This is a genomic window from Pedobacter immunditicola (genome assembly GCF_037482985.1).
GTDB lineage: Bacteria > Bacteroidota > Bacteroidia > Sphingobacteriales > Sphingobacteriaceae > Pedobacter > Pedobacter immunditicola.
Map to the genome: position 1 here is coordinate 1 of NZ_JBBHKC010000006.1, position 57,671 is coordinate 57,671.

The window sequence follows — 57,671 nt, forward strand, 5'->3', positions numbered from 1 at the left end:
ACATAGCCTGCCTTCGCAAATTTAATTCTTTAAGCTGTTTGAGGATGGGTGTTAAGAAACACAAATTGGTTGTCGAACATATCTAATTTGATCTTGCTGTCTTTATCAACTTTGCCCGCTAAAATCTCTTTTGACAATTCATTTAAGATACGTTTCTGTATCACTCTTTTTAATGGCCTTGCACCAAACTGTGGATCATATCCCAATTCCGCAAGCCAGTCAAGCGCTTCAATGGAAGCATCAATTTCAATACCCATCTCAGCGAGCGTATGTTGCACCTGTTTGAACTGAAGTTCCACGATATCCCTTACCTCTTTGCGGTTTAAAGGAGTAAACATAATCAGCTCGTCAATACGGTTCAAAAACTCAGGTCTGATAGTTTGCTTTAAAAGTTCAAACAGTTCATTTTTGGTTTTAGCAATTACTTCATCACGGTTTACATCATTCAGGATTTTAAAATTATCCATGATCAGGTGAGAACCGATGTTAGAAGTCATAATGATAATTGTATTCTTAAAGTTAACTACACGGCCTTTGTTATCTGTCAAACGTCCATCATCCAATACCTGTAGTAAAATATTAAATACATCGGGATGTGCTTTTTCGATTTCATCAAGTAAGATGACCGAATAAGGCCTGCGCCGAACTGCTTCGGTCAACTGGCCGCCTTCATCATAGCCAACATATCCCGGAGGCGCTCCAATCAACCGTGAAACCGAATGACGCTCCTGGTACTCACTCATATCTATGCGGGTAAGTGAATTTTCATCATTAAATAAGAACTCCGCTAAAGCTTTCGCTAATTCAGTTTTACCAACACCCGTTGTACCCAGGAAAATGAAGGAGCCAATAGGTTTGCGTTTATCCTGTAAACCGGCACGTGAACGACGTATTGCATCAGAGATGGCTTCAATAGCTTCCTCCTGACCGGCCACACGCTTATGCAATTCATCTTCCAGGTGGAGCAGTTTTTCTCTTTCACTGGAGATCAATTTTGTTACCGGTATACCTGTCCAACGAGCTACCACGCCGGCAATATCTTCTGAAGTAACTTCCTCCTTCAACATACGCCCTTCAGCCTGCTGACCTTCCAACTCCACTTTCAGTTTTTCAACCTTATCCTGTGCTTCTTTGATTTTGCCATAGCGTATTTCGGCCACCTTGCCATAATCGCCGGCACGCTCAGCCTGACCAGCCTCCAATTTATAATTCTCTATCTCCTCCTGGAGATTGTTAATGCCATCGACAACATCCTTCTCACTTTGCCATTTGGCTTTCAACTCATCACGTTCAGCAGAAAGATTGGCGATTTCCTCACCCAGGCTTTTAACTTTTTTCTCGTCATTTTCCCGTTTGATAGCTTCACGTTCAATTTCGAGCTGCATAATTTTTCTGTTCAGTTCATCCACATTTTCAGGGACGCTATCCATTTCCATCCTTAATTTAGATGCCGCCTCGTCCATTAAATCAATTGCTTTATCAGGTAAAAAACGGTCAGAGATATATCGCTGAGACAATTCTACGGCAGCAATGATGGCTTCGTCCTTGATGGTTACCTTATGGTGAGTTTCATAACGTTCTTTTAGTCCGCGGAGAATAGATATAGCATCCTGTGTATCCGGCTCATCGACCAGCACCTTTTGAAAACGGCGTTCCAAAGCTTTGTCCTTTTCCAAATATTTCTGATACTCATCAAGTGTGGTTGCACCAATAGCTCTTAATTCACCTCTTGCCAAGGCTGGCTTAAGGATATTTGCCGCATCCATTGCGCCTTCACCACCGCCTGCACCCACCAGGGTGTGGATCTCATCAATAAATAAAACGATGTCTCCGTCGCTTTGAGTAACTTCTTTAACGACTGCTTTTAAACGTTCCTCAAATTCCCCTTTATATTTCGCTCCAGCAATCAGCGAACCCATGTCAAGAGAATAAACGGTTTTGGTCTTTAAGTTTTCGGGAACATCCCCTTTAATGATACGGAAAGCAATACCTTCAGCAATGGCTGTTTTACCAACGCCAGGTTCTCCGATAAGAATAGGATTGTTTTTTGTCCTTCTGGAAAGAATCTGGATCACCCTTCTGATTTCTTCATCACGGCCAATCACTGGATCCAGTTTCCCAGATTCAGCATATTCATTTAAATTCCTTGCGTATTTATTAAGCGCATTATACGTAGCCTCTGCATTTTGATCAGTAACCCTGTTATCTCCACGCAGCGATGTGATTGCTTTTTTTAAATCTTTTTCAGTAACACCATAATCCTTCAGCGTCTTGGAGGTGTCGTCGTTTACTGCCAGAATTCCCAAAAGGAGGTGTTCCACAGAAACAAATTCATCCTTAAATTCTTTAAGATATGATTGTGCCTTTTGCAACACTGAATTGGTAGTAGATGACAAATAGACATTGCCACCACTTACCTTCGGGAACTTAGCAATCCTTGCATCCAGTTGCTGATTCAGGAGGTTCACATTTACATTCAGTTTCTTAAGTACATAAGAAACCACATTCTCATCAACATTTAAGAGACCTTTGAGCAAGTGCGCTGTCTCGATAGCCTGTTGCTGATTGCCTTGGGCTATTTCGGAAGCCTGTTGAACTGCTTCCTGGGCTTTTATAGTAAAGTTGTTGAAGTTCATACATAGCCAGGCACAAAACAAATGCCATGCAAATTATAACCCGGGTTGCGGTAAATTTGTCTGAAAGTTTTTAACTCGTACGACATATTGGCTGATTAGGATGCATTCTACTGAAAAATTTTCAGGAAATATCTAAAAAATAAAGACTTTTAATACGGGGGGATTGTGCACGATCAATGAGAATCCAGCGAAGTACTTCAAGCGCTTAAAAAAAGACAAAAAAAAATCCCGGAAACGTCCGGGATGAAGCTCAATAAAGAAGCAATATTATTTTAAAATTTCTTTTAGTTTTTCAGTTTGGTGATCCGCCAGTTTTTTTAATGGTCCTGCGGCCATCATTTTCATCATCATATTTAAATCAGCAGAAATGATATGCTTTGCCGTAGTGCCGCCCTGGGCATTAGGTGTAACAGTCCATTTTAATTCAATCTCAAAAGGAGCTTTCTCTGTAGGGATCGCGATCAGTTCCTGATTAGGAATACGGTTTGAGATCTTAATTGCCAATTTAGCCATGTTTTGAATGGTAAAACTCGCTTCATCTTCGGTAGAAGACCAATTGTAAATATTCTCTGGCATCAGTTGCTGGTGATTATTCATATCAGCAAGAAATTTATAGACATCTTCTACAGGCAGGTTTATCTCTGTAGCGCTTTCAATAACAGTCATGTATGTTCTAAGTTAGTTGTTCTTGTTCTTTTCCCCATCCAGAAGGGTCTCTACGCCAGTTGGCCAATAATTCTACATCACTTTGGCCAATAAAACTATGCTCAGCAGCATACTGTATAAGCGTACTGTAATTTGATAAGCTGGAATACCTGCATTTTGCCTGTTTAAAATTCTCTTCTGCCTGGTCAAACCCATAGGTAAAAATGGAAACTAAGCCTGCAACAGAAAGACCTGCTTTTTTTAAAGCATCAACAGCCTGTAAACTGCTCTTTCCAGTGGAAATTAAGTCCTCAACGACTACAACACGTTGACCTTCTACAATCTCACCTTCAATTAAGCTGCCAGTGCCGTGTTCTTTTGCTTTCGCCCGCACATAGGCAAACGGCAAACCCAGCTCTTGCGCTACCAGAACACCCTGAGGTATACCAGCAGTAGCAACACCTGCAATTAAATCCACGGAGCCAAATTCTTCCTGAACCAATTGCGTAAGCTTCTGTCTGATGTATGTTCTAACTGAAGGATGTGACAGTGTAATTCTGTTATCGCAATATATTGGAGATTTCCAACCCGAAGCCCAGGTAAAAGGATTATTAGGTTGTAATTTAATTGCTTTAATTTGTAACAGAAATTCAGCTACCTTTAATTCAATTTCACTTTTATTATACATGATCCAAAAATACAGAATATATATTAACGAGAACACTTTGTTTTTAACAGATATACTGCCCGAGCAAACTACGCAAGTTCAAATGCTTGATTTACAGTCTTTTGATTTCCTAACATTTTATAAAAATTTAGAGAAGGGATCAAAAAATAACTATGTTTTGCTTTCCGAAGACCCCAAAGCCGAACTAAAAAAGATTAAGAAAAAGTGTACAATGATTAAGGCAGCCGGTGGATTGGTTAGGAATGCGAATAATGATTATTTGTTCATTTACAGGAATAAAAAGTGGGATTTACCTAAGGGCAAGGTAGAAAGCGGCGAAAAAATGAAAGAAGCTGCCTTAAGGGAGGTAGAGGAAGAGTGTGGCGTAAAAATATTCAAAAATGGGGAGAAGCTCTGTAAAACCTACCACGTTTATGAGTTAAGCGGCAATATTGTGCTGAAGAAAACAAACTGGTACGATATGAAGGTGAAAGGAAAACCCAAATTGATTCCTCAGAAAGAAGAAGGCATCACCAAAGCAGGCTGGTACAGTAAAAATGACCTCGAGCCGCTGCTTAAAAATACCTATCTCTTGATCTTTGATGTATTGGCCGCAGGGGACCTTATCGAATCGAAACTGCAATAAATTTATAAATTTTAACAAATTATAAACAAGGCCGCGATTAATTGCGGCACCACAAAGAGTTGCCGCTGATCAGAAGCTTTAGCCTACAAAAAGGCTAAAGCTTCCTTAGGTATAAACTTACTGATGTCACCGTTGTTTCGTAAAATATCGCGAACGATCGTAGAACTGATCGCAGAATATTCAGGTTTGCTTAACATAAAGATGGTTTCTACCTCGGGCATCATGGTCTGGTTAATTTGTGATATTGCCCTTTCATATTCAAAGTCACTAACCGACCTGATTCCGCGCACCATATACTGTACGTTAAGCTGTTTGCAAAAATCGATGGTCAATCCTTCATAAAGCTTGACTTCCACATTGTCGTAACCGGCAAAGATGACGCTAACAATTTCCTGCCGTTTTTCTGCCGACAGAAAGCTTTGTTTTGAACTGTTCAATCCAATGCCGATCACAATTTTATCAAACAGGGGCAATGCGCGCTTTAAAATGTCTACATGTGCAATGGTAATAGGATCAAAAGAACCCGGGAATAGCGCAGTTTTCATGTCAGATGTGATTAGGTTTTTCAAAGAAACTAAAAGAAGAATTACCGTATTTCCTGGTTTCTTTATAACCAGGTTGTCCTTCCAATCTTAAATTTGTAGGGTGTTCTACAATTAACACACCGTTATCCGCCAGCAGGTTGTTTTTCATTACCAATTCTGGGATCAATGGAATCGTGGGCATGTCATAAGGCGGATCAGCGAAGATGATCTGGTAAGTTTTCTCATGTTGCTCAAGAAACTTAAATACATCAGCCTTATGCAAATCAATTCCTTGCAAATCGTATTTTTGAATCACCGATTTCACCCAATAAATGCAGCCGGAATGCTTGTCTACCGCCGTAATAGCGGGCAAACCCCTGGAAGCAAATTCGATGCTGATATTGCCCGTGCCGCAGAAAAGATCGAGCACCGCACAATTATCGAAATCATAAGCATTAAACAAAATGTTAAATAGGGCCTCTTTGGCCATGTCTGTAGTCGGTCGTACTGGTAAACTGTCCGGTGCATTTAAACGGATACCCTTAAGCCTTCCTCCAATTATACGCATAGGTCGATGGCTAATAAACTACTGTAATAATAAGCTGGCATATCCTCCAATATCCTGCAATCAATCTCTTTATTTTGAGGTAAGCTGAATTGTATGTTTTTGAAATACTTTTTAAGCGTACGGAAGTTTTGATCATTGTCGTTGATGATCCCGCTGATATAAACAGGTGTCTGTTCGAAATCGATATCAAGTTGTTTAATCAACAGCAGTAGGAAATAATTAAATTCATCACCACTTTCAATTTCAAAAGTATTTTTAAAAATCAGTTTGCTATTTTCTACCTGTATTGCTGTAAAAGAAAGAGCCGTAAAGTCAAACACTAAACCGTTGTCTACATGTGCTGCCAGGTTCAATACTGATTCAGATTGTTCATGTTTACTGGCGGCTTTGAAATGAACATCAAGTTCATCCTCTAAATGTTGCTGCAGGCAGAAGATGGAGGTAAAGTCGAAATCCGGGTTGTTTTTTACGTGTAAAGTCTTGGATGGCGCTTTGGTGAAAAAGTTAATATAGGCGTTCAGGTCTTTGGAATTAAACAATTCGTTGGGAACAGTGACACAATTATCTGTGGAAACCGCTATTTTAACTTCTTTATAGGGATAATTAAGATAGGGATCGTTTTTAATTTTCGTTTTTAAAGTCTGCGTCATATTGCTGCAAGCCTGTTCATCAAAAACGGCTTTAAGGCTTTTACTATCTTGATTTATAATGGCATACGAAAAACTATCGTTTGTAATTTTAAGCAGTAAATTACAATCAGGGGCCATATTAGGATCAAATTCCGGATCAAGGAGCAGAATGCTGTTCTTCATATTCATCTTAGCAAAATTAATTCTTTTTTCTATAACCACACCATCGCATATTTGTAAAATGGATAAAGCAATGATGATCGCTCAATCTTATCCTTTTAACCCTACAGCAGAGCAGTTAGTATTTTGCAGGGAGATGGCCGGATTTTTACAAGGCCCATTGGATGGAAAGTGTTTTATATTAAGGGGCTATGCCGGTACGGGGAAAACAACTTCAGTAGCTGCATTGGTCAAAGCATTACCTGGTTTCAAGCTTAGGACGGTACTATTAGCACCAACGGGACGTGCAGCCAAGGTAATGAGCAGTTATACAGGGAGGATGGCTTTAACCATCCATAAAAAAATCTACCGGAAGCGGGTTGCTGTATCTACAGAATTAACCTTTCAACTGGCACCTAATCTCGCTGAAAACACACTGTTTATCATCGATGAGGCATCTATGATCGCCGATGAGTGGAATCCTCAAACAGGGTCATCCTTTTTAAAGGACCTGATGGAATTTATTTATAACCAAAAAAACTGCGCCGTGCTTTTTGTTGGCGATACGGCACAACTTCCGCCGGTGGGCAGTTTGGATAGTCCTGCTTTAAATAAAAAGTATCTATCGGCAGCATTTCACCTTGATGTTACAGAAGTAGAATTAAAAGAAGTGGTGCGGCAGGAGCAGGAATCGGGGATTTTGGCTAATGCGACCATGTTACGTCAATTAATTAACCATTATGAAGGTAATGATCAGGAAAATAACGAAGGGCCAAAAGTGGAACTGCCACAATTTATCACTGCAGGTTATAAAGATATTTTCCGGATGACGGGCCTGAAGATGGTGGAAGGCCTTGAATATGCTTACCGGAAATTTGATATCGAAAACTGCCTGGTGGTTTGCCGCTCCAATAAATCTGCTAATGTGTATAATCAGCAAATCCGCGCCAGGCTGCTGTATAGGGAAGAAGAATTGACAGGTGGCGATCAGATTATGGTGGTACGCAACAATTATTTCTGGCTGCCCGACAGTGAGGCGACCTCTTTTATTGCCAATGGAGATATGGCTAAAATAACAAGGGTTAGGAATGAGGAGGAGCGCTATGGCTTCAGGTTCAGTGAAGTCCAGATGGAATTTTTAGATTATCCGGAGGCAGGCAGTATTACCTGTAAGGTGATGCTGGATACCCTTCAGTCTGAAACACCAAACCTTTCCTATGAACAAAATAAACAGTTATACGAGGGGTTGAGCCTGGATTACGAGCATATCAAGAACAAAAGAGAGCGATTACTTGCAATTAAGGAAGATCCTTATTATAATGCACTGCAAATAAAGTTTGCCTACGCCGTTACTTGTCACAAAGCACAAGGTGGGCAATGGGATGCCGTTTTTGTGGATCAGGGTTATTTAACTGAAGACATGATAGACCTTGATTTTTTGCGCTGGTTATACACCGCTGTAACAAGGGCAAAAAGAGAATTGTTTCTTGTTAATTTTGCCCAAAATCTATTTACAAGCCCAATGGAGGATATATGAAACTTGGCTTCACCGTTAAAAATAAAATGACAATTGCGATCATGCTGTTCTGCATTATGGCTTGTTCCATCCTCATCCGAGTTTTGGAGGATAAGAATATAAAAGATATGAATATTGCTTTTATATCGATGTATAACGACAGGCTCATACCGGCAACGGACCTGTTTTATTTAGCAGAAAGTGTTTATGCCAAGCGGTATCTATTAGAGGAGGCTTTATACAATACAGATTCAATTACAATCGATCACAGTTACCTGAAAGGCAGATTAGCTTTGGCCAATACAAATATTGATTCCTTGATCAGGAAATACGAACAAACTTTTTTAATTGCACCGGAAAAAAAGCAATTGGATGAATTAAAAATTCAGCTGGCCGATACGCGTAAAATAGAAGATAAAGTGCTTGATTACAGCGACCAGCATCGCATGGAAGCAGCCCGGGGACTGTTCGAAAACCAGGGTAAAACTGCATTTAACGCCGCCAGGCAAAAACTAACTGAACTGACAAAAATCCAGACAGAAGTTGGCCAGGAACTGATCAAAAATTCAGCGTTTGCCGTATCAGGCACCAAAATTTATTCCAGCCTGCAATTAGCCCTGGCAATAGTTATAGGAATTTTAATTGTGGCTATTGTATTTGCCTCCAATGTGGTGAAAATTCCTAACGATAAATTTAATTTGAATTAGTCTTTTGAAGGGGTTCTATTTGATACAAAAGTACGGTAGAGGGCTACAGCAAGGATGATCACACAAACTGGAACTAAGGCCATATAAATTTCACTATCACTCATTACATTTAAGATCGTATTCATAATTTTAATTTTGGATGAAGGTAAATAAAATTGACAAACATTGAAATTATTAGCCTTGAAATTTTCAGTAATCAAGCAAATATGGCGGTTTTTGGGTGTTTTATGACCTTAAATTGAAAGTTTCTTCCGTAACCCACGCCGAGTTCGCAGGGTAGTTCGAAAGGAGGGGGCATGGTGATCAATAAAAAAAGGGGTTGAACTTCCCGGAACACCCCCTTTTTATGATTTATGAGTATCGACATCCGCCGATAGAATATGAAGCAAACTTAAAATATAACCTGACTTAAAAAAATGATACAAATCAGTTCTAATTTTGATTATCATCAATATAAAAATGGTTTATACTTAAAGTAAAACTTATAATGTTTTAGGCTGTTCGTTTCCATTATGGCAAGTACCACAAGAAACAGCTAAAAGTGCTTTGCCATTTTGCAATTCCTGGTCGTGGAAATATTTTTTATTAATCTTTTCTGTCATTCGCATCATTTTCCGTGCAACTTCTTTTTCAGGCTTTGCATCACTTACAAAGTCTAATTTTTTAGGATTATCCGCTTGCGGAGCATGGCAGTGATTGCACTTAACACCCAGGGCGACTTTAAAGCCGTCCATTACCCGGTCAAGTTCCTTCTTACTGGTATGCTTTGGAAGTACTTTGAGGTTTTTGTATATCTTTTCAGGAGGGGGTATGAAAGCGCCTAACAGAAAGACCGTAAACATCAACAATGCAATGGTAATTGTCTTTTTACCAAAAATAAATTTCATAATTATAGTGATTTGTGATCACCAATATAAGAAATAAAATTTCTTTAATTAACAAGTTCTTTTGAGTTCTTAAAAAGATAGCTCTCCATCTTTATCGTTTCATCAATGTTTTCCTGAAGTTTATAAATCAACGTATCTACACCATTATCCATTTCGTTGATCTCTTCAATATAATACTGAACATCATCAGAGAAGATATGAACGTGATAATTTTTAAAATGCCTGTAGGCATTAAAATAAAGCTCACTTACATGTTTGAAAGAATTTAAACATTCTATCATCTCCACGTTCATATGGTAAGCAGTTGAATAAAGTTCTTTTAACTCAGCTATTTTATCGTTATTCCTCATAATGGAAATTTTTAAGTTAATTATTCATACGCTAATATATTAATATTATTGATTAAATGTTAATTGATTTATTTTTTTTTAAATATATTTTTGAACACTATTTTTCCTGATGATTCTACCTTAAATTTTCCAGAAAAGGGCTAAAACAACAAGGAGGTCGCCTTTTATAAAAGACAACCCCCTCAAGGATAATAAGATGATTCTAAAAAAATATTTAAGAAAGTTCTGTCAGCCCGGCGAATTTTCTAAAATCAGCCTCTTCGACATATTGTTTGAAGTTTTGAACGTCCTCACGGATCATCTTTTCAAAAACACCATTGAACAGCGAGGCAAAGCCTCGGCCAACACTTCCTGCAGGTGGGAAGTAGTTAATTTCAATTGTAAGTTCTGTGTCTGTACCATTTAAGGCATCCTTAAATTCTACCTTTCCGGCATTATCTATCATAGAACCTTCAATCGATCGCCAGCCAATGTAATAGCCATCTTCTTCCCGGGTAATTTCTGCATTCCAGCTTAAACCAATGATATTTCCAGGGGTATTGGCCACCCAATGTGATTCAGTTGGGCTAATGGCATCCACCGATTTAAGGTGGGTCATAAACTTAGGCAGGTTAGACAGCTCTCTCCAAAAATTATAGACAGCCGCTCGCGATGCATTGACAGTGATATGCTCAGTAATGTTTATGGCCTGCGGATCGGTGGTATCTTTGCCTAGTTTTTTATAAACCGGACAAACACCTGTTACTCCACGATAGAGGAGAAATCCGGCAGCAGCTGTTCCTATAAGGCCAAGGATAGGGTGTTTAAAGATATTGCCCAGGCCTTTAACAAGCAGATAAGTTCCTGCAACACCAGATAATGCTCTTTCTCCCTGATCAATATTCGGATCTTCATCAATAGTGAAGTCCAGGTTTTGAAGTTTATTTATAATTTCGGTTGATGTTGGTGTGTTCATATTTCGAATAGTTGTTTTTAATTAACAATATTCGAACTATAAAGTTTGCCAGCACTTTGCTGAATTATTATATTTATTTGGCTTCCAGTAATTTATCTATCTTTTTTTCAAACTCCACCTTGTACTTGGTATGGTGTTCTCCTGTGCCCGGTCCAGAAAAATCTGAAGTAATGGAACTCACTTTTCCAGATCTATCTAAAATGATCGTGCTCGGGAACACACTGATTTTAGTTAACTGCGGCAATGTTTTTTCTGTTCTTTGCGGATCGGAAAGTGCTACCGGCGCAATCAATAATGGATATTTGACATTAAATCTTTTTTGAAACTTGCCTAGGCTATTTTTCGATCTTTCCAGGTCTGTAGAATATTCATAGGCAATACCAATAACTTCCACACCGCGATTCTTATTCTTATTGTAATATTCACTTAAAAACTCAGTTTCATCCATGCAGTTGGGGCACCATGAACCCAAAAGCTGTATAATAACAACCTTGTTTTTATATTTCGCATCATTGATGGAAACTTGCTTACCCTTAAGGTCTTTAAAGCTAAAATTCAATGTCCCATCTTCACCATCTTTTAGCCTCAACTCATTATTGTAAGCCAGTTTTGCAGTTTCATCTTTACTGGCTGTCCAATTAGACACCGCAGCATTGCTGCTGTAGATCTGGCCGTTTGATAAGCTGTCGCCGTTAACCCTGGCCGTAAAAACCATGGCATGCACCCCATCAAAAGTAGATAGGAATAACGCATCGCCGGTTACAATACCTGAAAGGTAACGGTAATCACCACTAGGGGTAAGTATAGAGCCGCTCACTTTATTGTCTTGTTGTAAAAACTCACCAATTGCAGCAGTAGCAGGACCTTCTTTTTTTAATAAACTTACAGCCCATTTGCCCTGTACCTGCTGAGTGGCATCACCGTTTACAGCAGCAAAACGGTAAGGGATACGGGCAGATGCTGTAAAAGGCATGACAACATCTTGTTTACTGCCTTTTTTTGTCCAGATGCCAGAAAGGCTGTCCTTGGATACGATCTTTAATTTAAAGGATGATTCAAATAAAGGCATGTTCACAAACAGTGAATCCTTTACCTGGCGTACATCGTCAACAAGCATCCTTTCAGGCTCATTCACCACATACAAAACAGTTTTCCCTTTCAGTTGCTCCACAGCAAGGTTGAATATGATTTTATTCCCGTCTGCACGGTGAAGCGCTGCATTCCAGTTGCCCTTTTGAAGTGATTGCGCAGCTGCACTAAACGTTAGTATCCCAAATATGCCTAGTAATCCTATTTTTTTTAACATGTAAATCCTTTTATTGCTCTTAAAAAGAGTATAGTAAATTGATAGGACAAATATACGTATATTCCTCTACTGTGGTGAATTCATCAAGCGAATCGGCTTCACATCGCCGGCACCTTCCATTTCATAAATTTCAAGACCAAAATAAGGTGCAGCAGCAAGCAGGTGATCAAAGATATCGGCCATGATGTGTTCATAGTCTACCCATTTTGTAGTGCTGGCAAAAACATAAATTTCAAGGGGCAAACCATTTGCAGTAGGGGCAAGGTGCCTGACCATCATGGTCATCTTCTTATTTAGCCCTGAATGATTAGCTACATAATTATCAATATATTTCCTGTATAACCCAGCATTGGTCAAATTCCTTCCGTTAATCAGGAGGCTCTTGTCGGCGCCTATGCGTTCGTTGTTTTTGTCAATGTCTTTTTGTCTGTGGTCTATATAGTTTTTTATCGCTTCAATATGCCTTAGCTTTTCCACCTCCTCGGGCGAAAGAAACTTTATCGTTGATTGTTTAATATAGATAGCCCTTTTAATCCTTCTTCCGCCAAATTCATGCATTCCTCTCCAGTTATGAAATGCTTCTGATATAAGGGAATAAGTGGGGATGGTGGTGATCGTTTTATCAAAATTCTGCACCTTCACTGTCGTCAGGTTAATTTCTATTACGTCGCCATCAGCGCCATATTTATTCATTGTTATCCAATCACCAATGCGCACCATATCATTTGTAGTGACCTGGATACTTGCCACAAAGCCCATGATGGTATCTTTAAACATGAGCAGCAGCACAGCGGAGATGGCACCCATGGCCGTAAAAAAAGCAACCGGCGACTGACCACTCAGAAAAGAGAAGATCATGACGGCACCGATCAGAAATAAAATAATCCTGATGACCTGCAGGTAACTGTCGATCGGTTTCCCCCTAAATGCCACACTGCTGCGCAATGAATTTCCACCTGCTTTTACGACCGACATCACCATCCAGATGATCACAAGAACCATGTAGGCATCAGAAAGTTTATTAAAACCACCGATGAGGTGAGGGAAGCCTTCAAAAACAATTGGAATTGAAGTTTTGATGAGTACGAGAGGAGCGGTTAAAGCAAGGTAATGTGGAAACCGGCTTTCTAAAAGATGCTGAAATATAGGTATTGTGGTCTTACGGCCTACTGTAATCAATATCACCCTGAGGATGCGTCGAACCACATATTGAACAATAAAAATCAAAATGGTTACAATGATCACCAAGGCAAGAAGGTTAACATATTCAGCAACATTTTCTTGTACTCCCCAGCGCATCAATAGTTTATACGTCCATCGGCTAATTGTGTTTACATTTTCTATGCTTTCCATTGAATTCGAAATATTTCAGCTTTAAAGCTATAAGTTTTGAAAAATTAATGCCTGGGGTTTACCGTTGCTGGTTTTGAATTAAATTGGCAACAAGGGCGGTCCAGCCGGTTTGGTGTGATGCACCGAGGCCTTTACCATTATCTCCATTGAAGTATTCGTTAAAAACCAGGTAATCCTTAAAATGCGGATCGTTCTGTAATTTATCATCGTCACCAAAACAGGCGCGTCTGCCATCCTGATCTTGTTTAAATAAGCCGATTAGCCGCTGACTTAATTCCATGGCAATGTCCTTCAGGTGCATGAAATTGCCCGAACCTGTTGGGTGCTCAATGGTGAAGTCTTCACTATAATAATCATGAAAACGCAGTAAACTTTGAATAATCAGGAAATTTACCGGCAGCCAAATCGGTCCGCGCCAGTTACTATTGCCACCAAACATGCCGCTGTCACTTTCTCCAGGCAGGTATTTTACAATCAGCTCTTCTTTGGGTGTAGGATATATAAACGGTTTTTCTTCATATCTTTTGGATAAGCTTCTGATGCCGTACTTGCTTAAAAATTCTGTTTCGTTCAGCATTTTATCGAGGATACGGGTAATGCGGTGCCCCCTCAGGAGACTTAACAGGTGTTTATCGTCGTCACCTTTCTCTGACCAGCGTGAAACAAGGTTGGCCAGGTCAGGTCTGTGTTTTAAAAACCACTGCATCCGGGCAGCAAATTCCGGTAACTTTTTTAAGGTCTCATCCCTGATCACCTCTACAGCAAATAATGGGATTAAACCCACCATGCTCAACAATTTTAATTTAACGGACCGTGTGCTGTCGATCGTCAGCTGATCATAGAAAAATTCATCCTCCTCATCCCAAAGCCCTGTTTTATCATCGCCCATCGTATTTAAAATGGCACCAGCGATATAAAGAAAGTGCTCAAAAAACTTAGTGGCCATCGCTTCATATACCGGGTTGTGCAAGGCAAGTGCCAGGGAAATATGCATCATGTTCAAGGAGTACATGGCCATCCAGCTGGTGGCATCTGCCTGTTCAATGCTCATTCCAGAAGGCAGGGTCATGCTGCGGTCAAAGATCCCGATATTATCCAAACCAAGGAAACCGCCCGTAAAAATATTGTTTTCGTTATGATCTTTTCTGTTTACCCACCAGGTGAAATTGATGAGCAGTTTTTGAAATACAGATTCCAGGAAAACCAAATCGCCCTTGCCGGTATTCCGCTGCTCCATTTTGTAAACTTCCCAGGTTGCCCAGGCGTGAACAGGAGGGTTGGTGTCATCGAAATTAAACTCATAGGCAGGTAACTGGCCATTAGGGTGCATATACCACTCTTTTGTCAATAACGACAACTGCTTTTTTGCAAACTCTGAATCCACCAGGGCCAGACTTACACAATGAAAGGCGAGATCCCAGGCGGCGAACCATGGAAACTCCCATTTGTCGGGCATGGAAATGATATCTCCATTATTAACATGCTTCCAGTTCAGGTTGCGTGATGTGGAATGTCCTTCAGGCGGAGGTGATTCACCGGGATCGCCCTTGAGCCATTCGCTTACATTGTAGCTATAGAACTGTTTATTCCAAAGTAAGCTCGCTAAAGACTGCCTGTGGATCAGCTTTTCATCTTCATCAGGGATCTCCGCTTGTAAAGGCTCATAAAATTCGTCTGTTTCCTTTAAGCGGAGTGCAAAAATCTGGTCAAAATCATCAAAGGGATTACCATGGCAACCTTTACACAACCTGAGTTTAACAACAGCAGCTTGTCCGCCTTCAATAGCAAACTCGCAACGGGCAGCAACTTTTGTACCTGTGTTTGCAGGGTTAACGGTATTGGTTTTATGGTTTACCACATAATTGTTGATGCCATCTTTATAAAAATGACCACCATCATCAAAATTGTGAAGCTTTTTGTCGTTGGTTTCATTTTCTGTAAACAACCATTGCTCAGGATTCTCTGTATATAAAAAGTATTCCCCTAAAGATTTCTGATGAATTTCAAGTTCAGTATCGCTGTTCTTCCTGATCAATGATTCTTTAGTGTGGTTACCAAAAGTCCACTTGTTGCGAAACCAGAGTGTAGGCAAAATTGTGAGGTTTGCCGCTTTATCAGCCCTGTTATGTGCAGTAATCTTGATCAGCAAATCTTCCTGAGATGATTTCGCGTATTCTATAAATATGTCGAAGTATTCATTGTTATCGAAAATCCCCGTATCGAGGAGCTCATATTCCGGCTCCTCCCTGGAACGTTTTTTATTTTCGGAAAGCAATTTTTCGTAAGGAAATGCCTGCTGCGGATATTTGTACAGCATTTTCATATACGAATGGGTAGGGGATGAATCGAGGTAATAAAAAAGTTCTTTTACATCTTCACCGTGGTTTCCTTCCGTATTGGTGAGTCCGAACAAAATTTCTTTAACGATTTTATCCTTACCATTCCAAAACGCAGGTGCAAAACAAAGCAGTTGTTTTTCATCTGAAATACCACCTATACCTTCTTCTCCCCAGCGCCAGGCCTTACTGCGAGCCATTTCATGCGTTGCATAATTCCAGACATCACCGTTTGCACTATAATCTTCACGCACTGTTCCCCATTGCCGGTTAGATACATAAGGACCCCATTTTTTCCAACCTTCAATCTTTAACCGTTTTACTTCTTGATTCATTGATATATTTTATACTATATGATGTTTTTAGGTGAACCACCTGTTTTTCGCTTTACGCGGAACCATGGTTCCAGGTGTCACAATCTTTTAAACATCATTTGTCGAACATCAAACTCATAAATTCATGTCCAAACGCTGAAAGAACCTAGTGATGATTTCATTAATAATTATCTAAATTGTTGCAAAGTTAGCATTACCGAGTCTATATCAACAAATTGATTGAAATGATAAATTAAAATATGGCATTACACACTATTCTAGGTGCAAATGGCACCATCGCAACAGCGCTGCTTCCGGTGCTCAAAGAAAATAATGAAAATATCCGCCTGATTTCCAGAAACCCAAAGCCTGTTCCTGGTACTGAAACCATAGCTGCCGATGTACTCAATTTTAATGAGCTGCTCAATGCGGTGCAAGGGTCTTCTGTGATCTATCTTTTGGTGGGGATTACCTATGACACCAAGCAATGGCGGCGCGAATGGCCTATCATCATGCGCAATGTGATCGCCGCCTGTAAAGAAACCAAGGCCAGGCTTGTCTTTTTTGATAATGTTTATATGTATGGAAAAGTAGATGGGCCGATGACGGAAGAGACGCCTTACAATCCATGTAGTGAAAAAGGAAAGGTTCGCGCTGCAATAGCGGAAATGCTTCAGCAGGAAATGAAGGCAGGCACAATTAAGGCTGTAATTGCCCGTGCTGTTGACTTTTATGGGCCTGGTGTTACGGATAAAAGTGCCGTTAGTGTGATGGTTTTTTCAAGGTTGAAAAAGGGTAAAAGCGCACAGTGGTTTATAAATCCGGATGTACCCCGGGCTTGTAGTTATACGCCTGATGCAGCAAAAGCAGTATACCTGTTGGCTAAAAATGATGCAGCTTTTGGACAGGTGTGGCACTTGCCGACTGCTCAGCCTGCTTTAACCGGCCGACAGTTTATCAGCACGGCCGCGAAGTATATGAATACCTCCGCTAAAGTTACCGTGTTACCAAAATGGCTGCTCAAAATGCTGGGTTGGTTTAATCCTTTTTTAAAGGAGATCATTGAAATGACTTACCAGGATGAATATCCCTTTATTTTTGATGCAACGAAGTTCGAAAAAGCATTTAATTACCAGCCAGTACCTTATGAGCAGGGGATTAAAGAGACCGCAGATTGGTTTTTGAAAGAGGGGTAAAACAGGAAACAGAAAAATCAGGGTTGAGAGAGCGTTTTCAGGGCGTTGGCAGGGGGTTGGTAGGGCATTGGTAGGGCCATTAGCCCTGTCAATGCCCTACCAATGCTTTAGCAAGGCTCTGGAAATCACACTTCGTCATGAACCTATACCAGTAATCAAACTAATTCCATAATTTAGCACCATGCCTGGAAAAATTGTCCTCATCATTATCTTTATATGCGTTGTGATCACGCTGATCATTAAATTGCTCGAAATCTTAGACGGTGATTATACCACTGATAAAATGCTGGTATGCGTCTGGAGTTTGGTTGCCTTGTTTTACTGCATCAAAGCAAATAAGGGGGGAGACGTTCATCAATCATAAAAGTTTCCACCATTTAAATTAATGTTATCTGTATGACCACCTACGAAGAAAAAGCTCATTTAATGTTACAGGACTGGCAGCAGAAGATGCGGAAGAAACCCTCTCTTACCAATCGGTTAGCAAAAGGCATACAAAACAGGATCAATAACATGATACCTGAAAGGGCCCATAAAGTCATCACCACAACGATTGAAAAAATGGTGAAGGCCGTGCTTTTCGGTGCTCAATATACCACTACCGAAACCCTTGCTGCCGATGCCTCCTTTCAATTGAGAGAAAGTTATATCAAACAGCAAATCAGCTTCTATCAAAAAACGGCCACGGTAGAAGGAGCTGTTATCGGAGCAGGAGGTATTTTACTGGGACTTGCGGAGTTTCCCATCCTTATTGGTATTAAAATGAAATTGCTTTTTAATATTGCGAGTTTATATGGCTTCAATATAAAGGATTATAAAGAAAGATTATATATACTTTATATTTTCCAGCTGACCTACTCGAGCCAGCAACGGCGAAATGAGATCTATAATTTATTACAAGACTGGGAAGGTTATAGCCGTTCTCTTCCTCCTCAAGCCGAGGATTTTGACTGGCGTACCTTTCAACAAGAATACCGCGATTATATAGACCTTGCAAAAATGGCCCAACTTATTCCTGTCATCGGATCTGCTGTAGGTGCTGTTGCCAACTATCACCTCATCGCACAGCTGGGTGATACGGCAATGAATTGTTATCGATTGCGGATGTTATAAAAGAACGATTATGAATACAATCATTTTGGAAGGCATGAACGCCTTGCACGAGGAAATGAAAGTTTGGATGAATCACCTGCACCAGTATCCTGAACTGGCCTTGCAGGAAACAGAAACTGCCAAATTTATTGCAGAAAAAGTAAAATCCTTTGGTTTTGATGTCGTCGAAAATGTTGGTAAAACCGGTATCGTAGCTTCTTTGTCATTGGGCGAAAGTAAGAAATCAATTGGGCTGCGTGCTGATTTTGATGCACTTCCGATTCAGGAGGTAAACGACCTTCCTTATAAAAGCAAGGTAACGGGGAAATCACATCTCTGCGGCCATGATGGGCATACCGCCATGCTCTTGGCTGCTGGAAAATATTTGTCGCAAACTAAAAATTTCAACGGAACGGTACGCCTCATTTTCCAGCCTGCGGAGGAAACCATGGAAGGCGGCCCGGCGATGATTCAGGATGGCTTGTTTGAGAGATTCCCGGTAGATGCTGTTTATGGGATGCACAATATGCCCGGCTTGGAAAAAGGTAAATTTTATTTTCGCGAAGGTGAAATGATGGCCGCCGTAGATAACTGGGAAATTGAATTGACCGGCAAGGGAAGTCATGGCTCCATGCCTGAACTGGGGATCGATCCCATTGTTTGCGGCTCTTCGCTGGTGATGGCCTTACAAACCATTGTGTCGCGGAATGTATCGCCCTGGCAAAACTCGGTGATTACCGTCGGCGCATTTCTTTCTGGCAATGTGGGCAATGCTGTTCCTCAAAATGCCATCCTGCGGTTAAGTATCCGTAATATGGATCCTGAACTGCGTGAAAGGTTTTAAATAAAGTTCGTTCCATGGTTAAAGCACAAGCTGAGGCATTTAATTGTGCCTTCGAAATCAGGGAAGGTATTCCGGGTGCCGTGTTAGTAAACACTCCTGAAAATACGCAATGGGCTGCAGCGGTGGCCAGCGGTGTTTTTGGGGAGGAGAAAGTTGTTTATCCGGGGCAACCTTACATGGGCAGTGAAGATTTTGCTTTTATGCTGCAAAGGAAGCAAGGGAGTTATTGCATACTTGGCAATGGCGAGGGTTTTATGGTTCATCACCCGGAGTACGTTTTTAATCAGGATGTTTTGCCAGTAGGGGCGGCTTATTGGGTAGGGTTGGCGGAGGAATATTTGAGGTAGGTTATCCTAGAATTGTATTTTAAACAGCCTGCTTTGTTGTATTAACTTTATACACGGCTATGTAGTTTGTCATGGAGCAAGTGATGAAGACTTTTAAAGTTATATGGAAGTATAACGCGTTATGCTAAAATTAAAATAACATAAGAGTATAACAATAACCACCAAAATTCAAAGCCATATAGACTTAGGATCGAAATCTTCCTTCCAGAATTTAAAATCAAACATATTAAAACAAAATAAATTTTCGATAGCTTGTACGAATGTAGTTATATCTTAGCCTTTATGATGCAAGTTTTTTAGCGGATAACTGGGTAGTGTTTCATGTCAAGGGGATTAATTACCGATTAGTTATAAAATAATTTTGCTTGCCAAATGATTGAGTGTGCTTTATAGATGCCTATGCAGTGGTAAATAGATTTAACTAAAATTTGAATCATGAATATTAAGCCAATAAAAACGGAACAAGATTATCATGAAGCATTGAATCGTCTTGAATTGATATTTGATGCTGAATATGGCTCTCTGGAAGGCGATGAACTGGAGGTTTTAGGTGTTTTAATAGAGGACTATGAAGCCCAATATTATAAATTAGGGTTATCCTCATCATGTTGAAGCTATAAAGTTTAAACTGGAGCAACTGGGTTATAATTAGAGGTTGCCTAAAGTCACTAGTACATCAGGTAACCACACAATTGCTCTTTAAAAAGCTCCCCAAAAAATATAAGAGGAGGTTTAATCATGACAACCTTTGTATCATAATAATTAGCCTGCTAGTTGGATTTTTAGCTGGCATATGCCTATGGCAAACAGTAGCGCCAATGGTTGATAGCTTTCTGAGCCTTCGATTAATTACGTAGCGGAGAATAATTGAATGAGTCCTGTCAGTATAAGTTTTGGCTTTATAAAGAGTAACTTTGAGTAGAATTTTCATTGGCGACTTAATTTTTTTACCACAGGTGTCTGCTACGGGGCTGCAATTGGCAGTTTAAAGTAGTTTAGATGTGAAAAAAAGTAAGCAATACTCATTAAAACAACCAACGGCTAAGATTTTTTACAAACCTTAGCCGTCCTGCTCCCTAGTAGTGGACTAAGAGGGAGCACAGTCAAACAATTAATACCTATCTTAACTTTTTTTAAGTTCAGAAATCACTTAATTCCTGTGTCTCTAACAAAAATAAACTTGAGGCTAGAACAGATTTTGCTCATAAACACTTGCTTTCAATTCTCTGATAAAAGCCCTTAAACGTTTTCTTCAGTTTGTTCAAGTAACTCGATACCTATGCTTTTAAGTAGTGATTCAAATTGATCTAAGTCCTTTTCTTTTATTCGGTCTAAGACGAAAGTTGCCACTTTTTTCATTTCTGGAACATCCACTGGAATCATACTCCGCTCAAAAATCCCTTCGAGATGAGAGTACTCATTATTAATCCGCTCAGTCATTGAGGACGCTTGCCTATTATCTCCAAAGAACCTATACAGTTTATCATCATGTTCCGCTGCATTGGGGTACTTATAGAATAAGAACGACTCAAGAAACTTGCGAGCATTGTTGGCAAAGTTGTAATATACGACATGCTGATCATCATCATCTGTATCCGCATTTGCGCAAATATAGATTTGGTGAAAAAGGTAATTGAACTCTGTCACATAATCCTTAAGATACTTTGGCATCAGCTTGATTTTGCTTTTATCACCCTCCCTCACGGTCATAAAGTATCTGCTCTGATTTTTGTTTAAGGCGCCTGGAAGACGCTTTAGATATTTAAGGAAGTCTAGATTATGCGTTGAAATAAATAGCTGTTCAAATTCTTGACTGGTGACAATCTCTGAGTTGATTAAGCTATATATAAAAAATATATGGTTACCATCCAGGCTGGAAATAGGGTCGTCAATCCAGATGATTGGCTTTTGACCTTTCGTTTCTACATCCTCTAGCTTAGCCATGAAATAGCAAAATGCGATCAAGCTACATTCTCCTTCACTTAGGTGATGTGCTTTATTCCCGTTTCTGACGATCTCAAATCTGATCTTCTTGCCATTGGTAATTGAATCAGCTTCCTCTATCGCTTTAAGAGTTAGGAAGTCATGTCCGAAGTAATTATTCAGGTATTCATTTACCTTCAGTGCGCCCTTTTCCTCATCGTTCATTAATCGCTGCCTACTTTCAATAAGGCTGATCTGGTCCTTGATCTTATTTGCGACCATTTTTCCAGCCTCCTCTTTGCCATTAAGTTCCTTCTGCAGGAAAACAATATTTTTCACCTCCTCTTCATATTGTATGGTCGTCACAAAGCCATGAACCTCCTTTAATCTTAGCGATGTTTTGGCACTTGCCTGATCGCTGCCCAGCTTGCCAGTATAGGCATTGGATTGGCTTCGTATAGTCTCATAAAAATCGAATGTCTTTACCAGTCGTGCAGAGACATTAAATGGCGTTGCAAATGTGCCAACATTAATGATATCATCAGCCCTTGACACAAGCTGCACACGTAACTGCTCAAGGGATTCTTTATATTGTCCAAGGATATGTTCCCTTGCCACACGCAAGCGATTAAGATCCGGGTGAAACCTAGAAAAAAAGGCGTTATTGTCAAAAGACAGGAAATCTGAAAACAATATGACTTCCGCCTCCACTTTCGCTAAGAGGGATGCAATACCGCTGCTTAATTTCTCCGACTCCTCATCAAAGTGACTTTCCAGTGCCGACCATCTTTCCTCGGTAATCTTGTTCCCACAAAAGGCGCAATCCTCAGGCTTATGTTCATGAAGCGTCTTTCCATCCTTTACCCATTTGTTCAGCATTGAATTTCTAACTAGCTCCTCAATCTTTCCAGACGCTGTAAGAGACTTGGTCACTAATAGTTCGGCTTCGGCGCTCAGCTCCGAGAGGGAGAAGTTTGGTCTTGATATTGCTATAATATTTGGGTTGGGTTTTTCGTTCAATAGCCTCAATAAGGCTTGTTGCTCTTCATCTGTGATTGGTTCAAAGCCGTCTGCCAGCGTTAAGTCGATATCAGCTTCGAGCTTTGCCTTATTGTAATTTTGGTCACCAAATCTTTCCGGCTTGTACTTTATACCAGTCTCCCTGCTAGTTGCCTTTTGCGTCAGCTTGCTATCTAACTGCCTGCTGACGGTTTCATGCGTAGTTTTTGCAATCCTGTAGATTTCCCTCGCATTCTTGCGCTCCAGATAAAAACCGGTTGGAGTTTCATCATGCTCGAGCCCAAGTTCAATGCTGAGATTCTCAATCTCCTCCTCCAAGGCAGCATTACCGCCCAAAATTGCGAAAGGAACAATATTCTCATCTGCATTCGAGATGAACCTTAGGTTTTCTTTCACGAAATCCTCATTGAAAACTCGTACTTTCTTGGTGTGGGCAGACAGGTTAGTCTGAGTTACATCTGATAAGTCCTTTATGCAGACGGTAAATTCGGGGTCCTCATATTTATCCGAGATTTCTCCGAGTTCCAGAGCGCGAACTATCCGCGACAGGGTGGTCTTTCCAGAATAATTCCTGCCATAAAAGATGTTGATGGGACTGAACTCTACAATTGCACCTTTATCATCCCTTATAATTGCATCCCAGTCAAAATTCTGGAATACGGCTAGGTTCTTAATGTGCTTGAATTTTTTTATAGACATAGTTTACGTTAATTTATCATGTTTTAAAAAGAGAAGGTAAATTACTATCCCACCAATTCACCTTAGTCTTAGGATTGGACTGCTTGCTAACTTTAAACTTTATTGGTCTTTCCTGTAGGTGAGAGATCACGCCGACTTTGCGTCCTGGTTATGTAATCTTTCGCGTATCCATTACAATGTTGAGCATGGTTGGATCTGGCTTTGTGCAAGTCCGCATGTAGGGATTATTATGATATTGGCGAGTTTTATGCGGACCGGATTTGGCCAACTTATCTTGAAAAAGGATAAAAGTGACTAGGTCGTTATCAACTTGGTAGAAAAATGTTGGGTGGAAAATGATGAGAGACGTTATTATCATATTAGACTAGTGTGATTTGGTTATCTGCTAATGTAATGAATTATTATAATACGACATTAAACAGCCTGCCCTGGGTCTTTCTTTATTCTATTCATTACTCATGTAAAATACTGGAAGTTTTGTTGATAGGTTTACGGTTTACCGTAATCATTTAATAGCTAGATTATTTTTAGAAGAGTCGCCTCGTCAACAACTTAAAGTTTAGTCTTTTGTTATATTGCTGTCAGTTAGGGATTAGTTTTATCCCAAAATTAGCGTCGTGAACTGAAAATTATGGACAGACCAGGTATCTCTGATGGGGTGCCTGGTTTTTATTTAATGAATTGTAACTTAAAGTGCAAATCTTAAAGCCATGAAAATAGTTTACCTTAAGTGCCGGAAAGATCCTAAGCCAAAAAAGAAAAGCCAAAAGGAGGTAGAGCTCGAAATGGCGCGGCGGTGGATGGAAAGAAAAAAGCTAAAAATGCAAAGAAAGCCTTAAAGTTCTTTGCTCACGAGATAGAAGAAATAAAAAAGATTGACCCAAATTTTAAATTGTAACGCTATGAGACTGCCTCACAATACAGATGAGCTGACTACCAAAATGCATGCGGAATTACATGTGTCGGTGGAGACATACATCAAACATATAACCTGGATGGTATTGTGGATAATTCGTAGAGGCTTGATGAGTAGAGTAGATGCCATGTCTGTGTATGGAATTACGGATAGCCAAATCGTAGAACACAAAGTGGAATATTATAACCTTATCAAATGATAGAACTAATCGTAACAAGAAAAGGCACAGGAGTTCAATTTTGGGGTATTTTCAATGACTTAAATAGTTTATACCACACACTTCTGAAATTAACCGTTGACGAGGAAGAGGAGCATGGAAGCAGGCATGGGAGGGATATGATCTTGTACACATTCATGTATGAACTGAGGCATTCATACCAAGGCACCCGGCAAAAGAAGAGGCAGCTGGTAGCAGACGGTGAAGATGAGATTGTGTACGGTTTTAAATGGCTACTAATAGATATGATTTTTCTCATATCCGCATGCCGGTTTAATGCAAGTTTTGCAGTCCTGTCAGAGACCGATCAATTCAATTTACACGAATTAGAAGAAGCACTTAAAAAAGCAGTCAGAGAGTATGACTCCAAGGGCGCCGCAGCGATTGAGAAGTTCGTTGGCATCAATGGTGTTGATGTTTCGAACGACTTGGTGTGGCAGTTAAATCAACAGGTCTGTGCTGAATTTCTTGAAATGAAGCCTGATCTCCCCAGGTTAAGAAAAATTCCTGAATTGCTTAATCAGACTTTTAAACATAGTCCAACCTACAGCTACATGCTTGCCAAAATCAATAAAATAGCAAGGACCATAGGTTGTACCTCTGATGAAATTGAGTATCTGATGCCCGAAAAAATTGTTTGGTAGAAGTTTTAGTTTTCCTTACTTGAATAACTTTCAAAAGGTATGATTTCTTGAAATTTCTCAGGTCCTAGCTGTACGAACAGATTAATAAAATGTTGATTAAACAAATCTATTATTTCATCAACAGTGCAGCATTTATCCTAATAGGCTTAGGATTGGGCTTTAGTTTATTGTAAAGTATATTTGGAAGAAAATTAAGGTGAATTTCAACGGACGGTGTTACCCACCTAAATACTTTTAAGTCAATCTCTTTCGTTTCGCCACAAGGGCAGATCTCAGAAATTGCATGTTCATTAAATAGGTCCGAATGCTTATATTTTTTTTGTAGTTTATTCACAGCGAGCGTTAATAGATTGCAATAATAATGATTTAATTGAATAAAAGAAGTTTTATTATTTGCACCCTCTAAAAAAGAAAACCCGCTAAAATTCTGATTTTTAGCGGGTTAAATTTTTAAGTGGTGGAGCCGAAGGGTTTCGAACCCTTGTCCAGTTGTGTGATAAATTATGCCTTCTACATGCTTATTTTCCAATTCATTGTCGGGATCAGGCGGGCTGGAAACCGACCTTGCCATTCTCCTTAGGTGCTTTATCTCGCATCTGCATCACACCCTGCAGTTGCCAGCGTCATTATTTCGATGCCCCGGATTCTAACCTAATAACGCAGCAGTTAGAGGGACAAAAGCTATCTAATTCTAAATTAGGCAGCTAAGGCGTAGTTATTTTCGCCAATTATAGTGTGAACGTTCTCTTTAAAGTGCTCGCCGTACAACGCACTGCATGCTTACATACTTGCCTCCACCCTGTCAAATCCAAGACGGCCCCAAATATATACTGCTGACAACTATTGGGTTAACTACTCCCTTTACCAGTTATACCCGAATACGGATAATCGCAGATAAATGTATTAAATCGTCAGCAGTACAAAAGTACGAAAATTATGCCAAAGTTTTACCTGGATATTGTGTTAAAGCAATAGCTAAGCAATCCATGGCCTTGTTTAGGTCGTCAACATTTAAAACATAAGCCATTCTTACTTCACGTTTACCGGAACCTGGAGTTGAGTAAAAACCTGTTGCAGGTGCCATCATGACAGTTTGTCCTTCGTGATTAAAGCTTTCCAACATCCATTGACAGAAAATATCTGCATTATCAATTGGCAGTTTCGCTACCACATAAAAAGCGCCACCTGGGTTCGGGCAAAATACACCGTCCATGGCGTTTAGCCTTCCCACCAAAGTATCTCTTCTTAAAGTATATTCTTTATTTACTTCTTCGAAATAACTATCTGGCGTATCTACAGCAGCAGTACCCGCAATTTGCTCCACCATACCCGGACTTAACCTGGCCTGTGCAAATTTTAATCCTGCCTGGATGACTTCCTTGTTTTTTGTGATCAAACAACCTAATCTGGCGCCACAAGCGCTATATCTTTTTGAAACCGTGTCCATGATCACCACGTGCTCATCTAGTCCTTCCAGGTGCATAGGGGAGATGAATTCTCTTCCATCATAGCAAAACTCACGGTAAGCTTCATCAGAAAACAAGAACAGATCATATTTCAAACACAATGCTTTTAAGGCATCCAGCTCTTCCCTTGAATATAAATAACCAGTGGGGTTATTGGGATTGCAGATAATGATGGCTTTGGTTTTAGCAGTGATCAAAGCCTCAAATTCTGCGATTGGAGGCAGGGCAAATCCGTTTTCAATGTGAGAAAGAATTGGTTTCACAACCACATTACTCATGCAGGCAAAACCATTATAGTTAGCATAAAAAGGTTCAGGAATGATAATCTCATCACCTTCATTTACACAGGTCTGCATGGCAATCGTGATGGCTTCAGAACCACCAACAGTGACCAGGATATCTTTTGGGGTGATGTTATAACCTAGCTTATTGTAGTATTCGGTCAGTTTTTTTCTATAACTTAAAGTGCCTTCAGATGGGGTATAAGCCCATACCTTAAAATCGATGTCTTTAATTGCATTCAACATACCTTCTGGGGTGGCGATATCAGGCTGACCTATATTTAAATGGTAAACTTTTTTACCCTCTTTCTTTGCCTGGTCAGCATAGGGAGTCAGTTTTCTAATTGGGGAAGCGGGCATTTGTAACCCTTTGTCGGATATGTTTGGCATGGCGCAAAAATAAAAAACCTCGCTGATTAACGAGGTTTATAATTGAAATATCTTAGAGATTTACTTGGAAAAATTAGTTTACAGTTTCTCCCTTAATGTATAACACTTTAGTTGGCGTTTTTGCATTGGAGGTAATACTAATGCTTTTGCTGAACGGTAATGCTGTGCCAGTAGGATTATAGGTAACTTTTATAATACCAGTGTCTCCTTTTTTAACCGGTGTTTTTGTGTATTCCGGCACAGTACATCCACAAGTTGTTTCAACATTAGTTAAAATTAAAGGTGTATCACCTATATTTGTAAACTTGAATTCTACTGTTGCAGGTTTGTTTGACGGAATTTTACCAAAGTTATGGGTTTCTTTCTCAAATTTAAATTCTGCCGATTTAGATTGTGCCTGAGTGGTTATTGCAATGCCTAATACGAAGGAAAATAGTAGGATCAGTTTTTTCATCTTTTTATGTTTTGAACAAATTTAATGTTTAAATTATCAATTCAAAAAGTATTCCATTATATAATGGATTGGTTAATTAACCCAAACTTTATAAATTGCTTATCTTTGCACCTTAATATAAATGCTTATGACTCCAAATACGAAACTTACAACGAATCCTATCGATGCTTCAGAGTTAAGTTTTGAAGATTTCAAAACCATTGTTATTAATGATTATAAAATAGCATTTGAAAGTCGGCAGGCCAGTTTATTAGGTCGTAGGGAAGTATTAACAGGTAAGGCAAAATTTGGTATTTTCGGTGACGGAAAAGAGTTAGCCCAGATTGCCATGGCGAAAGCTTTTAAAAATGGCGACTGGCGTTCTGGTTATTATCGTGATCAGACATTTGCTTTTGCGACAGGCATTTGCACCATTAAAGAATTCTTTGCACAATTATATGCACACCCAAGTGTGGAAGCGGAACCCGCTTCTGCCGGCAGACAAATGAACTGCCATTTCGCTACAAGGTCAATTAATGAAGATGGCAGCTGGAAAGATTTGACAGTGATGAAAAATTCTTCTGCTGATATTGCGCCTACGGGTGGTCAGATGCCACGCCTTTTAGGCCTGGCTTATGCTTCTAAATTATACAGGCAAAATCCTGAACTGAGTTATTTAAAGAATTTTTCGGTGAATGGTAATGAGGTTGCTTTTGGCACCATTGGCAATGCTTCTACTTCGGAGGGGGTGTTTTTCGAAGCCATTAATGCTGCAGGTGTTTTGCAGGTGCCGATGGCCATGTCTATTTGGGATGATGGCTATGGTATCTCTGTTCCTGCAAGTTATCAGACTACTAAAGAGGACATTTCTGAAATTTTAAAAGGTTTTCAGCGTGATGAGCATACAGCCGGTTACGAAATATTTAAGGTAAGGGGTTGGGATTACCCCGCCCTGTGTGAAACTTATCAGAAAGCAATCGATATTTGCAGAGCTGAGCATGTTCCTGTATTGATTCATGTCACCGAGGTTACGCAGCCACAGGGGCATTCTACCTCTGGCTCTCATGAGCGTTATAAAGATGAAAAACGTTTAGACTGGGAAAAAGAATTTGATTGCAATGTCCAGATGAGAAGATGGATGCTGGAATCAGCGATTATTTCCGAGGAAGATCTTGCTGACTTAGAGAATGAAGCTAAGAAATTGGTCCGCGAGGCCCAAAGGGAAGCCTGGAATGAGTTCCTGGGCTCTGTTAGCGGTGAAAAGGAGAAGGCTATGACCCTAATTTCAGCTTTGGAATATGGTGATGGCATGATGGATAAATTAGTCGGTCAGTTGGGAGCTGCGCCTGATGCTTTGCGTAAGGAAGTGATTTCTTCCGTAAGGAAAGCTTTAAGGTTGACTTTGAATAAAGCATCCGCGGAAAGAACTACCTTATTAAACTGGTACAATGAACAAATCGGCCATAATGAGGAACGTTACAACTCAAAATTATTTACGGAAGGTATAGAAAGTCCATTGCTGGTTAACCATGTGCCTGCTGAATATGCAGAACAAAGCAGAATGGTTGATGGCAGGGAAATTTTGAATAAATGTTTCGATAGCAATTTCTCCCGTGATCAGCGTTTAATTGCTTTTGGTGAGGATTTGGGTTTGATCGGTGATGTGAACCAAGGCTTCGCGGGCTTACAAAGTAAATATGGTGAATTAAGAATTACAGATACAGGCATCAGGGAAATGACCATCGTTGGTCAGGGAATAGGTTTGGCATTGCGTGGATTAAGGCCTATTGCTGAAATTCAATATGTGGATTACCTGCTGTTTGCGTTAAATATATTAAGTGATGACCTGGCAAGTTTATCTTACCGCACTAAGGCGGGTCAGAAAGCGCCTGTTATTATACGTACACGTGGTCATCGGTTGGAGGGTGTCTGGCACTCAGGTTCACCAATTTCAATGATCCTGGGCTCTTTAAGAGGATTACACATTTGTGTTCCCCGCAATATGACCCAGGCAGCCGGAATGTACAATACCTTATTCAGATCTGATGAGCCTGCATTGGTTATTGAATGTTTAAACGGTTACCGTTTAAAAGAAAAGTTACCTGAAAATGTGGGTGAGTTTACTGTGCCTTTAGGACAGGCAGAAATTATCAAAGAGGGCACAGACCTGACCATCGTTTCTTACGGTTCTACTTTAAGGATCATTGAAGAAGCTGCTGAAGAGCTGGAGCAAATGGGTATTTCTGTTGAAATTATCGATCCCCAAACGCTATTGCCTTTCGATACCAATAAAATCTGTGCGGCATCACTTCAAAAAACCAATAAATTACTGGTTATTGATGAAGATGTACCGGGTGGTGGCACAGCCTACCTTGCGCAGCAGATCCTGGAAGTCCAGGGCGGTTATTACCTGTTAGATGCGCAACCGAAAACACTTTCTGCTAAAGCACACCGTACACCTTATGGTTCTGATGGTGATTATTTCACCAAACCTTCTGTTGATGATGTGATAGAAGCGGTTTATCAAATGATGCATGACCATAATGCATCGAAATTCCCATCGATTTATTAATTCCTTATAAAATTAATAGGCAAGAGGTCTACAAATGACAAAAGAAGCTGTCTCATAACAATGCAATTATGACACAGCTTCTTTTTATTAGCTCATTTCGCCAATGACTTAGCTTAGCCGATTCGTTTTACTTCTCAATAGTTGATCAGCAAGGACAAGTGCTGCCATTGCTTCCACAATCACAACTGCTCGTGGTACCACACATGGATCGTGACGTCCTTTGCCTTTAATTTCTGATGCTTCGCCCGCTGCATTTACTGTTTGCTGGTTATGCATAATGGTCGCTACAGGTTTGAAGCCTACCGTGAAATTGATTTCCATCCCGTTAGAGATGCCACCCTGTATACCTCCAGAAAAATTAGTTAAGGTTTTTGGCGCTCCGTCACCTGGTAAAAAGATATCGTTATGCTCTGATCCCCGCATCTCACTTCCCGTGAAACCAGATCCATATTCAAAGCCATGCACTGCATTGATACTCAGCATAGCCTTTCCTAAATCTGCATGCAGTTTATCGAATACAGGTTCTCCTAATCCCGGAGGACAGTTATGTATCATGCAATTGATTTTCCCACCAATGGTGTCGCCATCCTTCCTGATTTCATCGATGCACTCGATCATTTGTTTGGCTGTTGCCGGATCTGCACACCTTACAATATTGGCTTCCCTTAATTCCAGGAGTTCTGCAAGACTTAAATCTTCCAGGTTGGGTGCAGTAATTTTGCCTACAGCAGCAACATGGGCAAAAATCTCTATGCCTTCTTGTTTCAACAATAGCTTAGCGATGGCACCTGCAGCAACCCTGGCTGCTGTTTCCCTTGCAGAAGAACGGCCGCCACCCCTGTGATCTCTGATACCGTACTTCACATCATAGGTATAATCTGCATGTGATGGTCTGTATACATCTTTATTGTGCTCGTAATCTTTTGAGCGGTGGTCTTCGTTAGGAATCAATAAAGAAATAGGGGTCCCCGTGCTTTTACCTTCAAAAATTCCAGAAAGCACCTGTACGGTGTCACTTTCCTTTCTTTGGGTTGTAATGCGCGACTGGCCAGGTTTTCTTTTGTCTAATTCTGATTGAATAAAATCAAGATCTATTGGCAGTTGCGCCGGACAACCATCAATAATAACACCAATGGCCGGACCGTGAGATTCTCCAAATGTGGTTATTTTAAACAATTGCCCAAATATATTTCCAGCCATAATTTTTTTAATTAGGTATTGCTACAAGTTAAATTTCTTTTACCAAAAAACCTGCTTTTTGCAGATCTTTCCAAAAGTCCGGGTAAGATTTTCCTACCACCTGCAAATCTTCAATTTCCACTTCCGGAATCAGAAGGCTTAAAGGAGCAAAAGCCATGGCCATCCTGTGGTCATCGTAAGTTTTAAAACTTACCTGCTCGGGGAAACTCAGCTTTTCACATTCCAGGGTGTATACCTCATTTTCTTCCAATAAGGCCACGCCAATTTTGGCAAGTTCATTCTGTAAGGCTTTAACACGGTTGGTTTCCTTAATCTTTAAGGTCTCCAGTCCTGTAAACGCCAGGTTTAACCCTTTTGCTGCAGCCGCTACGATAATGGTTTGTGCCAAATCCGGGCAGTCTTTTAAATCAAAGATTGCCTGCTGCCCGTTGTGGGTTGAAGCTTTAGTGATTTTAATGCCACTGCCCTGACGAGATGTGGTTACACCAAGGTGCAGCATGATTTCCTGGATACGGCTGTCGCCCTGCAAGCTTGCTTCTTTTAGATTTGGCAAGGTGATGGTCGCTTCATCTGCCAGACAGGCAATGCTGTACCAATAGGAAGCAGCGCTCCAGTCGGGTTCTACCGTAAGTTTACTTGAAGTATGGAGCTGAGGTTCAATAGTGATGGTATGATCTTGCCACTGGTGTTTAATTCCAGCTTCTTCCAGCATCGTTAAAGTCATGTCCACATAGGGCTTCGAAGTTAACTCACCTTCAATTTCCAATGACAGGCCCTTTGGAAGGGTAGGCGCAATGATCAGTAAAGCGGAAAGATACTGGCTACTCACGTCACCCTTAATTTTAACCTGCTTTGTACTTTGTGTTAGCCTGCCAGATATCATTATAGGCGGGTAACCCGCTGCATCTTCATAAGTAATTTCAGCACCCAGGCTTTTTAAAGCATCGACCAATAATTTAATCGGCCGCTCCGTCATCCTTTTGGAACCGGTTAATAAAAACCGGCCGTCCAGCGTACTGAGGAATGCTGTTAGAAAACGCATTGCTGTGCCGGCATGGCCTACGTTGACCTGCTGTAACGTATCATCCCGATTTTCTAACTGCTTTAATATGTTATTTAAGATAACTGTATCGTCGGCGTCTGATAAATTATCAACCTTAACAAGTCCTTTACTCAGGGCCGAGATAACCAAAGCCCTGTTGCTTTCACTTTTAGAACCTGTAAGGTTGATTTCAGCATTGATCTCTTTATTTTTAGGGAAAGAAACAATTGCGTTTTTCTTCATTCTTTTTTGCTTAATTGGATGGGTTATTTGGCAGAAGCCTCTTCCATATTTGAAGCCTCATTAGCAATATTCATGATCGCAGTCTGTTTTCTGATCGATTCGTTGTGGATCAATTCAAGGAATTTCTCCGTAAATGCCTGATCTAATTTCACCGCTTTAGCAAATGCACTTCTTTTGCTAATGATCTCGTCCCAACGGGAAACCTGCAAAATAGTAACGTTATTATCTCTTTTGTATTCACCGATTTTCTCAACGATGGCCATACGTTCGCCAAGTTTTTGGATCATCAGGTCATCAATTTTATCAATCTGTTTTCTTAAGTCAGTTAATTTATCAACAAACTCTTCGTTTTTTGATTCTGGTTTACGTAGGCTGAACCTTTCAACTAATTCTGATAATGCCGCAGGCGTAACTTGTTGTTTAGCATCTGTCCAGGCTACAGAAGGATCAATATGTGATTCGATCATTAATCCTTGCATATCTAAATCTAGAGCTTTCTGAGAGATGTAAGGAATCAATTCCCTGTTTCCACAGATATGGCTTGGATCGTTAATGATTGGTAACTCAGGACAAAGTGTTTTTAGTTGTATAGCAAGTTCCCACATTGGCTCATTACGGAATGAACTTTTTTCGTATGAAGAGAAGCCCCTGTGAATAGCGCCCAATTTAGTGATACCAGCATTGTTGATTCTTTCTAATGCACCGATCCATAAAGATAAATCTGGATTTACCGGATTTTTAACTAAAACCGGAATGTCTACACCTTGCAAAGCGTTGGCAATTTCCTGTACAGTAAATGGATTTGCAGTAGATCTTGCACCAATCCAAAGAATATCAACGCCAGCAGCTAATGCTTCTTCAGCGTGTTTAGCAGTAGCAACCTCCACAGCTGTAGGTAGTCCTGTTTCTTCTTTCGCTTTTTTAAGCCATTCTAAACCAATACTTCCAATTCCTTCAAACTCTCCCGGACGGGTACGAGGTTTCCAGATTCCAGCTCTTAATACAGATACTTTACCCGTAGCAGCAAGCAAGTGTGCTGTTGCTAATAATTGTTCTTCAGTTTCTGCACTGCAAGGTCCAGAGATAATTAATGGCTCATTTTTTAGTGTGATCCAGCTGCTTAATGGCTGGATGTTTAGATTTAATTTCATTGTGGAGGGGTTTTTTTGTTTAATATTTTTGTTGTTTATACTTTGTCGTTTTTGAGATACTCGCCCATGATGTTAAAATTGACGGTATATTTAAGTGCTTTGCGAACCACAGTATCATAGTTTTCCATGTGTTTCCATTCGATGTCTATATAGAAATAGTATTCATTTCTTTTACCTAAAACTGGCATCGACTGTATTTTTGTCAGGTTAACGTTATTGTCTGCAAAGATGTTGAGTACTTTTGCCAAGGCACCCACACGATTGCTAACCTGGAAACAAATGGAAGCCTTGTTGATCGTTTTTTCTTCTTCCGACGTATCGTTTGTTAAAATCAGGAATCTTGTATAATTCTTTTTATTGGATTCAATTCTTCTTTCAATAATATTCAGGCTATATAACTCTGCGGCAAGTGTATTGGCAATGGCTACCGTGTCTGTTAATTCTTCATCCCGGATTTTTTTAGCACAGGCAGCAGTATCTACACTTTCTACCACTTGCAGGTGCGGGTATTCATCAAAGAAATCAATACACTGCCGAATGGCGATAGGATGGGAGGTTACATATTTAATATCTTCAAATTTAACCCCTGGCAATGCCATCAGGTGCAATTGTATGGATAAGTAAACCTCTCCGGTAATAGCAAAATTATAATCTCTGATTAAGGTATAGTTCGGAAGCAGGCTGCCCGCAATAGAATTCTCTATGGCCATGACCACAAAATCTGCCTCTCCTTTTTCCAGCACTTCACAAGTCTGTTTAAATGAGTTACATTCAATAGTTTGAATGTCTTTTCCGAAAAATTTAAATGCAGCTTCCTCGTGGAATGATGCCTTAATACCTTGAATTGCTATCCTTAACGCTTTCTTCATTTTTTTAATTAAACAAAAAAAGTCCCGGGTATTAGCCGGGACTTTCTATACAGTTATATTTTTTATATTAATTGCATATTAGCCCCGGCTCTTACTAAAATAGTAAAAGTAACCAAACCAATATGTAGTAACGTTTGTCATGCTTTGTTTTTTTTAGCCGTTTACACAGCCAGTTGTTTTCTTGTTAAGCCCAAATGTACAAACAAAATTTAATTTGTCAATACTTAATTTAAAAAAATTATTTATTGTGCCTGGTATTACTTACACCAGCTATCAAAATATTAGCAACCTTTAAGAGGCGGTATAGCTATTGTTGTAGTAATGAAGGCTATCTAGTATATCTTTCTCTGTTACTTTACAGTTATATTCACAATGACCAATACTATCCAAAAGTGAAAAAAGAATTTGTCCATGTTCGTTCTTTTTATCGCTTTGCATCAATTTTAGCAACTCATCAAAGCTTTCCGGAACAATGGTATAAGGCGGATAAATGCTGTTAAAATAAGTGCTGATGTCTTCGAGTTCTTCTGCCGTCAGGTTACAATTACGATGAGAAAGGTAAGCCTCGCATATCATGCCAATAGCAATTGCTTCTCCATGTGTAAGCGGTTGGGGGTTATGGTTTAAGGCATAACTTTCTACGGCATGACCGATGGTATGTCCGAAGTTTAATATCTTCCTGAGATTTTGTTCAAGGGGATCAGTGGTCACCACATGGTTTTTTATTTCCACGGAACGAAATACTGCAGCTGGATCAGGTTGTTTATAATCACTCTTCTTCAGGGCATGGTAATAATCTTTATCTGCAATTAAGCCATGTTTAATCATTTCTGCAAAACCGGATAACAGCTCCCTTTCAGGCAAGGTCTTTAAAAATTCACTTTCAATGAATACAGCTAGTGGCAAAGTAAAAGTACCCACCATATTTTTTACATTGTCGATATCAATACCAGTTTTACCGCCTACCGAAGCATCAACCTGGGAAAGTAACGTTGTAGGGATGTTAATGAAATCAATTCCGCGTTTATAAGTGGAAGCTACAAAACCGCCCATATCAGTAATTACCCCACCACCTAAATTGATCATCAGGCATTTGCGGTCTGCATCAAAGTCGAGCAGGGTTTTCCAGATGCCGATACAGAAATCAATGTTCTTATTGGCTTCACCGGGATCAGTTTCTATCAGGTCAAATTCACTAAAATCATCTAGCATTTCCCTGAACACCGGCAGACAGATTTCTGAAGTGTTGCCATCTGTAAACACAAATATTTTGCTGTATTTCCCTTGTTGTATGATTTCCATTAATGGCGACAAGCGCGTTTCAAAGTAAATGGAAGTTCCGGCACTTTCTAATTTCCCCATTAAATAACTTTAATTGATTGACCCATGAAGTCGATTACATCTCCAACGCGAACTTTTAAACGTTTGCGGTAATCTACTTTGCCATTATATTTTACCAACCCATCTTCTACAACGGTTTGTGCTTCACCACCACTTTGAACAAGCGCCGTTGCTTTTAACAATTGGATTAAGGGAATAAATTCGCCTTCTAGTTTAAATTCTATCATTGTGAAGCAAAATTACAATAATTAAAGACTCTTTTACATAGGTATAAGTATTGATTTCATATTTTTGCTGCCAACTAACACACATAAATTTACAAATGGAACCATCATGGGTCATGATAGCTTCATCACCGTTAAAAAACAAATTACATACGAATGAAAATCTCCCCCAGAAAAAGGTTGAGTTTTGAAAACACAGAAATAGCTTTTCGAAATAAATCAAATGCTGATCTCAATAGTGCTTATTATCTATATAAAGTAATTAGTAGCAATTTTCTAGTCAAAGTTGGCCCACCCATCACGAATTTCTTTTTAAACCTGGGTTTACCCCTTAAGTCTGTCATCAAAGCGACTATATTTAAGCAGTTTTGTGGTGGCGAAACAATCGCAGAATGCGAAAACACCATCAAACAACTGGCTATTGGTAAAGTAGGTACCATCCTTGATTATTCTGTGGAAGGTGAGGACGAAGAACAAGTATTTGACTTTACTTGTGAGGAAATCATCAGAACCATTAACAGAGCTGAAGGTGATTCCCGGATCCCTATTACGGTATTTAAAATTACAGGAATCGGTCGTTTTGCGTTGCTGGAAAAACTTGATGCCAAAGAAACACTGACTGCAACGGAAGAAGCTGAGTTCGCAAAAGTTAAAATACGTTGCCAAAAGATTTGCCAGACGGCTTATGATAAAAATGTTCCGATCATGATCGATGCAGAGGAAAGCTGGATACAAAAAACTATTGATGAGCTTGCCTTCGACATGATGTGTTTATTTAACAAGGAGAAAGTTTTGGTTTATAATACTTACCAGATGTACCGTCATGATAAGCTGGCAGAGATGAAAGCAGATCACCTGATTGCCAGAGAAACTGGTTTTTTCTTGGGTGTAAAAATGGTGAGGGGTGCTTACATGGAAAAAGAAAGAAAAAGGGCAGCCGAAATGGGTTATCCGTCGCCAATTCAACCTGATAAAGCTGCGTCCGATAAAGATTACAATGCTTCTTTGGTGTATTGCATTGAAAATATCAAGGAGATTGGCATTGTGGCAGGTACTCATAATGAAGAAAGTTGCCAGATCCTAGCACAACTGATGGATGATTACCAGGTTCCACATCAACACCCGCATGTGTATTTTTCGCAATTGTTAGGTATGAGTGATAACTTAAGTTTCAACCTTTCTGATGCAGATTACAATGTGGCCAAGTATGTGCCTTATGGTCCTGTTAAAGCAGTATTACCTTACTTATTCAGAAGAGCACAAGAAAATACTTCTATCGCCGGACAAACCAGCAGGGAACTTAACCTGATTGAAAAAGAGAAAGCCAGAAGGAGAATTTAAAATCCAGAGACCCCGGACTTGTTCTGGGGTCTATTTATTTATCCTTAAAACGCTCATAATGGCCCGGTGATCGGAGGATTGATCTTCAAATACGACGGCCTTTTTACTTTTTATGCCTTTGCCTTTTGGAACCAGGATATAATCGATTTTCTTGATAGGATTCTTTACTGGAAAGGTAAACTGCTGCGGCTGTTGGGTGAGTTGGAATTCTTTCGTCAACCGAAGCATAGTTTCAGATTCAGGTGTGGCATTCATGTCACCCATTAAGATCAGCTTCCCTTTGTACGCTTTTAAAATTTGATGAAGTGTATCAACCTGCTTTACCCTTGATGCTTCATTGCGGTAATCCAGATGTGCAACCGCCACATTTAAATTTACATTTTTAGGAAGTGAAATCTTGGATACCAACAGCGCAACCTCACTGTTCGTTGTTGAAGAATATACAGGCAGGCGTTCGTTATGTGTACTTTTAATTGGGAAACGGGATAACAATGCCTGGCCATACGAACCGCCGTCATAGGAGAAATGTTTAACGAAGGTGTAATGTAAACCCGATTTTTCTCCGAGGTATTTGGCCTGATCTACATTTCCTGAGCGTCCACAAATAGAATCTACTTCCTGTAAACCAACGATGTCTGCACCTGATGATTTGATCAGTTCCGCCATCTTGTCTAAGGTGGCCAGGTTTTCTGTATTGGCGCCATGGTGGATATTAAACGACATCACTTTGATGTGTTTTTGAGCCATCAATGAGGCGGAGCTTAGAAAAGTAATAGCAAACAGGGAGAATACAAGGCGGAAGTTCTTCATTCAATGAAAGTAGTACTTAATTAATTAAAATTAATAATCATTGATAAATAAAGAAGCTCCCGCCTGGTTGTATTGGCTATGATCAGCCTGTTAAAGAAAACTAATGCGGTGCTGCCATGGCCTGTTCGACATCCACCTCTAACCCTTGGGCTACCGCCATTCCAAGTTGAATATCAGCCCTGAAGAAATGGCAAAGTTGCAGATTAACGATTTTATCTCTCTTAGGGCCATTGATTCCGCTCATGGCCTCTACAATGTTATTCACCAAATTAACCCGGTCGACTGGTGTTAAAGCTTTTCTGTAAAGATCACCGGCTTGTGTAAAGTGATCATTATCACCAGGACCCTCGTTTCTATCAAACCAGTCGGCAACATTGGATTCTAGTTCCCAGGCTGGTTCTTTATAACTTTGATCAGGCTCAATATCGCCATAACTGTTAGGGTAATAATTCGGGTGATCGTTTCCGTTATCGTCCACACGCATTTGTCCGTCGCGGTGGTAATTGTTCACCATAAACGGGCAGGTGTTAACCGGGATTTGCTCATAATTTACCCCCAGGCGGTAACGTTGTGCATCAGCATAAGAAAGAATCCTTCCCTGAAGCATTTTGTCTGGAGAAAAACCGATGCCGTCCACTAAGTTGGAAGGGGCGAAGGCTGCCTGTTCCACATGCGCAAAATAATTCCGTGGCAACTGGTTCAGCTCCAATTCACCAACTTCAATCAACGGAAATTCGGCATGAGGCCAGATTTTTGTTAAATCGAAAGGATTCCACCTGAAAGTCTTCGCTTCTTCCTCAGTCATCACCTGGATTTTTAATGTCCATTTAGGAAAGTTACCACCGTCAATGGCTTCCACAAGATCCCTTTGGGCGTGGTCCATATCTGTATTGCGCATTTGATTGGCTTCAGGGCCAGCAAAGTTTTTAATGCCCTGCTGGGTTTTAAAGTGAAACTTAACCCATACCCGTTGGTTTTCCTCGTTAATGAAGGAATAGGTATGACTGCCGAAACCATGCATATGGCGATAAGAGTATGGTGTACCCCTGTCGCTCATTAAAATCATGACCTGATGAAGGCTTTCCGGATTTAAGGACCAGAAGTCCCACATCATATTTGCGCTTTTCAGGTTAGTGCGGGGATCTCTTTTTTGGGTATGGATGAAATCGCTGAACTTTTTAGGATCTTTCACAAAGAACACCGGTGTATTGTTCCCCACAAGGTCCCAGTTGCCATCTTCTGTATAAAATTTAACAGCAAAACCACGTGGATCTCTTTCAGAATCGGCACTTCCTTTTTCTCCTCCTACGGTAGAGAATCTTAGAAAGACCTTGCAGCTATTGCCAATATTTGAAAATATTTTTGCTTTAGTATATTTTGTAATGTCATGCGTTACGGTGAAAGTACCATAAGCACCAGCACCTTTTGCATGTACTACCCGTTCAGGAATACGCTCTCTGTTGAAGTGAGCCATCTTTTCGTGTAACACAAAATCCTGTAATAACAGTGGGCCTCTACTGCCCACAGATTGGGTGTTTTCGTGCTCAGCATAAGGTCTGCCGGATGCAGTTGTTAATTTTCGGGTGGGTTTATTATTGTCTTCCATATCATTTAATTTTTCATAAATGTATACGGATTGTCAGCTCCAAACAAACTGTTAATTTCTATGGTCCTATAGAGAAATACTATTGCTCCTGATTACCAGGTCTGAACGGTTCCTTCCCTGAAAGAAGATCCCAGAATAAAATGAAATCACTTGCCAGGCTATATAGGGGATATTGAAAAGTTGCCGGTTTGTTCTTTTCAAAAAAGAAATGGCCAACCCAGGCAAATCCATAACCCACGACAGGGATAAAAATGATGAACTGAAAATTATGAAATAGTATAGCTGTGATAAGAAGCAAAACTACCAGACTTGTGCCGATAAAATGGAGAATTCTACTGGTTAAATTTTGATGTTCAGTGAGGTAAAAAGGGTAGAACTCTTTAAGAGATTTGAATCTATGATTAGGCATGTTATGAAAAAGGGAATATTGCTTTTTAAATGATATGGTGTTTTTGTAAAAATGATCCCAAGTATTTAGGGTTCTCGTCCATTAACAAAGTATTTAAACCTGCTTTTTTAGCGCCTGCTATGTGTTGCGGACTATCATCAATAAATAGGGTTTCTTCCGCAATAAGGTTGTTTTCTTTAAGGACCTGCTCAAATATTTCTACATTAGGTTTGCGCAGGAACAGGTGCTGAGAGAAATATGCTTTTTCAAATAAATGATCTAGGCTTTCCATGGCATGTTCCTGTTTTAAGTAATTCATGATGTAATCGTAGTGGATTTCATTGTTATTACTTAAAAGAAATGTACGGTATTTTTCCTTTACTTTAAGGAGTACGTCATGGATATTTGGAGGTACTCCAATTAGTAAACTGTTCCAGGCGGCATCTATTTTTTCATCAGTGATGCTGTCATTGTTTGCAGCTTTACGAATCCCGGCTCTAAACTCATCAGGCGTAATGGTAGCTGTCTCAAAATCATCAAATAAATTATTATGTTTTGAATGGGCAAAAAACTGCTCCACATCAGCAATGCCTAATTGATGCAGCTCGCTTTGGGCTTTTTTAAAGTCGATTTCGAAGATAACGTTACCGTAGTCAAAAATAATGTTTTTTATATGCTGCATTGATTCCTTGATTTAAACCCCAAAGATAGCAATTGGAAATCAAACTATGATTAGGGCTAATGTTCGATTCAGGCTATTTTTAAGAACCGAATAAGGGTATGCTTACGTCACCTCCCTTATTCGGTTATTGCTTGTTATTGTCGTATCAAGTAATTAATTATTCAGTTTAACATACCTTATCAATTTAATAGCTCATTTCCACTATTTTCTGCACATCAGCCGGTGCAAGATTTTTATGTTCGCCTAATCCAAGCCAGCCTCTCTCCGTAAAGCGCTTGTTAATTTTCTCGGCCGTACCTTCATAGTCATTGGTATAGTCAGAAAGCCTGGTGTCAATTTCAAGGGAATGGAAAAAAGCGACAGTTTTAGCGATGGCTTCACGGGCAATTTCCTCAGTTGATCCGGTATTTATCCCCCAAACCCTTTTGCCATATTGTGCTAATTTTTCCTTCTTAGCTTCAAAATTATATTCATAATGACTCGGAAGAATCACTGCTAAAGTTCTGGCGTGGTCTATACCAAACATGGCTGTTAATTCATGTCCCATCGCATGGATAGCCCAATCCGTTGGCACCCCTTTTTGAATCAATCCATTTAGCGCCATCGTGCAGCTCCACATAAAACTGGCAGCGGCATCGTAGTCTGAAGGATTTTCAATAATTTTTGGTGCCACTTCTACCAAGGTTTGCATGATGCTTTCGGCAAAACGATCTTGTAGCAGTGCCTGAATAGGGTAGGTCATATATTGTTCCAGCACATGTGTAAATGCATCTGCAACGCCATTTGCCAATTGATTTTTAGGAATAGACTGCACCACCTGTGGATCTAAAATTGAAAACACAGGGAATAAACCGGGACCACCCATGCTTAATTTTTCCTGAGTTTCTCTCCTGGTAATTACCGATCCGGAATTCATTTCTGATCCTGTAGCAGGTAAAGTTAAAACTGTTCCAAAAGGTAAGCCTTTTTCTGTTTTAATGGCGTTTTTAAGAATGTCCCACGGCGAATTCCCCTCAAATAAGGCAGCTGCAGAAAGAAACTTTACCCCATCAATCACAGAACCACCACCTACAGCAAGCATGTAGGTTACGTTTTCCTCTTTGATGATTTTTAATGCTTCCATTAAAACTTCATATTCCGGATTCGCAGGAATGCCGCCAAATTCTAAAACTTCGAAACCGTTTAAAGCGAGTTTCACCTGATCGTAGATTCCGTTCTTTTTAATGCTTCCTCCACCATAAAGCAGGAGTACTTTGGCCTCTTTTGGGATTTCTTTACCAATATTTTCTATCTGACCTTTACCAAAAATGATCTTGGTAGGGTTCTTAAATTCAAAATTTAACATGCTTTTAATTTAATAAGTTAAAAACTTTAATGGGTCAATAACCGGTTTTCATTTTGTAATATGCACTAAAAGCTCAGGTTTCTTAGTGTTTGAGCATCATTTTAACTTGAAATTGCACCGCCCTCAAATTTATCAATATTTGTTCAATCAGCATGCTTTTTTCAGGCTGGATATATCCTTTGTTTGCCATTTTCCAGGATGATGTGAATCTTGAAAAACCTTAGCTACGGAAGTTCTCTGTATCACTACACCAGGTCAAACGGCAGTTACCTTATCATTATCACAAATGAAAAGCAATACGTCCTGGTTCTGTTTCATAATCTTGACCGGGAGATTTAATTCTGTTTGTATTTTAACACGCAATGCTTCTTGTGCACAGGGTTCGCCGTGAACAAGAAGTATTTGTTTTGGAGGTGTTTCGAACTTTCTGATCCAGTTCATTAATTCGGTTTGATCTGCATGTGCGGATAGTCCCAATATTTCCACAACTCCAGCTTTAACCGCGTAATACTTCCCATGAATTTTAACTTCATGCGTTTTATTTACAAGGGCGCGGCCTCTGGTGCCCTCTGCCTGAAATCCTATAACAAATATCGTATTTCTGCTATCTCCTATATATTTCTTTAAATATTCCAATACACGCCCCCCTGTCATCATACCGCTGGCTGAGATGATAATTTTACTTCGTTTATCTTTAATAAACCCAATTGTGCAATTGTAATCCTGATTAATGGTGATATTGTTATTCATTTCCAGAAATTCTTCACTGCTAATACTCATGTAATCATCCGCATAACGCAGAGAAATACGGGTTGCAGCGGCTGCCATCGGACTATCCAAAATAATAGGGAGATTTAAAGGTATCTTCCCTTGTTTTTTTAAATAGTTCAGCACATATATCAATTCCTGTGCACGGCCCACTGCAAAACTTGGGATGAGTATATTACCCCTTTGGGACAAGGTTTTATTAATTACTGCTGCGAGTTCATCGTACGTATTGGCATCACCATGCAACCTGTCTCCATACGTTGATTCCATAATCACATAGTCCGCGGCTGTAAAGTAATCCGGTGGGGGAAGTATAGCACTGTGAGGTCTTCCAATATCGCCTGAGAAAATTATTATTTTATCAAAACAGGTTAATTCAATGGAACAGGCTCCTAATATATGGCCACAAGTTTTGAAGCGGAAATGAATATGATCACTCAGGGCTACCAACACATCGCATTCCTGGGGCTTAAAATATTTAAATGACGCTAATGCATCTTCAGTTGTATAAAGTGGTTTGGCAGGATGGTGCTTGGTATAGTGGTGTTTATTTGCATTTTCAGCATCCTCCTCTTGTAGTTTTGCACTATCCATCAAAAGAAGTTCTGCCAGTTCACATGTTGGATGGGTCATATAAATACGTCCTTTGAAACCCTTTTTCACTAACAATGGTATATAACCACAATGATCAAGATGCGCGTGCGTTAAAATGATAAAATCAATTTCAGTAGCGGATATATCTAATGGCTGCCAATTCTGTTCGCGAAGCGATTTAATACCCTGAAACAACCCACAATCAACAAGGATATTGAGTTCTGGAGTTTTTAACAAATGTTTTGAACCTGTCACTGTCCCGGCGCCGCCCAACGATTGTAGGATTACTTCATTCATTATAATAGCAATTAGACTTTGTAAATTTGGCTTTTTTACGTCGTTAAAGAAATGATAGTCAGCATATTATATCGTGACTAAAAGCACGCATGGAAATGCATCATCGAATGCCTTAAAAATTGTGATCTGTCAAACACTTATATCAACAATTAGCTTAAATTGCATAAGCTTAGCATCAATTAACAAATGGCTACTATAATCACAATCACATTTAACCCGGCTATTGATAAAAGTACAACGGTACCACAATTAATTCCTGAAAAAAAGTTACACTGCACCAGTCCGGTTTACGAACCAGGGGGTGGGGGCATTAATGTTGCAAGAGCTATCAAAAGGCTAGGAGGCAATGCTACTGCTATTTATTTGGAAGGAGGTTATAGTGGGAAAGTATTTACGGAGTTACTTAGAAAAGAAAAGATAGATATAATTCCAATACGGACTCTTGGTGTAACCCGGGAGAATCTTGTGGTGAAAGAGCTTTCTACAAATAAACAGTTTCGCTTTGGCATGCCTGGCGATAACGTTAGTGACAAAGAGTGGAAGAATTGTGTGAAGGCTTTATCACAAATACCGGATATAAATTATATCGTGGTCAGTGGCAGTTTACCTACTGGGATACCTGCTGATATTTTTGTAAGAATGGCCAGCGTTGCGCATTCCAAAAACGCGCGACTCATAGTTGATACTTCTGGAGTAGCTCTACACCATGCTGTTGAAGCTGGAACTTATCTGATCAAACCCAATCTGAGGGAGTTGGCCTTATTAGTGGGAAAGGATAGTCTTACAATTGACGAGGTAGAAAGAGCCTCAAAAGAAATCATCAACAAACACCAATGCGAGGTTGTGATTACATCCCTTGGGGCCGCGGGTGCCATGCTTACCACTAAGGAAAGTTCCTTTCGAATTATTCCCCCTGAGATAAGTATTCAAAGTACTGTAGGTGCCGGGGATAGTATGCTCGCAGGTATTGTTTTTAGTCTCTCAAATAACAAAAGTTTAATTGAATCGGCACAATATGGTGTAGCCTGTGGAACAGCAGCAACGATGAATCAAGGAACTGAACTTTGCCATTTAGATGACGTAAATAAGTTATACCCTATAATTTCAAATCAAACTATACCATGAGTTTTTAATCTGTTATAAAACTTTGTTAATAATGGCTATTCCTTTAATCAAGGCATCGGCATTAAATGCAATACTATTGATACCATTCTCCACCAAGAGTCTGGTAAAAGACTCAGAATCACTAGGGGCTTGTCCGCAAAGCCCTACTTTCTTGTTCAATAATTTAGCTTTTCTAATCATTTCAATAATTAGGAGTCTGCTGGCGGCATTTTCTTCATCAAATAGATCGGCCACAAGTGCCGAATCGCGGTCAATTCCCAATGTTAACTGGGTAAGGTCATTTGACCCAATAGAAAAGCCATCAAATAACTCCGCGAAATCTTCTGCCAATAATACATTACTTGGTATTTCTGCCATTACAAAAATTTCAAGGCCGTTATCTCCTTGTTTCAACCCAAATTCTTTCATGAGATCAATCACTTTTTTACCTTCCCCAATGGTTCGGCAAAAAGGTATCATTAATTTCACATTAGTTAGGCCCATTTCATCTCGCAACACTTTCATGGCCTCACATTCCAATCGGAAGCCTTCTCTGTAACGATCATGGTAATACCTGGAGGCACCTCTGAATCCCAGCATCGGATTCTCTTCAACAGGTTCAAATGATTTACCCCCAATAAGTCCTGCATACTCATTCGATTTAAAATCACTCATACGCACGATCACTTCCTTAGGATAGAATGCTGCCGCTATGGTTGCCACACCCTTAGATAATTTGTCTACGAAATAAGCTTTATTATCGCTGTAGGCTTGAGTGAGTTCCTCAATCTCGGATTTTTCTTTGTCGTCCTTTACTTTATCTGGGCTAAGGAGGGCCATAGGGTGAATCTTTACCCAATTGCTGATCATAAATTCAAGCCTCAATAAACCAACGCCATGATTAGGATAAAGAGCTAATTCAAAAGCTTTCTCAGGATCAGCAATAATCAGTTGGGCCATTGGAGTTGCAGGAAGTTGAACATCTTCCATATTTACGATAGTTTCTTTCCAACTTAATTTTCCCTGGTAAACGAAGCCCGTTTTACCTGCAGAACAATCCAATGTAATTAAGTCCCCGTCAGTAATAGTGTCTGTTGCATCTGTCGTACCTACGATTGCGGCAGCCCCCAATTCTCTTGCAATGATTGCCGCGTGGCTGGTTCTTCCACCTCGATTAGTTACCATTCCTGCAACTTTCTTTAAGATCGGGTCCCAATCTGGACTTGTGGTGTCAGTTATCAATATATCCCCTTCTTTTAGCCTATGGGCTTCTTCAGGGGATGTTAGTATTCTTGCAGGCCCACTAACAATGCTAGAGCCTATAGCTTCACCTTTGGCTAATTCTATGCCCTTTTGATCGAGGTGATAAGACTTCAAATGTAAAGTCTTTTTCTGTGAGTGTACTGTTTCAGGGCGTGCCTGTATGATATATAACTGGTGACCTATGCCATCTTTCGCCCATTCAAAATCCATCGGTCTCTGGTAGTGTCTTTCAATAATGAGGGCCCATTTTGCCAGTTTTTCTATTTCTTTGTCTTCCAATACAAACTTATGTTGCAAATCCAGGGGCGTATCTCTGTTTACTGTTGCATTAACGTCATCATCTGCGTAAGACATCATTTTATTTTTACTACCGAGGTTCTTTTGAATAATAGCCTTGTAGCCTTGCTCAAGGGTAGGTTTAAAGACCAAAAATTCATCAGGAGTAGCTGTACCCTGAACAATATTTTCTCCCAGGCCCCAAACTCCGGCAATATGTACCACATCCCTGAATCCGGATTCAGGCTCAAGCGTAAATCCTACACCAGAGCAGCTGATATCCGCCCGGATCATCTCCTGTATGCCTACAGAAAGAAAAACTTTACTGTGTTCAAAACCTTTATCTTCGCGGTATTTTATTGCCCTGTCGGTATATAAAGACGCAAAGCACTGTTTAACTGCATGAAGAAGCGCATAATCTCCTCTAATGTTCAGGTAAGATTCGTGCAGGCCAGCAAAACTTGACTCGGGAAGATCTTCAGCCGTAGCACTGCTACGAACTGCGACTTCTTGCGTGCCATCAGCAAACATAGATTCATAAGCGCCAGTAATAGCCATGGCAAGATCATTTGCAATATGGCCTGACAATACCATATTTCTGGCTTTTGTTCCTACATCAGAAAGATTGACATATTTATCTTTATCAAGGGTCTTCATCAACTGAGAAAGAGGTTCATCCAGGTGATTACAGCTGATAAAGTACTTATAGGCTGCCGCAGTAACAGCAAAACCTTTTGGTATTAAAATACCTTTGGGGGTTAGGTGAGTAAACATCTCTCCCAAAGAAGCATTCTTTCCCCCAACTTCCCCAATATCTTCAATACCGATCTCGCTAAATTTTCTAATGTAATTCATCTTAAAAATATTTATGTCTAGTTTTTTCTGAAAGAAAATTAAATCATGAGCAACTTACTTACATAACAGGCTTTTCATCCATGATGACAACTGAATCCTTAGTGGTGGGCAATAAACAACGGTTTATCCAAACCATTCATGAGCACATCTGCGAGGCTATGTTTAAACCACCTTGAAAATTTGCTCCTTCTGTAGGCACCCAATACGATCAACTCATTCTTTCCAGATTCAATTAAATAAGTCAGTATTTTTTCTTCCGCATTTCCATGGAGAATGTTATAATTTGAATTTGGGAAATATCTGTTTATTAAATCGGTGAGTAATATGGTGCCAGGCAGGTTTCCATTTTCCATTTTTCCTTCATTAACAGTTACAATTTCAACGGGAAGCTCTTGCCAACCAGAAAAATGATAACTAAACATTTTTATTGCATAGATGGAGGACGGTGTTCCATCATATAACAATACGATTTTATCAGGTGCTTTAAAATCATCAGGCACTACAACTACAGGACATTGAGCATCTGCTAATATTTCTCTCACGAAACCGGTGGGTGCCTGATCATCATGCCGTGTAAATTTCTCACGTTCGTTAATGATGATAAGATCTGCAAACATACTTTCATAGTGCAGGTCATCTAATGCAAAACTGTTATCCCTGTGAATGACACATTCGATTTGGGCTCCCTCACATAATTGTTGAAATTGGTACACAGACTCATCCCTTTTCAATTGATCTTTTTCATTCAACTCTTTCATTTCTGCTTCAGGGTTTGATGATCTTCTTAACACTTTAGCGAGGTTGTAATTGTGATAAAAGAAGGCATCAAGAAATACACCCGTTAAGCGGCTGTCAGACTTTTTTGCTAATAACGCGGCATATTCAAATGTACTTTTACATAAATTGTAGCCGTCAAAAACTGCCAGAAAATTTTTCATAAGCGTATAGTTTGATTTTAATGGTGATGAAGCTATTCGTGTTTGCCCATGATAATTTCATTGGTCAATATTTATTAAAAATAAATTCTTTTCTCAGTTCGTCTTACTGCTTTACAGTATCTAAATATTTTGGAGGGAAAACCAATAACGGGATCTTTGTATGCCTCGAAAGTTTCTGTGTATGGCTTCCTTTATTTTATGCTGTACATTACTTTGCGGATCGACTTCTTTATTTGTGATATGAACAATTGTGATTTCGGGATTTAATGGTAAAGCTATATTAATCATAAACTGTAGTGCCAACAGGTCTTCGGTGTTTAGATCTGTTGCAAATGCAATTCTTCGAATATTTTTAAAACCTGCCTTAAAAGGGATCAGTAACAGTGGTACATTTGCCTTCTCAATCATTTCTTTGCAATTGCTTCCCAGAACGAACTGAGTGAGGGCGCTGGCGCCGGTCATTCCCATTACAACAAGGTCAATTTTTTCCTTTTCAACAAGTGAGGAAACCACATCAGATACATTTCCTACGCCACTTTCATAAGCTAAATCCGGACAATATTCATCATCACTAATTGAACACGATGGGTCAGATAACAATTTAACCCATGAATCCAGCTCACTTGTTGCGTTTTCTTTTAATTCTGTGTAACCGATTAATGGCCAGGCAACCTGTGCTGCTGTGGGGGCATCAGTGGGGACTTTAAAAGCATTACACAGTAATATATCTGCTTTTATTTTTTTTGCTAGCGCTATGGCATAGTGCGCGGCATTTTCGGCTGGTACGGAGAAATCGGTCGGTATTAGAATCTTTTTCATAAATACTTAATGATTAGAAGGTTTTTCCGTCCCATAAAAAGCTAATAGCAGTGCCTTATCCTGTTGATAGATGTCATCATATTCAACAATACCTTCGTCGCTCATCTCGCAAGTGAGATAAGTAATTTTTAAGGGAACAGGCTTTCTTAAATTAAAATTCTTAGGCCGATATTTAGCCATTGCCTGATGTAATTCCTTATTTCTTTGCTGTTGTCCATCTAAAGTAAGCAACAAGCCACCAAGCTTTTCTGCATGCTGAATTCTGATGCAGCCATGACTTAAAGCCCGCAAATTTCGAGCAAAAAACTGCTGCTCCGGTGTATCGTGTAAATAAACACCAAAAGCATTCTGAAACCTGAAAACAACAAGGCCCAGCGCATTTTCACAACCCCTTGATTGACGTAAAAAATATTTATCTGGATTTCTTTGGACCATCATTAAACTGTCTTTAACCGCAGTAACATAATTACCCTTGCGGTCGTAAATCGCAAAGTGATTGTTTTCGAGATAAGCTGGGTTTTTTAATGCCTTTGGTAAGATCTCCTTAATAAAAATGCTTTTGGGCACTTTCCAATCCGGGGCAGTAGAAAAATTGGTTATTGAGCTTTGTAACACAGGCGTTGGACTTGCAGGTTTACCTACTATCACTTTAAACAGATAGGTGGTATCAGGGACATGTAATTTCAAGGTGTAGGAAGGGATATTAATCTGGATAAACGTGTCTTCATTTATAGTTGCCCATCGCAGGCGTTCCATATTAATAGCCAACTTTCTGACTACCCCTTCGGGGATTTCATAGCAATCATCTAAATACTGTCCTTTCAGTAGCTTCATGTAATCTTGCATGCGCACATATTCTTTCACTTTAGGCTGTACATTGAGTACCGCCCTCATAAAATCCTGTTCCTTTAAGGCATTTGTTAAAATATCTTCGGCAGAAAACCCCATTGTTTTTCCCTTATCCACAATGGCATTGGTATAAACCGGATTGAGTTTCCCAAAATGCAAATGATTCATGAAAGTGATCATTGCATCGCTCAACAGCATATCAAACCATGCTTTTTGAATGGGATCAACTTTGGATGGGCTGTCAAGAATGTCGTGCATGGTGCTGTATAGCAGTTTTTCAGGGTGATAATCGGCGTGAATTAGCCCAAATTGTAACACGCAATCCAGCATGAGTAAAGCCTCCCAGGTTTTTCTGATATCTTTTTCAGGTGTAATCCAGACGGGTTGATATTGAGATCTGCTATAAAATCGTCCTACAGATTCTGGATAATGAAATGTCTGCGCTTCTGCTTTTGTTGTCAGCACTTTCCTTATTGCAGCTGTTACAGAAGTATCATTGGCTGGGCGGGAAATAGCTTTAAGTGAATTTAAAGCCGAAGCATCCGTTGGAAGGATTAAAAACAGTAATGACACAAGCAACACCAATGCAGCATATATTTGCCTTTTGGCGGTCCAATAGCTGTTTGTCAGTGGTTCCATGACTGTGTTTTTGTTTAACCAATATGCTAATTTACAGCCGATTGAATAATGATAAGTATCATTTTTAGTGATGATGCTCGGCACAGTAATGGGTACTAATCTCTTTCAAAAAGCCACCTGAACGGCTTTATTTTTTTTTCTGCTTTAAGCCCGTATTGTTTGATGCTTTTTTCCCTGATCAGTATAATGGCCTCTTCAATACTGTCCGTAACTAGAAATAACCGGGAATCTTCCGGTGTAACGGTATCATTTTTTTGCATTAGTACAATATGTTCCAGCAGTTCACTATGATAAGCCTTGCCGAAAACAATAACCGGAAAATTATTGATCTTACGGTTTTGTATCAATGTAAGTGCTTCAAAAAACTCATCTAATGTGCCATATCCTCCCGGCATGACAACGAAAGCAAAAGAATATTTAACCAATAAAACCTTACGGACAAAGAAGTGATGGATGTATACCCATTTGTCGAGGTAGGAGTTTATGTGCTGTTCTACAGGGAGTTGTATGTTACAGCCAACAGAACGGCCATTAACATCTTTCGCGCCTCTGTTAGCAGCCTCCATTAAGCCGGGTCCTCCGCCCGTCAAAATCGTAAACCCTAATTTTGCGAATTCAGCAGCTGCCTTCCGGGTTAAATCGTAGTAAGGGTGATCCTCCTTAAAACGAGCTGAACCAAAAACTGTGATACATGGCCCCAGGAAGTGTAATTTTCTAAAACCACGTATGAATTCCCTCATCGTTTTTAAAGTGAATACAAAGTCTTTCCATCTTGATTGAGGACCCTCTAAGAAAACGATTTCCGACTTATTCATCATTGATAATTTTGGAAAACAAAAGCAGAATGCATAAATTAAACAGGCAAATGGAAATCTCTAATCCTACTCCAAATTTCAATAAATTCTTATAACAATCGGTGATTACAATCACTCACGCAGATGACAATACCGCGATAATGGCAATGCCTTATTTAAATTTTATGACCTCTGCAAACCGTAATTGCATGTGTGTGTGACTGGTAATCAGCAAAATAAAAATTAACGCCTAATTTTTAATGAAAACCTTAACGAATAATTCGGCTTTGAATTTTGAGATATCAAAAAAAACCCCTAATATTGCGCTCCTTAGATCATAAATCTAAGACCGGGCCTATAGCTCAGTTGGTTAGAGTAGAAGACTCATAATCTTTTGGTCGCTGGTTCGAGCCCAGCTGGGCCCACAAAATCAAAAACCGCCTCAAAAGTAATTTTAAGGCGGTTTTATTCGTTTTTTGGAGCCGATTTCTGTCGGCGAAACTCCCAATTGCAGTCGTCATTTGGGCAGGATTTACATAATTTTTTGTTAAACTTAACGCGAAACCGTTACAAATACGTTACGGAGATTTTGCGTGCTAATTGAAAAAATTATGGCAACTGTTAGCGCCAAGGTGTTCGAGCACCACAAAAAAGCAGATGGCACCTACAACGTAAAAATCTGTGTCCATCACAAAAACCAAAGAAAGTATATTGACACCAGTCACTATGTCGTCAAGAAGCAATTGACTCCAAAACTAAAGATTAAGGACAGATTTATCACCGATCTGATTGATGAACAGTTAAGGGATTACCGGAAAATGATTGGTGAGCTTGGTGAAAAGCTGCATTTCTTTTCCACCGATGCGCTGAGAGATTATCTTCGGGACAAAGACAGCGAAATTGACTTTATCGATTTTTGCCAGGACTACATTAACCAGCTGAGAAAAGAAAACCGTAACGGAACTGCTGACAATCACCGTACCGTACTCAATAGCCTTAAGGACTATTTTAAGAGGAATGCTGTCTCCATAAATGAGATCAACTCTAATATGCTGACCAGTTATGAGCGCTTTTTAAGGACAGAGCGGGTTATGGTTAGGTTGAACCAGAACGAAAAGGAAGTAAGAACTGTAAAAAAAGGATTATCTGATAGTGGGCTTCACAATCACATGCGTGATCTTCGCACCATGTTCAATGCTGCCTGTAATCAGTACAACAATGAAGATCTGGGTATTTATAAGATTAAGCACTATCCTTTTAAGAAATACAAGGTCGGGTCACCTCCGATAACCAAAAAGAGAAATAACACCATTGAGCAAGTCCGTATTATCAGAGATTGCGAAACCAAACCTGGTAGCCGGGCTGAACTGGCCAAAGAGCTCTATATGCTTTCGTTTTATCTATGTGGTATGAATGCTGTAGATCTGTACCATCTGACCCGTAAAGATATCAGAAACGGACGGGTTGACTATAACCGGTCGAAGACAGAAGGCCGAAGAAAGGACAATGCCTTTATCAGTATCAAGATTATCGAAGAAGCGAAACCATTGCTGGATAAATACATCGAAAAGTTGACTGTTCGCTATTTTCATTATGATGGCCTGGATACAGCATTGAGCGAAGGTATGAAGCAACTGCGAAAACTGACCGGCATTCCCGGCATCACCCTCTATTGGGCTCGACATACATTCGCAACCATTGCCCGTAACGCGTGCCGCATATCAAAGGACGATGTTGCATTGGCTTTAAATCATGTAGATGATGAACACCGCACAACCGATATCTATATTGAGAAAGATTGGGGAATTGTTGACGAAGTGCAAATTAAAGTTGTCACTTTATTAAGAAAGCTAGATACGAAGATTGCTAAACAAAAGAGAGAAGCAGCAATAAAGGACGCTGCATAACAAGGTGTTTTCTGCCTGGTTTTATCAACTAAAATCAGGCAGGTTCATTAATTTAGTAGAAATTATTTAATTTTGAATACCATGAAAAATTTAATATTATTTTTCCTGACTTGCATTATCGGCACCGGAGCCTTCATGGCTGGAACAACTATGGAAAACCCCTTACCAGCCTTTGCAGTCGCATTCGGTGTATGGATGTTGTTTATTTACAGAATCGGTAAACGATGATGACTAGATTCGGCTGCAAGTAGCGACCTAATGATTGCTTGTTGCAGTTTTGTGTAATTAAACTTGTGGTTATGTTGCCTTAATATTAAGTTAATGTGTAAGGGCTATTTTTATTTTGTTGGACATAGCATAGATCAGAAGCTCATCAGGCTAACTTGTGTAATCCGGAAGCTTTTGCTATAAATCCAAACCTAGTTTAAAACTAACTTAAAAAATGCGATATGATAAAAGCCAGTAAGGATGATAAGAAACTAATAGTTGAATTGTTAAGTGGGTCTTTTGAAGATAATCAAAGTGTAAACTACATAATCCGGCAGGACACTAAAAAGCCGGAGCGGCTACGTGCTTTAATGGAATATTCTATAGAAATCTGTTCCCTGTTCGGCGAGGTCTGGCTGTCCGATGATAAAGAAGCTTGCGCGCTAATACTTTACCCACATGAAAAGAAAATAACCTTCAGGTCTATATACCTGGACTTGAAACTGATCTTCGGGGCCGTCGGTCTTGGTGGAATAGGCAAGACAATGAAGCGTGAAGCGTTGATTAAGGAAAAGCAGCCCAAAGAAAAAATGGCTTACCTCTGGTTTATAGGGGTCAACCCTATGTATCAGCATACAGGGATTGGTAGCAGTTTGCTGACGGAAGTGATCGCAGATTCGGAAGCTAAAGGCTTACCCGTATTTCTGGAAACATCCACCCTGCAAAACTTACCCTGGTACAAGCGCTTCGGTTTTCACATCTACGATGAACTTAACTTGACGTATATTTTGTATTTTCTAAAACGTGACCCTTTTAAATAGAGATTATGCTTGTGTTTGGAACGGAAATGCATGTGGTGACCTTTATTTTTTCGGTGCTGGAAATATCAATGTTTATTTTCCTGCTACCGGGTTACCTAAACAGGCCAGACAACAAACAACGCTTCTGGTACCTGATACTATTGTTTTTGCTTATACTGTACAATGTTACGGGTGGATTGTTACCTGATTCTGAGTATTCCATGCCAATCTATGTGCAGAATATTATTGCTTACGGCAGCGGTTTTTTAATGGCATCTTATTTCCCCTTCTATTTCTATAAAGCTTTTGATCTGAAATTACTTCGCTTCCATGCGTTGTACGGCGTGCCTTTGTTCCTGCTCCTTCCATACTTCCTGTTTTTTGTGATCTCATATTCTATCCATGAGGACCTGTCATTTACGGTGCGCTATGGTATCATTGTGCCATTTTTTTATTCTATCGTAGTCCTTTGGGCCATCTTACGGGGAATCCGGGAAGCCTATAAAAAGAACAGGCAGAAAAATTATTATCTTGAAGAAATCGCCGTTTACGTTGCAGTGGTTCCTTGGGCATCAATGACAGTCATAGCCTACTTTCAGTTCAGCCAGCTGACCGAGGCACTTTTTACAAATTTGGGTTTTCTCGCCGTTTCAGGGATGTTCATCTTTAAATCGATTCAGCAGGATAGAGATGCAATAAGTAAACTAAAAAACATTTCCACCATTGGGATCAGGCCGGAAATGTTCAAAGAAAATTGTGCTCGGTTTCAGTTTACCGCCAGGGAAACCGAGGTCATCAGATTATTGCATGAAGGCTATAATACAGGTGAGATCGCTTCCCGCCTGCATATCGCCGAACGGACAGTGACCACCCATATCCAAAATATGATGGCCAAAACAAATACGCATGGGCGCCTTGAGTTATTGCGGAAGTTAGAATACGGCGTTTTTAAAGTATAATAGCTTATTAAATAACCCCATCTAAGTCATTTTACTTAGTTAAATCTCCTGTTAACGTATTTCATATGCTGATCTTCCTATGGATTTTTACAGCTTAGTTCTTATAAACCAAATCATCCATGTAAAGTACTACAATATGACTAACGGACCTGTTCTATTGCTGAATTGGGTGGAGGATACCATCCATCCCAAAAAACTGACCCATTCACCGTTAACCAGCACACATGTGCTATCATTACAAGAAGATCTTGCCACCGAAGTTAAGATGTTCAGAAAAACCTTGTTCAAACAGCTGATCTTCTCAAAAAAGGAAGCATCCGCTAGTATAAAACAACTGGTTAAGATCAGCGATACGATTCACCATTATCTCTTCCGCATGGCACCGGCATGGAGTCGAAGTGTATCAGCTTCACAGATCAGGTCTCTTTATATTTATACCCTCAATTTCCTGGAAACGATGCTGGAAGATTTGGCCAGGCTGGCACCTAAGATCTATACACAGACTCCGGTTACCCAATACAGCCTTCCTAATTTAATGATGGAACTGAAAGGAAGCTATAAAATCTTTCTGTTGCACTTGGACCAGTTGGCTGTCGATGGGGATTTAAAGATCTTGGTTCAACAGGGTGTTTGCCAGTTGATCTGTAAAAAAGAGATCAGTCCTTTGAATGCGGACTACTGTCGCCACCTGATGGCAGTGGTGAACGGCACGGTCTATGCGGATACCCGGATGTTCAAAGAACTACTTTTGATGTGCGGTTTCAACCTCCCCGAATTTTACCTGTATTGCATTAGTGATTTTAAAAATTCGCTGGAGAATATCTCCGGACTGCATGAACAGTTGGGAATGCTGATGACCGAACAGGACAAGTTAAACAGCTTGCCGGTGAACAAAAAGGTAAAGATGCTGCCGGGCGTTGTACCTATTGATGAACAGCTCCAGGGTTTCTTGTCGGAAAAGAAAAAGTATATCAAACAAATGCTCAAACTTCGCCGCGTTATTCTGCAAGATGACCAGCTAACAAAATCAATGATGCGTCTAAGGATCAATATGCCGGTTGCACAGTTTGGCCTGTTGATCCGTTTACATATTGAAAAAGGCTTGCTGCTAAAGGAAAACATCGGGGAAGTGTTCAACTTTTTCGCAGCCCACTTTTACACACCACAAACAATGTTTATTTCTTCTGAAAGTCTGCGGAAAAAATCGACCGACGTAGAATTTAGCACCGCTCAGAAACTAAAGGCGCACCTGATTGCCATGCTGAATTGGCTGAACGAAAACTACAACCTGTCCAATTATAAAGGCTCATAGCTGTCGCTTTTGAAATTCGCTGAGCAATCCGTGTTCTTTCAGTAGGGCCAGAAGATCGGCATACCAGGTATAGCTAAAATCCTTTTTTTTGCTCAATGTTTCTATTCGGGACTCAAGGACATCGCCCAACGTTACCAGGCCCAAAAGTCGGGACTGTTCAACGAAAAGCTCGTTCAACGTCAGCTCGGCCAGCGATATATTTAATGATTCCATTAATCAGGATTTCTTTTGAAATTAGAAAATAAATATTGAATACCCTGTAAATTTAGGTAATCAATCTTGAAATATGAAGTATACTTCATAACATCCCAGTTATTTCTATTGCAATTTCGCTGGGTGAAGAATGTACGCAATGAACATATTATCAAAGCACTTGGCCAACGCGTACGAAGTCTCCGCACCGATAAAAAACTCTCTATGGAAAAACTGGCTGAACTATCCGGTATAGATTACCGCCAGTTGTCTTATGTTGAACTTGGACAAACCGACCCCAGCCTGAGTACGCTACATGCATTATGCGGTGGCCTTGGTATCTCGCTGACCGAACTTATGGATACCGACAGCCTTAAATAGCTATTTATTTCTTAAGATAAGAAACCACTTTATTCCTATAATAATACCACTTTTTGACAGGGGGTGACCATATTTGGTCACCCCCTGTCCCTGTTTTGGCCTGTCCTTATTTTTTTGCTTTGTCCCGGAAATGATAGTTAAACCAACATTTTAAGGAAAGCAAATGAAGCTGAAAGATCTGGTCCACCTGTTAAAAAATGCTGCTGAGCAAGGCAGCGCTAATGCCCTTGAAGAAAG

General features: G+C 39.9%; 55 protein-coding genes, 1 tRNA gene and 1 other RNA gene (1 of these 57 running past the window's edge). 22 read left to right on the forward strand and 35 right to left on the reverse strand.

The window, feature by feature from the left end:
• Positions 1–29: 29 nt before the first annotated feature.
• The 3 genes from clpB to pyrE all read right to left on the reverse strand — a co-directional run bounded on the left by clpB (position 30) and on the right by pyrE (position 3,969).
• Positions 30–2,636, reverse strand: coding sequence for an ATP-dependent chaperone ClpB (gene clpB / locus WG905_RS11370; protein ID WP_339591843.1), 2,607 nt, complete (start codon positions 2,634–2,636; stop codon positions 30–32).
• Between the two features lie 267 nt (positions 2,637–2,903).
• Positions 2,904–3,302: an SRPBCC family protein gene (locus WG905_RS11375; protein ID WP_339591844.1), complete on the reverse strand. Its 399-nt coding sequence runs from the start codon at positions 3,300–3,302 to the stop codon at positions 2,904–2,906.
• Positions 3,303–3,309: 7 nt separating this feature from the next.
• A complete protein-coding gene (gene pyrE / locus WG905_RS11380) occupies positions 3,310–3,969 on the reverse strand; it encodes an orotate phosphoribosyltransferase (RefSeq protein WP_339591845.1) in 660 nt (219 codons plus the stop codon).
• Positions 3,970–4,180: 211 nt separating this feature from the next.
• On the opposite strand from pyrE, the gene WG905_RS11385 reads away from it, so the two are divergent.
• Positions 4,181–4,594: an NUDIX hydrolase gene (locus WG905_RS11385; RefSeq protein WP_339591846.1), complete on the forward strand. Its 414-nt coding sequence runs from the start codon at positions 4,181–4,183 to the stop codon at positions 4,592–4,594.
• 83 nt (positions 4,595–4,677) lie between these two features.
• On the opposite strand, the gene coaD is transcribed toward WG905_RS11385, so the two are convergent.
• The 3 genes from coaD to WG905_RS11400 are packed head-to-tail and all read right to left on the reverse strand — an operon-like array spanning position 4,678 to position 6,504.
• Positions 4,678–5,139 (reverse strand): pantetheine-phosphate adenylyltransferase, encoded by a 462-nt coding sequence (coaD, locus tag WG905_RS11390; RefSeq protein WP_339591847.1) that lies wholly within the window; start codon positions 5,137–5,139, stop codon positions 4,678–4,680.
• Between the two features lies 1 nt (position 5,140).
• Positions 5,141–5,686, reverse strand: a complete 546-nt coding sequence (locus WG905_RS11395) for an RsmD family RNA methyltransferase (RefSeq protein ID WP_339591848.1) — start codon at positions 5,684–5,686, stop codon at positions 5,141–5,143.
• Complete coding sequence (locus WG905_RS11400; protein WP_339591849.1) at positions 5,677–6,504, reverse strand: DUF3822 family protein; 828 nt, start codon at positions 6,502–6,504, stop codon at positions 5,677–5,679. Before WG905_RS11400 ends, WG905_RS11395 begins: the two co-directional genes overlap by 10 nt.
• A gap of 52 nt (positions 6,505–6,556) precedes the next feature.
• Between WG905_RS11400 and WG905_RS11405 the strand changes: the two genes are divergently transcribed.
• On the forward strand, positions 6,557–8,011 hold the full coding sequence (locus WG905_RS11405) for an ATP-dependent DNA helicase (protein WP_339591850.1): 1,455 nt from the start codon (positions 6,557–6,559) through the stop codon (positions 8,009–8,011).
• Positions 8,008–8,697, forward strand: a complete 690-nt coding sequence (locus tag WG905_RS11410; RefSeq protein ID WP_339591851.1) for an MCP four helix bundle domain-containing protein — start codon at positions 8,008–8,010, stop codon at positions 8,695–8,697. The genes WG905_RS11405 and WG905_RS11410 overlap by 4 nt, the downstream gene beginning before the upstream one ends.
• Here the strand turns inward: WG905_RS11410 and WG905_RS11415 are convergent.
• From WG905_RS11415 to WG905_RS11445, 7 genes are all read right to left on the reverse strand, one after another.
• Positions 8,694–8,822: a hypothetical protein gene (locus WG905_RS11415; protein WP_339591852.1), complete on the reverse strand. Its 129-nt coding sequence runs from the start codon at positions 8,820–8,822 to the stop codon at positions 8,694–8,696. The two genes, WG905_RS11410 and WG905_RS11415, sit on opposite strands and share 4 nt — an antisense overlap.
• Before the next feature lie 357 nt (positions 8,823–9,179).
• Entirely contained in the window at positions 9,180–9,584 is a 405-nt protein-coding gene (locus WG905_RS11420) for a c-type cytochrome (RefSeq protein ID WP_339591853.1), read from the reverse strand.
• A 44-nt stretch (positions 9,585–9,628) separates the two neighbouring features.
• Complete coding sequence (locus tag WG905_RS11425; protein ID WP_339591854.1) at positions 9,629–9,934, reverse strand: hypothetical protein; 306 nt, start codon at positions 9,932–9,934, stop codon at positions 9,629–9,631.
• A gap of 214 nt (positions 9,935–10,148) precedes the next feature.
• Positions 10,149–10,889, reverse strand: coding sequence for an SRPBCC family protein (locus tag WG905_RS11430; protein ID WP_339591855.1), 741 nt, complete (start codon positions 10,887–10,889; stop codon positions 10,149–10,151).
• Positions 10,890–10,962: 73 nt separating this feature from the next.
• The gene (locus WG905_RS11435; protein WP_339591856.1) at positions 10,963–12,195 is read right to left on the reverse strand and encodes a peroxiredoxin family protein; all 1,233 of its coding nucleotides are present in this window, start codon (positions 12,193–12,195) and stop codon (positions 10,963–10,965) included.
• 66 nt (positions 12,196–12,261) lie between these two features.
• Complete coding sequence (locus WG905_RS11440) at positions 12,262–13,548, reverse strand: mechanosensitive ion channel family protein (protein ID WP_339591857.1); 1,287 nt, start codon at positions 13,546–13,548, stop codon at positions 12,262–12,264.
• Between the two features lie 58 nt (positions 13,549–13,606).
• Complete coding sequence (locus tag WG905_RS11445; RefSeq protein WP_339591858.1) at positions 13,607–16,219, reverse strand: MGH1-like glycoside hydrolase domain-containing protein; 2,613 nt, start codon at positions 16,217–16,219, stop codon at positions 13,607–13,609.
• Positions 16,220–16,458: 239 nt separating this feature from the next.
• On the opposite strand from WG905_RS11445, the gene WG905_RS11450 reads away from it, so the two are divergent.
• The 6 genes from WG905_RS11450 to WG905_RS11475 all read left to right on the forward strand — a co-directional run bounded on the left by WG905_RS11450 (position 16,459) and on the right by WG905_RS11475 (position 20,289).
• Positions 16,459–17,394, forward strand: a complete 936-nt coding sequence (locus WG905_RS11450) for an NAD-dependent epimerase/dehydratase family protein (protein WP_339591859.1) — start codon at positions 16,459–16,461, stop codon at positions 17,392–17,394.
• Positions 17,395–17,575: 181 nt separating this feature from the next.
• Entirely contained in the window at positions 17,576–17,758 is a 183-nt protein-coding gene (locus WG905_RS11455; protein ID WP_339591860.1) for a hypothetical protein, read from the forward strand.
• Between the two features lie 32 nt (positions 17,759–17,790).
• Complete coding sequence (locus WG905_RS11460; RefSeq protein WP_339591861.1) at positions 17,791–18,507, forward strand: EcsC family protein; 717 nt, start codon at positions 17,791–17,793, stop codon at positions 18,505–18,507.
• Between the two features lie 10 nt (positions 18,508–18,517).
• Positions 18,518–19,330: an amidohydrolase gene (locus WG905_RS11465; protein WP_339591862.1), complete on the forward strand. Its 813-nt coding sequence runs from the start codon at positions 18,518–18,520 to the stop codon at positions 19,328–19,330.
• A 14-nt stretch (positions 19,331–19,344) separates the two neighbouring features.
• Positions 19,345–19,677, forward strand: a complete 333-nt coding sequence (locus tag WG905_RS11470) for a M20/M25/M40 family metallo-hydrolase (RefSeq protein WP_339591863.1) — start codon at positions 19,345–19,347, stop codon at positions 19,675–19,677.
• A gap of 435 nt (positions 19,678–20,112) precedes the next feature.
• Positions 20,113–20,289, forward strand: a complete 177-nt coding sequence (locus WG905_RS11475) for a hypothetical protein (RefSeq protein ID WP_339591864.1) — start codon at positions 20,113–20,115, stop codon at positions 20,287–20,289.
• Positions 20,290–20,916: 627 nt separating this feature from the next.
• Here WG905_RS11475 and WG905_RS11480 read toward each other — a convergent pair.
• A complete protein-coding gene (locus WG905_RS11480; protein WP_339591865.1) occupies positions 20,917–23,319 on the reverse strand; it encodes an AAA family ATPase in 2,403 nt (800 codons plus the stop codon).
• Between the two features lie 902 nt (positions 23,320–24,221).
• Here WG905_RS11480 and WG905_RS11485 point away from each other — a divergent pair.
• Both WG905_RS11485 and WG905_RS11490 read left to right on the forward strand, forming a co-directional pair.
• The gene (locus WG905_RS11485) at positions 24,222–24,434 is read left to right on the forward strand and encodes a hypothetical protein (RefSeq protein WP_339591866.1); all 213 of its coding nucleotides are present in this window, start codon (positions 24,222–24,224) and stop codon (positions 24,432–24,434) included.
• Positions 24,431–25,096, forward strand: a complete 666-nt coding sequence (locus tag WG905_RS11490; RefSeq protein ID WP_339591867.1) for a DUF6904 family protein — start codon at positions 24,431–24,433, stop codon at positions 25,094–25,096. The genes WG905_RS11485 and WG905_RS11490 overlap by 4 nt, the downstream gene beginning before the upstream one ends.
• A gap of 455 nt (positions 25,097–25,551) precedes the next feature.
• On the opposite strand, the gene ssrA is transcribed toward WG905_RS11490, so the two are convergent.
• The 3 genes from ssrA to WG905_RS11505 all read right to left on the reverse strand — a co-directional run bounded on the left by ssrA (position 25,552) and on the right by WG905_RS11505 (position 27,687).
• Positions 25,552–25,917: a transfer-messenger RNA gene (gene ssrA / locus WG905_RS11495) on the reverse strand.
• A gap of 113 nt (positions 25,918–26,030) precedes the next feature.
• Positions 26,031–27,233 carry a pyridoxal phosphate-dependent aminotransferase gene (locus WG905_RS11500; RefSeq protein WP_339591868.1) on the reverse strand — a complete coding sequence of 401 codons (1,203 nt, stop codon included), beginning with the start codon at positions 27,231–27,233 and terminating at the stop codon, positions 26,031–26,033.
• A gap of 73 nt (positions 27,234–27,306) precedes the next feature.
• Complete coding sequence (locus WG905_RS11505) at positions 27,307–27,687, reverse strand: DUF1573 domain-containing protein (protein ID WP_339591869.1); 381 nt, start codon at positions 27,685–27,687, stop codon at positions 27,307–27,309.
• A 127-nt stretch (positions 27,688–27,814) separates the two neighbouring features.
• Here WG905_RS11505 and WG905_RS11510 point away from each other — a divergent pair, with 127 nt between their 5' ends.
• Positions 27,815–30,238 carry an alpha-ketoacid dehydrogenase subunit alpha/beta gene (locus WG905_RS11510; RefSeq protein ID WP_339591870.1) on the forward strand — a complete coding sequence of 808 codons (2,424 nt, stop codon included), beginning with the start codon at positions 27,815–27,817 and terminating at the stop codon, positions 30,236–30,238.
• 108 nt (positions 30,239–30,346) lie between these two features.
• Here WG905_RS11510 and aroC read toward each other — a convergent pair whose 3' ends face one another.
• From aroC to WG905_RS11540, 6 genes are all read right to left on the reverse strand, one after another.
• Positions 30,347–31,438, reverse strand: coding sequence for a chorismate synthase (aroC, locus tag WG905_RS11515; RefSeq protein WP_339591871.1), 1,092 nt, complete (start codon positions 31,436–31,438; stop codon positions 30,347–30,349).
• A gap of 28 nt (positions 31,439–31,466) precedes the next feature.
• Positions 31,467–32,723, reverse strand: coding sequence for a 3-phosphoshikimate 1-carboxyvinyltransferase (gene aroA / locus WG905_RS11520; protein WP_339591872.1), 1,257 nt, complete (start codon positions 32,721–32,723; stop codon positions 31,467–31,469).
• Positions 32,724–32,746: 23 nt separating this feature from the next.
• Positions 32,747–33,874 carry a chorismate mutase gene (locus WG905_RS11525; RefSeq protein ID WP_339591873.1) on the reverse strand — a complete coding sequence of 376 codons (1,128 nt, stop codon included), beginning with the start codon at positions 33,872–33,874 and terminating at the stop codon, positions 32,747–32,749.
• 35 nt (positions 33,875–33,909) lie between these two features.
• Positions 33,910–34,743, reverse strand: coding sequence for a prephenate dehydratase (locus tag WG905_RS11530; protein WP_339591874.1), 834 nt, complete (start codon positions 34,741–34,743; stop codon positions 33,910–33,912).
• A gap of 291 nt (positions 34,744–35,034) precedes the next feature.
• Entirely contained in the window at positions 35,035–36,105 is a 1,071-nt protein-coding gene (aroB, locus tag WG905_RS11535) for a 3-dehydroquinate synthase (RefSeq protein ID WP_339591875.1), read from the reverse strand.
• On the reverse strand, positions 36,105–36,311 hold the full coding sequence (locus WG905_RS11540; protein ID WP_339591876.1) for an RNA-binding S4 domain-containing protein: 207 nt from the start codon (positions 36,309–36,311) through the stop codon (positions 36,105–36,107). The genes aroB and WG905_RS11540 overlap by 1 nt, the downstream gene beginning before the upstream one ends.
• Positions 36,312–36,464: 153 nt before the next feature.
• Between WG905_RS11540 and WG905_RS11545 the strand changes: the two genes are divergently transcribed.
• Positions 36,465–37,649 (forward strand): proline dehydrogenase family protein, encoded by a 1,185-nt coding sequence (locus WG905_RS11545; RefSeq protein ID WP_339591877.1) that lies wholly within the window; start codon positions 36,465–36,467, stop codon positions 37,647–37,649.
• Positions 37,650–37,679: 30 nt separating this feature from the next.
• Here the strand turns inward: WG905_RS11545 and WG905_RS11550 are convergent, their stop codons facing one another.
• The 6 genes from WG905_RS11550 to WG905_RS11575 form a co-directional block, all read right to left on the reverse strand.
• Positions 37,680–38,459, reverse strand: a complete 780-nt coding sequence (locus WG905_RS11550; protein ID WP_339591878.1) for an endonuclease/exonuclease/phosphatase family protein — start codon at positions 38,457–38,459, stop codon at positions 37,680–37,682.
• Between the two features lie 100 nt (positions 38,460–38,559).
• On the reverse strand, positions 38,560–40,065 hold the full coding sequence (locus WG905_RS11555) for a catalase (RefSeq protein WP_339591879.1): 1,506 nt from the start codon (positions 40,063–40,065) through the stop codon (positions 38,560–38,562).
• A 79-nt stretch (positions 40,066–40,144) separates the two neighbouring features.
• The gene (locus WG905_RS11560; RefSeq protein WP_339591880.1) at positions 40,145–40,474 is read right to left on the reverse strand and encodes an Mpo1-like protein; all 330 of its coding nucleotides are present in this window, start codon (positions 40,472–40,474) and stop codon (positions 40,145–40,147) included.
• 25 nt (positions 40,475–40,499) lie between these two features.
• Positions 40,500–41,135: an HAD family hydrolase gene (locus tag WG905_RS11565; RefSeq protein WP_339591881.1), complete on the reverse strand. Its 636-nt coding sequence runs from the start codon at positions 41,133–41,135 to the stop codon at positions 40,500–40,502.
• 184 nt (positions 41,136–41,319) lie between these two features.
• Positions 41,320–42,480 (reverse strand): iron-containing alcohol dehydrogenase, encoded by a 1,161-nt coding sequence (locus tag WG905_RS11570; protein WP_339591882.1) that lies wholly within the window; start codon positions 42,478–42,480, stop codon positions 41,320–41,322.
• Between the two features lie 255 nt (positions 42,481–42,735).
• Entirely contained in the window at positions 42,736–44,139 is a 1,404-nt protein-coding gene (locus tag WG905_RS11575) for an MBL fold metallo-hydrolase RNA specificity domain-containing protein (protein ID WP_339591883.1), read from the reverse strand.
• Positions 44,140–44,325: 186 nt separating this feature from the next.
• On the opposite strand from WG905_RS11575, the gene WG905_RS11580 reads away from it, so the two are divergent.
• Positions 44,326–45,264, forward strand: a complete 939-nt coding sequence (locus WG905_RS11580; RefSeq protein ID WP_339591884.1) for a 1-phosphofructokinase family hexose kinase — start codon at positions 44,326–44,328, stop codon at positions 45,262–45,264.
• A 12-nt stretch (positions 45,265–45,276) separates the two neighbouring features.
• On the opposite strand, the gene ppsA is transcribed toward WG905_RS11580, so the two are convergent.
• From ppsA to WG905_RS11605, 5 genes are all read right to left on the reverse strand, one after another.
• Positions 45,277–47,637, reverse strand: coding sequence for a phosphoenolpyruvate synthase (gene ppsA, locus WG905_RS11585; protein WP_339591885.1), 2,361 nt, complete (start codon positions 47,635–47,637; stop codon positions 45,277–45,279).
• 98 nt (positions 47,638–47,735) lie between these two features.
• Positions 47,736–48,575 carry a universal stress protein gene (locus WG905_RS11590; protein WP_339591886.1) on the reverse strand — a complete coding sequence of 280 codons (840 nt, stop codon included), beginning with the start codon at positions 48,573–48,575 and terminating at the stop codon, positions 47,736–47,738.
• A gap of 120 nt (positions 48,576–48,695) precedes the next feature.
• Entirely contained in the window at positions 48,696–49,394 is a 699-nt protein-coding gene (locus tag WG905_RS11595) for a universal stress protein (protein WP_339591887.1), read from the reverse strand.
• Between the two features lie 6 nt (positions 49,395–49,400).
• Positions 49,401–50,882, reverse strand: coding sequence for a L,D-transpeptidase scaffold domain-containing protein (locus WG905_RS11600; RefSeq protein ID WP_339591888.1), 1,482 nt, complete (start codon positions 50,880–50,882; stop codon positions 49,401–49,403).
• A 95-nt stretch (positions 50,883–50,977) separates the two neighbouring features.
• Complete coding sequence (locus WG905_RS11605) at positions 50,978–51,700, reverse strand: LOG family protein (RefSeq protein WP_339591889.1); 723 nt, start codon at positions 51,698–51,700, stop codon at positions 50,978–50,980.
• A 327-nt stretch (positions 51,701–52,027) separates the two neighbouring features.
• Between WG905_RS11605 and WG905_RS11610 the strand changes: the two genes are divergently transcribed.
• The 6 genes from WG905_RS11610 (at position 52,028) to WG905_RS11635 (ending at position 56,861) form a co-directional block, all read left to right on the forward strand.
• A tRNA-Ile gene (locus tag WG905_RS11610) sits at positions 52,028–52,101 on the forward strand.
• Between the two features lie 186 nt (positions 52,102–52,287).
• A complete protein-coding gene (locus tag WG905_RS11615) occupies positions 52,288–53,583 on the forward strand; it encodes a tyrosine-type recombinase/integrase (protein ID WP_339591890.1) in 1,296 nt (431 codons plus the stop codon).
• A gap of 81 nt (positions 53,584–53,664) precedes the next feature.
• The gene (locus WG905_RS11620) at positions 53,665–53,811 is read left to right on the forward strand and encodes a hypothetical protein (RefSeq protein WP_339591891.1); all 147 of its coding nucleotides are present in this window, start codon (positions 53,665–53,667) and stop codon (positions 53,809–53,811) included.
• A 221-nt stretch (positions 53,812–54,032) separates the two neighbouring features.
• Positions 54,033–54,611 carry a GNAT family N-acetyltransferase gene (locus WG905_RS11625; RefSeq protein WP_339591892.1) on the forward strand — a complete coding sequence of 193 codons (579 nt, stop codon included), beginning with the start codon at positions 54,033–54,035 and terminating at the stop codon, positions 54,609–54,611.
• A 5-nt stretch (positions 54,612–54,616) separates the two neighbouring features.
• Complete coding sequence (locus WG905_RS11630) at positions 54,617–55,549, forward strand: helix-turn-helix transcriptional regulator (protein ID WP_339591893.1); 933 nt, start codon at positions 54,617–54,619, stop codon at positions 55,547–55,549.
• A 136-nt stretch (positions 55,550–55,685) separates the two neighbouring features.
• The gene (locus WG905_RS11635) at positions 55,686–56,861 is read left to right on the forward strand and encodes a hypothetical protein (RefSeq protein WP_339591894.1); all 1,176 of its coding nucleotides are present in this window, start codon (positions 55,686–55,688) and stop codon (positions 56,859–56,861) included.
• On the opposite strand, the gene WG905_RS11640 is transcribed toward WG905_RS11635, so the two are convergent.
• Positions 56,856–57,074 carry a hypothetical protein gene (locus WG905_RS11640; protein WP_339591895.1) on the reverse strand — a complete coding sequence of 73 codons (219 nt, stop codon included), beginning with the start codon at positions 57,072–57,074 and terminating at the stop codon, positions 56,856–56,858. The genes WG905_RS11635 and WG905_RS11640 overlap by 6 nt on opposite strands.
• A gap of 123 nt (positions 57,075–57,197) precedes the next feature.
• Here WG905_RS11640 and WG905_RS11645 point away from each other — a divergent pair, with 123 nt between their 5' ends.
• Complete coding sequence (locus WG905_RS11645) at positions 57,198–57,434, forward strand: helix-turn-helix domain-containing protein (RefSeq protein ID WP_339592211.1); 237 nt, start codon at positions 57,198–57,200, stop codon at positions 57,432–57,434.
• 163 nt (positions 57,435–57,597) lie between these two features.
• On the forward strand, positions 57,598–57,671 hold the beginning of the coding sequence (locus WG905_RS11650) for a hypothetical protein (RefSeq protein WP_339591896.1). Its footprint extends 205 nt past the window's final position; the window shows 74 of its 279 coding nt (coding positions 1–74); the start codon lies at positions 57,598–57,600; its stop codon lies beyond the right edge, outside the window.

Bases quoted from the DNA above. Each gene is read 5' to 3' on its own strand.
- pyrE (WP_339591845.1), bottom strand. From the start codon at position 3,969: ATGTATAATAAAAGTGAAATTGAATTAAAGGTAGCTGAATTTCTGTTA.
- WG905_RS11435 (WP_339591856.1), bottom strand. From the start codon at position 12,195: ATGTTAAAAAAAATAGGATTACTAGGCATATTTGGGATACTAACGTTT.
- WG905_RS11605 (WP_339591889.1), bottom strand. From the start codon at position 51,700: ATGATGAATAAGTCGGAAATCGTTTTCTTAGAGGGTCCTCAATCAAGA.
- WG905_RS11455 (WP_339591860.1), top strand. From the start codon at position 17,576: ATGCCTGGAAAAATTGTCCTCATCATTATCTTTATATGCGTTGTGATC.
- WG905_RS11440 (WP_339591857.1), bottom strand. From the start codon at position 13,548: ATGGAAAGCATAGAAAATGTAAACACAATTAGCCGATGGACGTATAAA.
- WG905_RS11500 (WP_339591868.1), bottom strand. From the start codon at position 27,233: ATGCCAAACATATCCGACAAAGGGTTACAAATGCCCGCTTCCCCAATT.
- WG905_RS11530 (WP_339591874.1), bottom strand. From the start codon at position 34,743: ATGAAGAAAGCGTTAAGGATAGCAATTCAAGGTATTAAGGCATCATTC.
- aroA (WP_339591872.1), bottom strand. From the start codon at position 32,723: ATGAAGAAAAACGCAATTGTTTCTTTCCCTAAAAATAAAGAGATCAAT.
- WG905_RS11575 (WP_339591883.1), bottom strand. From the start codon at position 44,139: ATGAATGAAGTAATCCTACAATCGTTGGGCGGCGCCGGGACAGTGACA.
- WG905_RS11550 (WP_339591878.1), bottom strand. From the start codon at position 38,459: ATGAAGAACTTCCGCCTTGTATTCTCCCTGTTTGCTATTACTTTTCTA.
- WG905_RS11445 (WP_339591858.1), bottom strand. From the start codon at position 16,219: ATGAATCAAGAAGTAAAACGGTTAAAGATTGAAGGTTGGAAAAAATGG.
- WG905_RS11595 (WP_339591887.1), bottom strand. From the start codon at position 49,394: ATGAAAAAGATTCTAATACCGACCGATTTCTCCGTACCAGCCGAAAAT.
- ppsA (WP_339591885.1), bottom strand. From the start codon at position 47,637: ATGAATTACATTAGAAAATTTAGCGAGATCGGTATTGAAGATATTGGG.
- WG905_RS11560 (WP_339591880.1), bottom strand. From the start codon at position 40,474: ATGCCTAATCATAGATTCAAATCTCTTAAAGAGTTCTACCCTTTTTAC.
- WG905_RS11570 (WP_339591882.1), bottom strand. From the start codon at position 42,480: ATGTTAAATTTTGAATTTAAGAACCCTACCAAGATCATTTTTGGTAAA.
- WG905_RS11525 (WP_339591873.1), bottom strand. From the start codon at position 33,874: ATGAAATTAAATCTAAACATCCAGCCATTAAGCAGCTGGATCACACTA.
- WG905_RS11450 (WP_339591859.1), top strand. From the start codon at position 16,459: ATGGCATTACACACTATTCTAGGTGCAAATGGCACCATCGCAACAGCG.
- aroB (WP_339591875.1), bottom strand. From the start codon at position 36,105: ATGGGGAAATTAGAAAGTGCCGGAACTTCCATTTACTTTGAAACGCGC.
- WG905_RS11625 (WP_339591892.1), top strand. From the start codon at position 54,033: ATGATAAAAGCCAGTAAGGATGATAAGAAACTAATAGTTGAATTGTTA.
- clpB (WP_339591843.1), bottom strand. From the start codon at position 2,636: ATGAACTTCAACAACTTTACTATAAAAGCCCAGGAAGCAGTTCAACAG.
- WG905_RS11385 (WP_339591846.1), top strand. From the start codon at position 4,181: ATGATTAAGGCAGCCGGTGGATTGGTTAGGAATGCGAATAATGATTAT.
- WG905_RS11620 (WP_339591891.1), top strand. From the start codon at position 53,665: ATGAAAAATTTAATATTATTTTTCCTGACTTGCATTATCGGCACCGGA.
- WG905_RS11580 (WP_339591884.1), top strand. From the start codon at position 44,326: ATGGCTACTATAATCACAATCACATTTAACCCGGCTATTGATAAAAGT.
- WG905_RS11420 (WP_339591853.1), bottom strand. From the start codon at position 9,584: ATGAAATTTATTTTTGGTAAAAAGACAATTACCATTGCATTGTTGATG.
- WG905_RS11425 (WP_339591854.1), bottom strand. From the start codon at position 9,934: ATGAGGAATAACGATAAAATAGCTGAGTTAAAAGAACTTTATTCAACT.
- WG905_RS11510 (WP_339591870.1), top strand. From the start codon at position 27,815: ATGACTCCAAATACGAAACTTACAACGAATCCTATCGATGCTTCAGAG.
- WG905_RS11375 (WP_339591844.1), bottom strand. From the start codon at position 3,302: ATGACTGTTATTGAAAGCGCTACAGAGATAAACCTGCCTGTAGAAGAT.
- WG905_RS11415 (WP_339591852.1), bottom strand. From the start codon at position 8,822: ATGAATACGATCTTAAATGTAATGAGTGATAGTGAAATTTATATGGCC.
- WG905_RS11555 (WP_339591879.1), bottom strand. From the start codon at position 40,065: ATGGAAGACAATAATAAACCCACCCGAAAATTAACAACTGCATCCGGC.
- aroC (WP_339591871.1), bottom strand. From the start codon at position 31,438: ATGGCTGGAAATATATTTGGGCAATTGTTTAAAATAACCACATTTGGA.
- WG905_RS11405 (WP_339591850.1), top strand. From the start codon at position 6,557: ATGGATAAAGCAATGATGATCGCTCAATCTTATCCTTTTAACCCTACA.
- WG905_RS11630 (WP_339591893.1), top strand. From the start codon at position 54,617: ATGCTTGTGTTTGGAACGGAAATGCATGTGGTGACCTTTATTTTTTCG.
- WG905_RS11565 (WP_339591881.1), bottom strand. From the start codon at position 41,135: ATGCAGCATATAAAAAACATTATTTTTGACTACGGTAACGTTATCTTC.
- WG905_RS11505 (WP_339591869.1), bottom strand. From the start codon at position 27,687: ATGAAAAAACTGATCCTACTATTTTCCTTCGTATTAGGCATTGCAATA.
- WG905_RS11430 (WP_339591855.1), bottom strand. From the start codon at position 10,889: ATGAACACACCAACATCAACCGAAATTATAAATAAACTTCAAAACCTG.
- WG905_RS11410 (WP_339591851.1), top strand. From the start codon at position 8,008: ATGAAACTTGGCTTCACCGTTAAAAATAAAATGACAATTGCGATCATG.
- WG905_RS11395 (WP_339591848.1), bottom strand. From the start codon at position 5,686: ATGCGTATAATTGGAGGAAGGCTTAAGGGTATCCGTTTAAATGCACCG.
- WG905_RS11465 (WP_339591862.1), top strand. From the start codon at position 18,518: ATGAATACAATCATTTTGGAAGGCATGAACGCCTTGCACGAGGAAATG.
- WG905_RS11545 (WP_339591877.1), top strand. From the start codon at position 36,465: ATGAAAATCTCCCCCAGAAAAAGGTTGAGTTTTGAAAACACAGAAATA.
- coaD (WP_339591847.1), bottom strand. From the start codon at position 5,139: ATGAAAACTGCGCTATTCCCGGGTTCTTTTGATCCTATTACCATTGCA.
- WG905_RS11475 (WP_339591864.1), top strand. From the start codon at position 20,113: ATGAATATTAAGCCAATAAAAACGGAACAAGATTATCATGAAGCATTG.
- WG905_RS11470 (WP_339591863.1), top strand. From the start codon at position 19,345: ATGGTTAAAGCACAAGCTGAGGCATTTAATTGTGCCTTCGAAATCAGG.
- WG905_RS11490 (WP_339591867.1), top strand. From the start codon at position 24,431: ATGATAGAACTAATCGTAACAAGAAAAGGCACAGGAGTTCAATTTTGG.
- WG905_RS11460 (WP_339591861.1), top strand. From the start codon at position 17,791: ATGACCACCTACGAAGAAAAAGCTCATTTAATGTTACAGGACTGGCAG.
- WG905_RS11485 (WP_339591866.1), top strand. From the start codon at position 24,222: ATGAGACTGCCTCACAATACAGATGAGCTGACTACCAAAATGCATGCG.
- WG905_RS11480 (WP_339591865.1), bottom strand. From the start codon at position 23,319: ATGTCTATAAAAAAATTCAAGCACATTAAGAACCTAGCCGTATTCCAG.
- WG905_RS11615 (WP_339591890.1), top strand. From the start codon at position 52,288: ATGGCAACTGTTAGCGCCAAGGTGTTCGAGCACCACAAAAAAGCAGAT.
- WG905_RS11540 (WP_339591876.1), bottom strand. From the start codon at position 36,311: ATGATAGAATTTAAACTAGAAGGCGAATTTATTCCCTTAATCCAATTG.
- WG905_RS11640 (WP_339591895.1), bottom strand. From the start codon at position 57,074: ATGGAATCATTAAATATATCGCTGGCCGAGCTGACGTTGAACGAGCTT.
- WG905_RS11590 (WP_339591886.1), bottom strand. From the start codon at position 48,575: ATGAAAAATTTTCTGGCAGTTTTTGACGGCTACAATTTATGTAAAAGT.
- WG905_RS11600 (WP_339591888.1), bottom strand. From the start codon at position 50,882: ATGGAACCACTGACAAACAGCTATTGGACCGCCAAAAGGCAAATATAT.
- WG905_RS11400 (WP_339591849.1), bottom strand. From the start codon at position 6,504: ATGAATATGAAGAACAGCATTCTGCTCCTTGATCCGGAATTTGATCCT.
- WG905_RS11635 (WP_339591894.1), top strand. From the start codon at position 55,686: ATGACTAACGGACCTGTTCTATTGCTGAATTGGGTGGAGGATACCATC.